The 44075-nt window shown below is 62.5% G+C and carries 42 protein-coding genes, 1 tRNA gene and 1 pseudogene; 23 read left to right on the forward strand and 21 right to left on the reverse strand.

The annotated features are described in order from the left end of the window. Positions 1-127: 127 nt before the first annotated feature. From rpmA to ISP19_RS11320, 3 genes are all read right to left on the reverse strand, one after another. A complete protein-coding gene (gene rpmA / locus ISP19_RS11310; protein ID WP_204682078.1) occupies positions 128-385 on the reverse strand; it encodes a 50S ribosomal protein L27 in 258 nt (85 codons plus the stop codon). Positions 386-405: 20 nt separating this feature from the next. Next, entirely contained in the window at positions 406-720 is a 315-nt protein-coding gene (gene rplU, locus ISP19_RS11315) for a 50S ribosomal protein L21 (RefSeq protein ID WP_204682080.1), read from the reverse strand. Positions 721-842: 122 nt separating this feature from the next. Beyond that, positions 843-1379 (reverse strand): DUF2059 domain-containing protein, encoded by a 537-nt coding sequence (locus tag ISP19_RS11320; protein ID WP_204682082.1) that lies wholly within the window; start codon positions 1377-1379, stop codon positions 843-845. Between the two features lie 242 nt (positions 1380-1621). On the opposite strand from ISP19_RS11320, the gene uvrA reads away from it, so the two are divergent. The 5 genes from uvrA to ISP19_RS11345 all read left to right on the forward strand — a co-directional run bounded on the left by uvrA (position 1622) and on the right by ISP19_RS11345 (position 7884). After that, entirely contained in the window at positions 1622-4519 is a 2898-nt protein-coding gene (uvrA, locus tag ISP19_RS11325) for an excinuclease ABC subunit UvrA (protein ID WP_204682090.1), read from the forward strand. Beyond that, on the forward strand, positions 4516-4950 hold the full coding sequence (locus ISP19_RS11330; RefSeq protein WP_204682092.1) for an acyl-CoA thioesterase: 435 nt from the start codon (positions 4516-4518) through the stop codon (positions 4948-4950). Before uvrA ends, ISP19_RS11330 begins: the two co-directional genes overlap by 4 nt. A 48-nt stretch (positions 4951-4998) precedes the next feature. Then, positions 4999-5421: a VOC family metalloprotein YjdN gene (gene yjdN, locus ISP19_RS11335; protein WP_204682094.1), complete on the forward strand. Its 423-nt coding sequence runs from the start codon at positions 4999-5001 to the stop codon at positions 5419-5421. A 102-nt stretch (positions 5422-5523) separates the two neighbouring features. Beyond that, positions 5524-6987 carry a DUF4139 domain-containing protein gene (locus ISP19_RS11340; RefSeq protein ID WP_204682096.1) on the forward strand — a complete coding sequence of 488 codons (1464 nt, stop codon included), beginning with the start codon at positions 5524-5526 and terminating at the stop codon, positions 6985-6987. A 141-nt stretch (positions 6988-7128) separates the two neighbouring features. After that, positions 7129-7884, forward strand: coding sequence for an enoyl-CoA hydratase/isomerase family protein (locus ISP19_RS11345; RefSeq protein WP_204682098.1), 756 nt, complete (start codon positions 7129-7131; stop codon positions 7882-7884). 44 nt (positions 7885-7928) lie between these two features. Here ISP19_RS11345 and ISP19_RS11350 read toward each other — a convergent pair whose 3' ends face one another. From ISP19_RS11350 to bamJ, 3 genes and pseudogenes are all read right to left on the reverse strand, one after another. Then, positions 7929-8783 (reverse strand): sulfurtransferase, encoded by an 855-nt coding sequence (locus ISP19_RS11350; protein WP_204682100.1) that lies wholly within the window; start codon positions 8781-8783, stop codon positions 7929-7931. Continuing rightward, positions 8780-9555, reverse strand: a pseudogene (locus tag ISP19_RS11355) (CoA pyrophosphatase). The gene ISP19_RS11350 and the pseudogene ISP19_RS11355 overlap by 4 nt, the downstream one beginning before the upstream one ends. Positions 9556-9667: 112 nt before the next feature. After that, complete coding sequence (bamJ, locus tag ISP19_RS11360) at positions 9668-10417, reverse strand: BamJ family beta-barrel-assembly machinery protein (protein WP_239556727.1); 750 nt, start codon at positions 10415-10417, stop codon at positions 9668-9670. A 385-nt stretch (positions 10418-10802) separates the two neighbouring features. Here bamJ and ISP19_RS11365 point away from each other — a divergent pair, with 385 nt between their 5' ends. Continuing rightward, a complete protein-coding gene (locus tag ISP19_RS11365; protein WP_204682102.1) occupies positions 10803-11585 on the forward strand; it encodes an enoyl-CoA hydratase/isomerase family protein in 783 nt (260 codons plus the stop codon). Positions 11586-11677: 92 nt separating this feature from the next. On the opposite strand, the gene ISP19_RS11370 is transcribed toward ISP19_RS11365, so the two are convergent. The 5 genes from ISP19_RS11370 to ISP19_RS11390 form a co-directional block, all read right to left on the reverse strand. Continuing rightward, positions 11678-12598 carry a DUF1684 domain-containing protein gene (locus ISP19_RS11370; RefSeq protein ID WP_204682103.1) on the reverse strand — a complete coding sequence of 307 codons (921 nt, stop codon included), beginning with the start codon at positions 12596-12598 and terminating at the stop codon, positions 11678-11680. A 186-nt stretch (positions 12599-12784) separates the two neighbouring features. After that, positions 12785-14611: a DNA mismatch repair endonuclease MutL gene (mutL, locus tag ISP19_RS11375; protein WP_204682105.1), complete on the reverse strand. Its 1827-nt coding sequence runs from the start codon at positions 14609-14611 to the stop codon at positions 12785-12787. Between the two features lie 28 nt (positions 14612-14639). Continuing rightward, positions 14640-16193 carry an N-acetylmuramoyl-L-alanine amidase gene (locus ISP19_RS11380; protein ID WP_204682107.1) on the reverse strand — a complete coding sequence of 518 codons (1554 nt, stop codon included), beginning with the start codon at positions 16191-16193 and terminating at the stop codon, positions 14640-14642. Between the two features lie 188 nt (positions 16194-16381). Beyond that, complete coding sequence (tsaE, locus tag ISP19_RS11385; protein WP_204682116.1) at positions 16382-16840, reverse strand: tRNA (adenosine(37)-N6)-threonylcarbamoyltransferase complex ATPase subunit type 1 TsaE; 459 nt, start codon at positions 16838-16840, stop codon at positions 16382-16384. Continuing rightward, positions 16833-18317, reverse strand: coding sequence for an NAD(P)H-hydrate dehydratase (locus ISP19_RS11390; RefSeq protein ID WP_204682118.1), 1485 nt, complete (start codon positions 18315-18317; stop codon positions 16833-16835). Before ISP19_RS11390 ends, tsaE begins: the two co-directional genes overlap by 8 nt. 33 nt (positions 18318-18350) lie before the next feature. Between ISP19_RS11390 and queG the strand changes: the two genes are divergently transcribed. Next, on the forward strand, positions 18351-19427 hold the full coding sequence (gene queG, locus ISP19_RS11395) for a tRNA epoxyqueuosine(34) reductase QueG (protein WP_204682120.1): 1077 nt from the start codon (positions 18351-18353) through the stop codon (positions 19425-19427). Between the two features lie 72 nt (positions 19428-19499). On the opposite strand, the gene panD is transcribed toward queG, so the two are convergent. From panD to pcnB, 5 genes are all read right to left on the reverse strand, one after another. Next, positions 19500-19886, reverse strand: coding sequence for an aspartate 1-decarboxylase (gene panD, locus ISP19_RS11400; RefSeq protein ID WP_204682128.1), 387 nt, complete (start codon positions 19884-19886; stop codon positions 19500-19502). Between the two features lie 99 nt (positions 19887-19985). Beyond that, the gene (panC, locus tag ISP19_RS11405) at positions 19986-20831 is read right to left on the reverse strand and encodes a pantoate--beta-alanine ligase (protein ID WP_204682130.1); all 846 of its coding nucleotides are present in this window, start codon (positions 20829-20831) and stop codon (positions 19986-19988) included. A 46-nt stretch (positions 20832-20877) separates the two neighbouring features. Further along, positions 20878-21708, reverse strand: a complete 831-nt coding sequence (gene panB / locus ISP19_RS11410; RefSeq protein WP_204682132.1) for a 3-methyl-2-oxobutanoate hydroxymethyltransferase — start codon at positions 21706-21708, stop codon at positions 20878-20880. Between the two features lie 55 nt (positions 21709-21763). Continuing rightward, the gene (folK, locus tag ISP19_RS11415) at positions 21764-22243 is read right to left on the reverse strand and encodes a 2-amino-4-hydroxy-6-hydroxymethyldihydropteridine diphosphokinase (RefSeq protein WP_379946467.1); all 480 of its coding nucleotides are present in this window, start codon (positions 22241-22243) and stop codon (positions 21764-21766) included. Beyond that, on the reverse strand, positions 22243-23625 hold the full coding sequence (gene pcnB, locus ISP19_RS11420; RefSeq protein ID WP_379946465.1) for a polynucleotide adenylyltransferase PcnB: 1383 nt from the start codon (positions 23623-23625) through the stop codon (positions 22243-22245). The genes folK and pcnB overlap by 1 nt, the downstream gene beginning before the upstream one ends. 159 nt (positions 23626-23784) lie before the next feature. On the opposite strand from pcnB, the gene ISP19_RS11425 reads away from it, so the two are divergent. Together ISP19_RS11425 and fdxA are read left to right on the forward strand one after the other, a co-directional pair. Further along, a tRNA-Glu gene (locus ISP19_RS11425) sits at positions 23785-23860 on the forward strand. A 48-nt stretch (positions 23861-23908) separates the two neighbouring features. Further along, positions 23909-24232, forward strand: coding sequence for a ferredoxin FdxA (fdxA, locus tag ISP19_RS11430; RefSeq protein WP_204682136.1), 324 nt, complete (start codon positions 23909-23911; stop codon positions 24230-24232). 210 nt (positions 24233-24442) lie between these two features. Here the strand turns inward: fdxA and ISP19_RS11435 are convergent, their stop codons facing one another. Both ISP19_RS11435 and dapA read right to left on the reverse strand, forming a co-directional pair. Continuing rightward, positions 24443-25036: a hypothetical protein gene (locus ISP19_RS11435; protein ID WP_204682138.1), complete on the reverse strand. Its 594-nt coding sequence runs from the start codon at positions 25034-25036 to the stop codon at positions 24443-24445. A gap of 49 nt (positions 25037-25085) precedes the next feature. Beyond that, a complete protein-coding gene (gene dapA / locus ISP19_RS11440; protein WP_204682140.1) occupies positions 25086-25979 on the reverse strand; it encodes a 4-hydroxy-tetrahydrodipicolinate synthase in 894 nt (297 codons plus the stop codon). Positions 25980-26226: 247 nt separating this feature from the next. Here dapA and ISP19_RS11445 point away from each other — a divergent pair, with 247 nt between their 5' ends. From ISP19_RS11445 to ISP19_RS11475, 7 genes are all read left to right on the forward strand, one after another. Then, the gene (locus ISP19_RS11445) at positions 26227-26790 is read left to right on the forward strand and encodes a glycine cleavage system transcriptional repressor (protein ID WP_204682142.1); all 564 of its coding nucleotides are present in this window, start codon (positions 26227-26229) and stop codon (positions 26788-26790) included. Positions 26791-26894: 104 nt separating this feature from the next. Beyond that, entirely contained in the window at positions 26895-27356 is a 462-nt protein-coding gene (locus ISP19_RS11450; protein ID WP_204682144.1) for a peroxiredoxin, read from the forward strand. A 76-nt stretch (positions 27357-27432) separates the two neighbouring features. Beyond that, complete coding sequence (locus ISP19_RS11455; protein WP_204682146.1) at positions 27433-28812, forward strand: PhoH family protein; 1380 nt, start codon at positions 27433-27435, stop codon at positions 28810-28812. A 9-nt stretch (positions 28813-28821) separates the two neighbouring features. Then, on the forward strand, positions 28822-29607 hold the full coding sequence (thiD, locus tag ISP19_RS11460) for a bifunctional hydroxymethylpyrimidine kinase/phosphomethylpyrimidine kinase (protein WP_204682148.1): 786 nt from the start codon (positions 28822-28824) through the stop codon (positions 29605-29607). Positions 29608-29718: 111 nt separating this feature from the next. After that, the gene (locus tag ISP19_RS11465) at positions 29719-30642 is read left to right on the forward strand and encodes an aspartyl/asparaginyl beta-hydroxylase domain-containing protein (protein WP_284385256.1); all 924 of its coding nucleotides are present in this window, start codon (positions 29719-29721) and stop codon (positions 30640-30642) included. A 113-nt stretch (positions 30643-30755) separates the two neighbouring features. Beyond that, entirely contained in the window at positions 30756-31655 is a 900-nt protein-coding gene (gene sigJ, locus ISP19_RS11470) for an RNA polymerase sigma factor SigJ (protein ID WP_204682152.1), read from the forward strand. Between the two features lie 38 nt (positions 31656-31693). Continuing rightward, positions 31694-32158 (forward strand): carboxymuconolactone decarboxylase family protein, encoded by a 465-nt coding sequence (locus ISP19_RS11475; protein ID WP_204682155.1) that lies wholly within the window; start codon positions 31694-31696, stop codon positions 32156-32158. 48 nt (positions 32159-32206) lie between these two features. On the opposite strand, the gene ISP19_RS11480 is transcribed toward ISP19_RS11475, so the two are convergent. The 3 genes from ISP19_RS11480 to grxC all read right to left on the reverse strand — a co-directional run bounded on the left by ISP19_RS11480 (position 32207) and on the right by grxC (position 34372). After that, positions 32207-33220 (reverse strand): isocitrate dehydrogenase, encoded by a 1014-nt coding sequence (locus tag ISP19_RS11480; RefSeq protein WP_204682157.1) that lies wholly within the window; start codon positions 33218-33220, stop codon positions 32207-32209. A 499-nt stretch (positions 33221-33719) separates the two neighbouring features. Continuing rightward, entirely contained in the window at positions 33720-34112 is a 393-nt protein-coding gene (locus tag ISP19_RS11485; RefSeq protein WP_204682159.1) for a carboxymuconolactone decarboxylase family protein, read from the reverse strand. Next, a complete protein-coding gene (grxC, locus tag ISP19_RS11490) occupies positions 34109-34372 on the reverse strand; it encodes a glutaredoxin 3 (protein WP_204682161.1) in 264 nt (87 codons plus the stop codon). The genes ISP19_RS11485 and grxC overlap by 4 nt, the downstream gene beginning before the upstream one ends. 122 nt (positions 34373-34494) lie before the next feature. Between grxC and ISP19_RS11495 the strand changes: the two genes are divergently transcribed. The 7 genes from ISP19_RS11495 (at position 34495) to lpxH (ending at position 43912) form a co-directional block, all read left to right on the forward strand. Next, positions 34495-36210, forward strand: a complete 1716-nt coding sequence (locus tag ISP19_RS11495; RefSeq protein ID WP_379946460.1) for a M48 family metalloprotease — start codon at positions 34495-34497, stop codon at positions 36208-36210. A gap of 108 nt (positions 36211-36318) precedes the next feature. Then, the gene (gene phoB / locus ISP19_RS11500; protein ID WP_115476890.1) at positions 36319-37008 is read left to right on the forward strand and encodes a phosphate regulon transcriptional regulator PhoB; all 690 of its coding nucleotides are present in this window, start codon (positions 36319-36321) and stop codon (positions 37006-37008) included. Positions 37009-37195: 187 nt separating this feature from the next. Further along, positions 37196-38320 (forward strand): phosphate regulon sensor histidine kinase PhoR, encoded by a 1125-nt coding sequence (gene phoR / locus ISP19_RS11505; protein WP_425489217.1) that lies wholly within the window; start codon positions 37196-37198, stop codon positions 38318-38320. Positions 38321-38432: 112 nt separating this feature from the next. Beyond that, positions 38433-40553, forward strand: a complete 2121-nt coding sequence (ppk1, locus tag ISP19_RS11510; RefSeq protein WP_204682206.1) for a polyphosphate kinase 1 — start codon at positions 38433-38435, stop codon at positions 40551-40553. A gap of 232 nt (positions 40554-40785) precedes the next feature. After that, positions 40786-42288, forward strand: a complete 1503-nt coding sequence (locus tag ISP19_RS11515; protein ID WP_204682208.1) for a Ppx/GppA phosphatase family protein — start codon at positions 40786-40788, stop codon at positions 42286-42288. A gap of 197 nt (positions 42289-42485) precedes the next feature. Next, positions 42486-43196 (forward strand): peptidylprolyl isomerase, encoded by a 711-nt coding sequence (locus tag ISP19_RS11520; protein WP_204682210.1) that lies wholly within the window; start codon positions 42486-42488, stop codon positions 43194-43196. Then, positions 43193-43912 carry a UDP-2,3-diacylglucosamine diphosphatase gene (gene lpxH / locus ISP19_RS11525; protein ID WP_204682168.1) on the forward strand — a complete coding sequence of 240 codons (720 nt, stop codon included), beginning with the start codon at positions 43193-43195 and terminating at the stop codon, positions 43910-43912. Before ISP19_RS11520 ends, lpxH begins: the two co-directional genes overlap by 4 nt. Positions 43913-44075: the final 163 nt, after the last annotated feature.

Here is a 44075-nt window from a genome sequence, read left to right on the forward strand (position 1 = left end):
TAGGGATGAGTAGCGAGCGCGCAAGCATGAAGCTTTCGTGAGCCCCTGCCTGTCGCCCTCGCCGCTTGCTCCAAATAAAACAAAAGCCCCGCCGGGGCGGGGCCTTCGTTGCAACGTGAGGACTGGATCAGCCCTTGACGACGTTGACGTACTTGCGATTGTTCTCGCCGCGGGTCTTGAACTCGACCGTACCATCGACCAGCGCGAACAGGGTGTGGTCACGGCCCAGACCCACGCCGGTACCGGCATGGAACTTGGTGCCGCGCTGACGCACGATGATGTTGCCGGCCTCGATGGCCTGACCACCGTACACCTTCACGCCGAGGTACTTCGGGTTCGAATCGCGACCGTTGCGGGATGAACCTACGCCTTTTTTGTGTGCCATGACTATCTACTCCGGCTGTATCAGGCGTTGATGCCCGTGATCTCGACTTCGGTGAAGTGCTGACGATGTCCCTGCTGCTTCTTGTGGTGCTTGCGGCGGCGGAACTTGATGATGCGGACCTTATCGGCGCGGCCGTGCTTGCGCACGGTGGCGCTCACGGTGGCGCCGGCCACGACCGGGGCACCGACGGTGATGGTCTCACCGGAACCGACCAGCAGCACCTGGTCGAACTTCACGCTGGCGCCTTCTTCGGCGTTCAGCAGCTCCACGCGCAGGACATCGCCCTGCTGGACGCGGTATTGCTTGCCGCCAGTTTTGATAACTGCATAACTCATGGGAATGGCCCTTCTGTCGTTATTCTCTTGGGTTCGCCGCGACCCATTCGGGCGCAGCGAACTGTGGATTATAGCGATCAGGCGCCCAGCTGGTCAATGACTGACCAGCTGGCTCAAGGCAGTCAGTGGCCCGTTCCGCCGGCCGGCGACTGGGGCGCTGGCATGGCATCGCCGCTGCTATCGTCCCCGGCGGTCCCCGGGCAGCGCCCCTGGGCGTCCAGCTTGCCCTGCTTCTGGAGCTGGGCAAACATGTCCGACGTGCGCTGGCGGCCCCATTGCTGACCGGCCTGGGCGGCCTCGGCCATGGTGGCGGGCATCTGGGTCACCAGTTTCTGGCCCAGGGAGGATTTGTAGAACTTGATCAGCCCCTCGACCTCGTCGGCAGTGAAGTGGTGCTGGTAGGCCGGGATCATGGCCTTGGTCAGCTGCTCCTGCCCGTCCTTGTCGATATAGGTCTGCCAGAAGCTGGCCTCCACGCAAGGCAACTGCTCGCTCATCATGGCGGCCATCTTGTTGTTCATCGCGATGAACTGGCCCGGCACATCCATCACCTGCATCAGCTCCCGCACCTGCGCCTCGCTGGGCTGGGCCGCCAAGGCGGGACCGGCCGCCAGCGCCAAGCACATACCTACGCCCAAAGCCCACTTGCCAACCGTCATGTTCACACCCTCCGCTGCACAGGAAACCGGGGAAATAGCGGTCGAGCATATTCGCCCGCTCCGCCGCTGCCTAGGCCTGAGCGCGCGCTGCGGATATCCGCCGGCAAGCTCGCCAAAGACCCGACACAAGCCTACGGGAACGCGCCTGCTGACATAACGTTGTCAGCAGGTCTTTACCGGCGCCGAACGGTCGGGATAGACCGACTTGCTATAGTGAATGATTCCCCAATATCCGACGCGTCATGGACACCATACGTATTCGCGGCGCACGCACGCACAATCTCAAGAACATCGACCTGGACCTGCCCCGCGACCGGCTGATCGTGATCACCGGCCTGTCGGGTTCAGGCAAGTCTTCGCTGGCTTTCGACACCATCTATGCCGAAGGGCAGCGTCGTTACGTGGAATCGCTGTCGGCCTATGCGCGGCAATTCCTTTCCATGATGGAAAAGCCGGACGTCGACCATATCGAAGGCCTGTCGCCGGCGATCTCGATCGAGCAGAAGTCCACCTCGCACAACCCGCGCTCGACCGTGGGCACGATCACCGAGGTCTACGATTACCTGCGTCTGCTGTATGCCCGCGTGGGCACGCCACGCTGCCCGGACCACGGCATTCCGCTGGAAGCGCAGACGGTCAGCCAGATGGTCGACACCACCCTGGCGCTGGATCCGGAAAAGCGCTTCATGCTGCTGGCGCCGGTGATCCGCGAGCGCAAGGGCGAACATGTACAGGTGTTCGAGCAGCTGCGCGCGCAAGGTTTCGTGCGCGCACGCGTCGACGGTACGGTGCATGACCTGGACGCCGTACCGCCACTCACGCTGCGCCAGAAGCACACCATCGAGGCGGTGATCGATCGCTTCCGTCCGCGCGACGACATCAAGCAGCGCCTGGCCGAATCGTTCGAGACCGCGCTGCGCCTGGGCGATGGCCTGGTGATCGTGGTGGACATGGATGACCCCAAAGCCAAGGAGCAGCTGTTTTCTTCGCGCTACTCCTGCCCGGTCTGCGACTACTCGCTGCCGGAACTGGAACCGCGCCTGTTCTCGTTCAATTCGCCGGTCGGAGCCTGCCCAACCTGCGACGGCCTGGGGGTCACCCAGGTTTTCTCGGCCGAGCGGGTGGTCGGTCATCCGGAACTCTCGCTCGCCGGCGGCGCGGTGCGCGGCTGGGATCGGCGCAATGCGCATTACTTCCAGTTGATCCTCTCGCTGGCCAATCACTACGGCTTCGATGTCGAAACGCCGTGGCAGAAGCTGCCCAGCAAGGTGCAGCAGGCGGTATTGAATGGCAGCGGCAACGAGAAGATTGCGTTCCGCTATCTCACGGAGCGCGGCGGCAAGGTCACGCGCGAGCACGCCTTCGAAGGCATCCTGCCGAACCTGGAGCGCCGCTACAAGGAAACCGAATCACCGGCGGTTCGTGAAGAACTCGCCAAATACATCAGCGATCACCCCTGCCCCGAGTGCGGCGGACAGCGTCTTAACCGCTCGGCGCGCAACGTGTTTGTGGCCGACCAGCCACTGCCGCTGCTGACGGCACGATCGATCGACGATGCGCTGGAGTTCTTCGAGACACTGAAGCTCTCCGGCTGGCGTGGCGAGATCGCGGTGAAGATCGTGAAGGAGATCCGCGAACGCTTGAGCTTCCTCAATGACGTAGGTCTGAATTACCTCACGCTGGATCGCCAGGCCGATACGCTGTCGGGTGGCGAAGCGCAACGCATTCGCCTAGCCTCGCAGATCGGCGCCGGTCTGGTTGGCGTGATGTATGTCCTGGACGAACCCTCGATCGGCCTGCACCAGCGCGACAACGAACGTCTGCTGGGCACGCTTACGCGATTGCGCGACCTGGGTAATACGGTGATCGTGGTCGAGCATGATGAAGACGCGATTCGCGCAGCAGACCACGTCCTGGATATCGGCCCGGGCGCCGGTGTACACGGTGGCGAAATCGTTGCCCAGGGTACGCTCAAGGACATTCTTGCTTCACCCCGCTCGCTCACCGGCCAATACCTTTCCGGCAAGCGCGAGATCAAGGTACCCACTGAGCGCCGCGAACAGCTCGACAAGGATTCGTGGCTGTATCTGAAGGGCGCGAGCGGCAACAACCTCAAGCATGTCGATCTGGCGATTCCGGCCGGCTTGTTCACCTGCGTCACGGGTGTATCGGGTTCGGGCAAATCGACCCTGATCAACGACACCTTGTTTGCGCTCGCTGGCGCCGAATTGAACGGATCAAGCACCCAGCCTGCCCCGTACAAATCGGTGGAAGGTCTGGATCTGTTCGACAAGGTGGTGGATATCGATCAATCCCCGATCGGGCGCACCCCGCGCTCGAACCCGGCGACCTACACCGGCCTGTTCACGCCGCTGCGCGAATTGTTCGCGCAGGTGCCGGAAGCGCGTTCGCGTGGCTATACCGCGGGCCGCTTCAGCTTCAACGTGCGCGGCGGCCGCTGCGAGGCCTGCGAAGGCGACGGTATGATCAAGGTGGAAATGCACTTCCTGCCGGACGTGTATGTGCCTTGCGATGTCTGCCACGGCAAGCGCTACAACCGCGAAACACTGGAAATCCTCTACAAGGGCCACACGATTGCCGATGTGCTTGGCATGACGGTGGAAGATGCCGCCAAGCTGTTCGAGAACGTGCCGGTGATCGCGCGCAAGCTCGATACCTTGCGCGCTGTGGGTCTGGATTACATCAAGCTCGGCCAGAGCGCGACTACGCTGTCAGGCGGTGAAGCTCAGCGCGTGAAGCTGTCCAAGGAATTGTCCAAGCGCGACACCGGACGCACGCTGTATATCCTCGACGAGCCCACCACCGGTTTGCATTTCCACGATATCGAGCAACTGCTCGATGTGCTCCATCAGCTGGTCGACCAGGGCAACACAGTGGTGGTGATCGAGCACAACCTTGACGTGATCAAGACCGCCGACTGGATCGTCGATCTGGGGCCGGAAGGCGGCGCCGGTGGTGGCCGCATCCTGACGACCGGCACGCCGGAAACGGTCGCAGCGATACCGGGCTCTCACACCGGCCGCTTCCTTGCCTCGCATCTGAAGCCGGCCAAGGCGGCACGTCCTAAAGCCGAAAGCAACAACGGCAAAGCCAAGCAAAAACGCAAAGTAGCCTCATGACCACTGTTTCCAATGACTCCAACGTAGCGGCCGTCCTGTTGCATATCGCTTCGATCAGCGTGCGCTGGCGCGACCTCGACGCCTTCAATCACGTCAACAACTCCAGCTATCTCACCTTTCTGGAAGAGTCGCGGCTGCAATGGCTGCAACAGCTGAAAGGACCGTGGATGAGCGAGCACGCCATGCCGGTGATGGCGGCCAGCCAGGTCAACTACCGCCTGCCGATCGAATGGCCGGCACAGTTGCAAGTGGAGCTGTATTGCACGCGCATGGGCAACAGCTCCATGACGATTGGACATCGTATCGTAGATGCCGACGACAAGAACAAACTCTATTGCGACGGACATGTCGTGATGGTGTGGATGGATCCCACCACCGGCAAATCGGTGTCGCTGCCACAGCCGGTCAAGGACTCGACCTCACCCACGTGAGGCCGAAGCTAACGCTCCAAGCATTTGCACACAGAAGGACTCGCTCATATGGAAATTCAGCCCTATCTCTACTTTGATGGCCGCTGCGAAGAAGCGATTGCGTTCTACGGGAAAGCACTCGGCGCCACTGAGTTGTTCAAGATGCGCTTCAAGGACGCGCCAAGCGATCCGGCATACGCGACGTCACCGCATATCGCCGACAAGATCATGCACGCCGCGCTGCTCATCGGCAGCACGCATGTACTGATGTCGGATGGCACCGGCGATGACGAGTCGACTTCTCATTCGGGTTTCAGCCTCTCGGTCACCGCGGACGATGTCGCTTCGGGCGAAAAGTATTTCAACGCTCTGGCACAAGAGGGCAAGATCAGCATGCCCTTCCAGAAGACTTTCTGGACCGAAGGCTTCGGCATGCTGGTGGACAAGTTCGGCGTGCCGTGGATGGTCAACGTACGCCAAGCCGCGCCATAAGGCAGGTCCTGAAGCGCGCAGGAACGAGCGGCTGGAGGGCCACGTACGCCGTCACATGCCGCTCGCTATGATCGGGCACGTTACCTGCCAAAGGAGTGCCCCATGACGATTCAGCACCGAACCGCCCTCGCCATCGCCTGCGCCGTGTTCTGCAGCGCATCACTGGCACAGGCTGCCGACAATGCGTCGATCACGCTCTATCGCAGTGACAGTTCCAGCCTTTATGCAAGCAGCGGAGACAACACCGTCGATGACGGTTACGCCGTGGTGCGCGAACAGCGCAATGTGCGCTTGCAGGCCGGCGTGCATGACATCGTGCTGGGAGATTTGCCCAACAACCTCGACGCCGAAGCGATGGCACTTGGCTTCCCGGGCGGCGAGGCCAAGGTCATCTCGCAACGCCTGTTGCTCGGCCAGGGCGCCAACGCAGCCCTCACCGGCTTGACCGGCAGCAACATCAGCGTACTCGGTGACAACGGGCAGCCCTTGGCCAACGGCACCCTGCTGCGCGCTGGCGATGAAGGCCTGATTGTCGGCAGTGCGAATGGTGGCACCACACTGGTTCGCCAGTACGCGGCCGTGAATACGTCAAGCAGCAACTTTCCCACCGGTTCCAGCTTGCGCTTGCGCCTCGATGCTTCACGCTCCGGCGATACAACGGCCGTACTGAGCTACCCTGCTACCGGCATGGGGTGGCGAGCGGCATATGTGGCTACGCTGCAACCCGGCAACAGTTGCAGCATGCAATTCGAATCACGCGCCAGCATTGCCAATCGCAGCGGCCGTGATTGGCACGACGCCAAACTCACACTGATCGCGGGCGAACCGAATTTCGCCAAACCCAGCGGACCGCGCCCGATGATGATGATGAAAGCCATGGCCGCGCCGGTGGGCGCCGAGGCACTCCCCGAGCAATCGTCGCTGGCCGACTATCGCAGCTACACCCTGCCGGCACCGGTCGACCTGCCCGATGGCAGCATCAGCCAGGTGCCGCTTTACGCGGCACGCACCCTGAGTTGTGTACGCACCGCACTTTATGAAAATGGCGGCAGCTGGTTGCCGCCGCAGCCCATGCTTAATAGCGAACTCAACTCTGACGGCAACACCAGCATCACCAGCACTTTGAGTCTGACTGCTTTCGACAGCCTGCCGGCGGGCTATTTGCGTGTGCTGACGGCAGACCGCAACGGCGTACCGCAATTCATCGGCGAGGGACGGATCAACGACACGCCCAAAGGCAGCGATGCGACGATTACGCTGGGCACTGCGTTCGACCTGCGCGGCAACCGCGAACGCACCAGCTTCCACGTCGACAAAGCCGGGCGCACGATGGATGAAGCTTTCCGCATTACCTTGACCAACGCCAGCGGCAGCCCGCGCACGGTGACGGTGCGGGAACATCCCAACCGCTGGCGCCAATGGAACCTGGCTTCATCAACGGTGAAGCCCAGCAAGCAGACGACCGATACGCTGGAATTCAAGCTTGATGTACCGGCCAACGGCAAGACCGTGCTGGACTACGCCGTTCGCTACACCTGGACGGCGGATGACAATCCGCAGCCTTGATGCAACCCGATCCGCACGCTGTCCCGCTTGGGAAGAGGCGTATGGCCGCACATCGCCAACAGGGATGACGTGCTGGAAACATGGCGAATACCCGAACCATCCGCTTTACACTGAACGCCATAACGCTTCTGGAGCCCGATAATGCTTAATCTCGTCAAGCACGATGCCGTCACTGAAATTCAGCTGGCGCGCCCGCCGGTCAACGCGCTCAATCTGGATCTGCTGCGTGCGATCCAAAAAGCCCTCGCTGACGCGGTGCGCGATGGCGCGCGCGGCATCGTGCTATCGGGCGCACAAGGGATGTTCTCCGCCGGTGTCGATGTGCCGGCCCTGCTGACCTGTGATCGCGCTGGCGTGCGTGAATTCTGGCGCGAATTCTTTGCGACGTGTGCCGCACTGGCCCAGTCACCCGCACCGGTGGTTGCGGCGATCACCGGTCACAGCCCGGCGGGTGGCGCCGTGCTTTCACTGTTCTGCGACTATCGTGTGATGGCGCAAGGCCCCTATCGCATCGGCCTCAACGAGGTCCAGGTCGGGCTGATCGCTCCCGATTGCATCCAGATGGCCCTGCGCCGCGTGGTAGGCGCGTATCGCGCCGAACGCCTGCTGGTCTCCGGCGCGCTGATCGACGCGGAACAGGCGCTGGCTTGCGGCTTCGTTGACGAACTCGCCAGCGTGGATCAGGTCACCACACGCGCCTTCGTCTGGTTGAACGAAACGCTGGCGCTGCCTTCGCATGCCATGCTGGCCACACGCCAGATCGCACGCGCGGATCTGATCAGCACCTACGCCGATATCGACAGCTTGCCGATCGATACCTTTGTCGACGCTTTTTTCCACCCGGAAACGCAGGCAACCCTGCAGCAACTGGTGGCGCGGCTCAAGAAAAAGGCGTAATTCGAGCATCGGGAATAGTGAACAGCGGGCCCGCCCCGCTTGTGCTATTCCCGGTTTGCGCCGACTGCGATGGGTCGCGAGGGATCGCTCACCCAACCGCTCCACGACGGCGCATAAAGACGCGACCCCGCCAACCCCGCGTGTTCCATCGCCAGCATGTTGTGGCAAGCCGTCACGCCTGAGCCGCACATATGCACGACCTGCTCGGGCTTGTGCTGGCCGATCACGGCGAGAAATTCCTGACGCAAGGCCTCGGCGGACTTGAAACGGCCGTCCGCCTGCAGGTTGTCCGAGAACGGACGGTTCGCCGCACCCGGCACGTGCCCCGCAGCCCGATCCAGCGGCTCGACTTCCCCTAGATAACGCGGGGCAGCGCGCGCATCGAGCAACAGATCCTGCTTGAGCTTTGCAACGGCCGCGTGATCGAGCAGCATCTGGCTGGCGTCGTAGTGCAGTGAAACTTGCGTCGGCTCACGCTGCGTTACCTGCGACGTGACCGGCCGACCTGCCGCTTTCCACGCCGTATAGCCGCCATCCAGCACCGCCACTTCTTGCACGCCGCACAAGCGTAGCAACCACCAAAGCCGCGCCGCGGCCAGCGCGCCATTGCCGGCGTCGTAGCAAACCACCTGCAGGCCAGGCCGCCAGCCCCAGCGTCCCAGCGTGGCAGAAAAGCTTTGTTCCAACGGCAACGGATGGCGCCCAAGTCCCAGCGGTGTGCGCGTGAGGTCCGACAGATCATGATCCAGGCTCGCGAAGACCGCGCCCGGGATATGTTCCGCCCGGTAGTCGCGCTCACCCTTGCCCGCATCGGCCAGGTCGTGGCGGCAATCGACGACAAGCACATCGGATGCCGGCAACGCCGCCAGTTCAGCCACGGAAATCAGTGTGCTTTTCATGCTCGCTCCATCCTCTGCAACAGGTTTTGCAGCATGGCGGCCGTGGCGCCCCAGATGCGATGGCCGTCGTGCTCGAATTCCACCATCTCGCGGCGATGACCGCGGAAATCCATGACATAACGCTTCAGGTTGGCGGGTTCAAGAAAGAACGCCAGCGGCACTTCGAACACTTCGGCCACTTCATCGGGCGCGGGATGAAAGCGCGCCTCTTCGGCGATACGCGCGACCACCGGCGTGATGCAAAACCCGCTGATGGTTTCGAAGCAATCGAGATACCCCAGTGGCGTGACCAGGGCGCGATCCAGGCCGATCTCTTCTTCGCTTTCGCGCAGCGCGGTAGTCAGTGCGCTGCCATCCGCAGGATCCACGCGGCCGCCGGGAAAGGCCACCTGCCCGGCATGCGAGCTGAGGTGGTCGGTGCGCACCGTGAACACCATCCGGGGTTGCGCATCGCCACGCAGACCGATCAGCACGGCAGCATCCCTGCGCGGCGTATCGCCGAGCAGCTCTTTCATCTGGAGATGGTTCCAGGCTGGTGCGGAAGGTGGCTGCGACAGCGGCCGCAAGGCACGCAGCAAGGCGTCCATCAAGCGGACTCGCGGGCGGGCAGTACCACGTCCATGTAATGGGTACGTTCGGTCTCGCTCATGCTGCGCCAGCGGGCAATTTCATCGCCGGTGCGATAGCAGCCTTCGCAATAGCCATGAGGGTCGAGGCGGCAGACGCCGGTGCAGGGGCTGAGGATGGCGGTTTGGGGCGCGCTTTCGGACATCCGGGTATTTTAGGAGAGAGGGGAGAGGAGTGAGAAGTAAGAGAAGAGCCGCAGCTGGCGTAAACCTGTGCTTTTCTCTCACTTCTCACTCCTCTCCCCTCACTCCTCGCCTTCAGGGTCCTGCGGCTTGCGGATTCGGCGGCTTGATATCGAGCAGTTCGATATCAAAGACCAACGCCTGGTTGGGGCCGATGCGCGGCAGCGCGCCATGTTCGCCATAGGCCAGCGCGGGCGGGATCACCACCTTCCAGCGGTCGCCCACGTGCATGCGTGGAATCACGTACTGCCAACCGCGAATCACCCGGTCCACGGTGAAGCTGACCGGCGCGCCATGCGCCCAGGTGCTGTCGAATTCGGTGCCGTCGATCAGCATGCCGCGGTAATTCACTGTCACCAGGCTATCGATACCCGGGTTGACCGTGCCGTCACCCTTCTTGATCACGGAATACTGAATGCCGGACGGCAGTTGCACCACACCCGGCAAGCTGGCGTTGTGCGACAGGAACTCGGCGCTCTTGTGCGCGTTCTCGGCAGCAATGCGGTTGTACTCGGCCATGGCCTGCTCATGCATGCGCTCGCCGAGGGCAACCAGTTGCTGGTACATGTCTTCCTTCGACACCGCAGGCGGGCGCTTGGCGTAGGCGTCCTCGATGGCCTTTTGCAGCACCGCCATGTCCACCGGGAAATCACCCTCGGAGAACTGTGTGCCGATCCGGTAGCCGATCGCGTAGGAAAGCTTGTGCTTGTCGAGCTTGGCTGGTGGCGGCTCTTGCTGATTGGACACAGCTGGCGCTTGCTGCGCCTGTACCGCGCATGCGGCAAGCAGCAAGAAACCCGAAACCAGCCAACGCGTGTGTGCCATTACTTTCTCCATGGTGCAGAGCCGGCTCAACGTCTCCATGTCGCCCGAATCATCGTTGAGCCGCCGCGTGGCGGCCGCTTGGACGCAACCCGAAGGATCGGGTCGGTTTGCCAACATGCCGGCGTCATCACTCGTTTATGTATCGACACATACACCTCACTCGTTCTTCCTTGCCCTGCGAGCAAACAGAAGTGGCGCGGCCAGATTAAAGACACTGAGCCGGCACTTAGCATACGGCCAAAACACTCATCCTAAGGCGTTCAGCCATTTAATGCAGCTATGCCGATTACCGGCACCGTCGCCAGAGTTTGTCTGAGAACGCCGGAGGGAGGCAAAGGTTCCCGCTGCTAACATGGGTGCTTCATGTTCAATTACGGAGTCCCCCGTGGCTTACCGCACCCTCGAAATCGGCAATCGCGACGCCGTACACATAATCACTGTCAACCGGCCGGACAAGCTCAACGCGTTGAATCGCGAGACTTTGAACGAGCTCACCCTGGCCTTTACCCAGGCCGCGCAGGACGACGCCGTGCGCGCGGTGGTGCTGACCGGGGCGGGAGAAAAGGCCTTCGTCGCCGGCGCCGATATCAGCGAAATGAACGGTTACGCCCCGGTGCAGGCGCAGAGCTTTTCCCGTACCGGGCAGCGGTTGATGAGCACCATCGAACGGCTTGGCAAGCCGGTGGTGGCGCGCATCCAGGGATTCGCACTTGGCGGTGGCATGGAGCTGGCCATGGCTTGCCATCTGCGCATCGCCAGCGACAAAGCAAAATTCGGCCAGCCGGAAATCAATCTCGGCCTGATCCCGGGCTTCGGCGGCACCCAGCGGCTATTGCGCCTGGCAGGCCGCGGCGCCGCGCTCGAGCTATGCCTGACCGGCGGCACTATCACCGCACAACGCGCTTACGAACTGGGCGTCGTGAATCGTGTCGTAGCGCCAGAGTTGCTGGATGAAACGGTCAATGCCCTGGCCGATCAGCTCGCGGCAGCCGCACCGTTGGCCGCCGCAGGCATTCTCGACACCGTGTTGCAAGGCGGTGAAACCTCGATCGACCAAGGACTGGAGTTCGAAACCCAAGCTTTCGCGCTGGCGTTTGCGACGGAAGATATGCGGGAAGGTACGACCGCGTTCCTGGAGAAGCGCAAACCGGTATTCAAGGGGAAATAAAAACGGCGCGGGACGAACAGTGCGCGCAAGGCCACGAGCACCCCACGGACCTCCAGACTTACGCCCCCGCTATTCGTCCCCCACCGCCAGCCTCAATGCCCGCCGCGATATTTCTTTTCACCGGCAGTAATGCGCAGATCCAGCCTGTTTTCCGGCGGCGCCAACGGACAGGTCGCGAAGGAGGTGAAAGCGCAAGGCGGGTTGTAGGCTTGGTTGAAGTCCAGCACGACCTTGCCGTTGACCGGCAAAGCAGCGTAAAGGAAGCGCGACGCGCCGTAGGTTTCATGGCCCGAGGTGCGGTCGGCGAGCACGAAGAACAGCTCCCCACCCGGCTCTTCCTGATACGGCAGCAATTCATAGGTATGCCCGTCGCGCGTAAACACGGCCTTGCCGGGCACCTTTACCGTATCGATGGTGCCGATCACCGATCCCATCTGCAGATCGTGCGGCGGATTGAACGGCACCCAGTCGGCAACGATGCGCCAGGATGGATCGATCGGGAAATAATCGATGCCGAGAAAATGCTGCCGCGTGGTGGCAGTTGAGTCCTTCACACGCAACGCCCTGCGGCCCTCGCGATCGATCACGTAGAAACTCGCCGTACCGAAGGCCACCGTGGTCGGCGACGCACTGCCGCTGACGTGCATGTCGTCAATCAGGGTTGCTTCATGCACCGGCTTGCCGTCCACCGTCGCTCCGCTGCCATCGGCCAGTGCGATATGTACCTGCCCCGCCTTGTCCAGGGTGACCACACCCAGGTGTGCGGGACCGGCCTGCAACACGATGTCATTGTCCGGCGCGCTGCCGACTTTGTTGATGCCATCCTGCAGCCATTCGAGCCCGATCAGGCTGAGCCAGCCATCCGGAGCAGTCAATCGCGCAACGCGCTGAGAACGCCATTGTTCGATGCTTTGCTGGTAGGCATCGGGCGTTGCCACGGGGTTGGGGGTTTCGGCATGCACGAGAGCTACTCCAGTACTTAGGATGAGTCCGGCCAGGACAGGTCGCCACATGGGGTTTGCTCCGCTCGGTACAAGACCACAAAGGCCAGTATGGCCGTCTATTTGCGGAGGGTACAGGCGTTGGCTAACAACCACGCAGAACAAGCTTATCCGCTTCGATCATGTCCCGCATGCTTGACGAAAAGGCAAAGCCGAATCCCGGCAAAGATGTGGCAGTTCACCATCGCCCACCACAACTTACCGGCCGCGCAGGAAAAGTTTGTCGAGTTCGGTCATGCCCATCTGCACCCAGGTGGGACGGCCGTGATTGCACTGTCCGGAGCGCTCTGTCGCCTCCATCTCGCGCAGCAAGGCGTTCATTTCCGGCACGCTCAAACGGCGCCCGGCGCGCACTGAGCCATGGCATGCCATGGTGGAGAGCAGTTCGTTTTCCAGTTCCTGCAACTGGCGTGAACTGCCATGTTGCGCCAGCTCGCCCAATACGCTGCGGGTGAGCTCGGCCACATCGGCCCCTTCCAGCAAGGCTGGAATGCGACGCACCACGATCGCCGAAGGGCCGCTGCGCGAAAGCTCCAGCCCCCACTCGGCCAGGGCATCACCGTGCTCCTCGGCGGCCGCGGCTTCCTTTGCACTCACGGCAACCGACAGCGGCACCAGCAGGATCTGCGAACGAAGGTTGCTGCAGGCCCGGCCGGACTTGAGCTTTTCGTAAGTGATGCGCTCGTGTGCGGCATGCATGTCGACCAACACCAGGCCATGCGCATTCTCAGCCAGGATGTAAATCGTCTTGAGTTGCGCGATGGCATAACCCAACGGTGGCGCTTCGCCATCGTTGGCCGGCGGCATCGGTTGTTGCATGGACTGCACTTGCGCTGCGGGAACCTCGCCCAACAACGCCGCGTAGTCAGCGAGTGGCTCCTCTCTCACACCCAGCTGCAGGCGGCTTTGCGTGAAAGTATTGCCTTGCCAACCCGCGCCCGGACGGCTGGAGAACTGCGCCACGGGTGCTGCCGCCACCGGCGTTGACGCCCACGAATCCGTGTCGGCCGGCAGGTTTTGTCCGGCACGGGTTTCTGCCAGGGCTTCATGCAGCGTGCGGAACAGAAAATCATGCACCAGCCGCTGCTCGCGAAAGCGCACTTCGCTCTTGGCCGGATGTACGTTGACGTCCACACCTACCGGATCCAGCTCGAGATACAACACGAAAGCGGGATGGCGACCGTGGAACAGCACATCGGCATAGGCCTGGCGCACAGCGTGAGCTACCACGCGATCGCGCACCAGGCGACCGTTGACGTAAAAATACTGGGCATCTGCCTGCGCACGTGAAGCCGTAGGCAAACCCACCCAGCCCGACAGCCGCATCCCCGCCGACGCGTAATCAATGCGCAGACTTTGCTGCGGAAACGTGTCGCCCAGCACTTCGGCCACGCGCAGCAACATGGCCTGATCATCGCGTGCCGCCTTCCACACACGCACGGATTTACCGTTATGGCTCAGGCGAAATTCAACGCCGCTGCGCGCCAACGCCAGTGACTTGAGCAGATCGTCGATATGCGCGAACTCGGTGCGTTCCGCACGGAGAAATTTGCGTCGCGCCGGCACGTTGTAGAACAGGTCGCGCACTTCCACGCTGGTGCCCTGCGGATGTTGGGCGGGGCGCGCGTCCTGCATGCGGCCGCTGTCCACTTCGATGCGAAAGGCCTGGTCCTCGCCACGCAGGCGTGAGGTGATCGCAAATCGCGCTACCGACGACATCGACGCCAGCGCTTCACCACGAAAACCCATGCTGGCCACGTGTTCCAGGTCGTCGAAACTGCCGATCTTGCTGGTGGCATGCGAGGCCACCGCCAAGGACAGATCGTCCGCGGCGATACCGTCGCCATCATCGCGTACGCGGATCAGCCGCGCACCGCCAAGCTCGATATCGACTTCGATGCGCGCAGCGCCAGCGTCGAGACTGTTCTCAACCAGTTCCTTGACGACCGACGAAGGTCGTTCGATCACCTCGCCAGCGGCGATCTGGTTGATAAGGTCAGGGGGAAGCGGTTTGATCCGGGACATGGCGCAAGCTTAGCAGCGCCATGCCTTATCAACTATCCGGAATTTCCAGCACGGTGCCAACGCGCACGCTGTTGCTGTTGATGCCGTTGACACTCTTGAGCGAATTCACGCTCACGCCGTACTGCTTGGCGATACTGCGCAGGGTTTCACCATCGGCGACGCGGTGTGTGTCGTGCGCATCCGCTGGCTTGCTGGTACTCGCCAGTTCGCTGTCATTGCCGGATACCAAGCCTTTGCGGCGCGCGGCCTCCATCGCAAACCAGGTTCCCGGAGGCGGATTGCTCGTGAAATAGCTTTTCAAGCCGTCCATCATGGCCGTAGCCAGCTCTTGCTGGTGCGCGGGATCACGCAACTTGCGCTCTTCATCCGGGTTACTGATGAACGCCGTTTCGACCAGGATCGACGGCACATCCGGCGAACGCAACACCACGAAGTTGGCATGCTCGACGTAACCGCGGTGGGTAGGCCCCAGGGCCGCCAAGGCGCTCAACACGTCCTGCGCCACCGTTTCACTGGCCTGCACCGCCCAGCCCTGCTGCATGTCCAGCAACACGGAGGCGAGGCTGTCGTTCTCGGCCGCCAGCGACACGCCGCCGATCAGGTCGGAACTGTTTTCACGATCGGCCAGCATCTGCGCCGCCACCGAGCTCTTGCCGCGCGGTGACAACACCCACACGGACGAACCGCGGGCGTCGCTGCTGGTGTAGGAATCGGCGTGGATGGCTACGAACAGGTCGGCCTGGTTCTGGCGGGCGATCTCGTAGCGTTCCTTCAGCGGAATAAAGTAGTCGCCATTACGCGTCAGGATCGCCTTCATGCCGGGCTGACGGTTGATCTGGGCAGCCAGGTCGCGCGCCACGGCCAAGGTCACGTTCTTCTCCAGGGTGCCGTCCGGACCATGTGCCCCCTGATCCTTGCCGCCATGGCCGGCGTCAACCGCCACGACCACTTGGCGCATGCTGTTCAGCAGCACGGCAGCCTGGCGCGTGGTGACGCCCTTGCGGCTGGTCAGCTTGCTGTCGGCGTTGACGACTACCGGAGCTGGGTTGGCATCCGCATCGTCATCGGCGTCTGCGCTGGAGGACGCGGGAGCCGGCCGGCTGATGGCTGATGACGCTTTGGTAGCAGATGGCGCATCGGATGCAGTAACGGCTGCTACGGCCCTGGCCGGGGTGAGAGAGGAGGCGCCATCGCCCGGATACAAATCCAGCACCAGGCGGTAGCCGGACTGACCGGATGGGCCAAGCAGAAAACTTTTGGCCTGGCTGTTGGGTGCCATGGTGGCAGTCAGGCGCAGGGAGCCGCCCTGGCTGCTGCTATCCACGCCCTTGAACAAGCCCTGGGCCGATGAAGCAAGGCTACCGGCGGCACGGCTGTCACTCAGCTCCAGCACGACCTGGTCGCCCTGCTGGCTGAGCTTGTATTTAACCGGCCCGGACAGATCGAAAACGACGCGGGTGTAGTCCGGGCCGGCCCAGACGCGGGTGTCTTTCACATCGGCAGCATGCAGGTCAGCCGCAGACGCCGCAGTCAGGATGGCGGTGACGGTCAGGCAAATCGCGCGAGTCAGAAGTCCCCTCATAGCGCGGCATTGAAGCGCACCGCTTTCCTGAATGCAATAGGTTTTCCTTTAAATATCCATAACCTGCAACCTATTTGTCAGATGAGCTCAAGCTATTGGCCCTAAGCGACGCATTTCTCAGGCAAGCGTGGATAGCCTGCCCTGTTCAGTTTTCTCAGGCGGGGCGGATACTTAGCGCAGATGCCCGTTTATTGCAGTCGCCGCAACAGGTGCTCCCCGCGCACGCTCAGTGGCCGCAACCACGCCTGGCGCCCCAAGCCGCTATAGCTCAGATCAAGCTCCAGATCGGGAGCGGGCAAAGCGCCCCGCCCGCGTTCTGGCCATTCCACCAGTACCACGGCCGCCGGATCGGACAGCGCATCAAGGCCGAGCCATTCGAGCTCGCCCGGATCGGCAATGCGATAAAGATCCAGATGCCAGGCGGGCCGCCCCTTGGCCTGATAGCCCTCGACGAGGCTGTAGGTAGGGCTCTTGATGCGCTCACCCACGCCCAGCGCCGTCAGCAATGCGCGCGCAAAACTGGTTTTGCCGGCCCCCAGTTCACCGTGGAGATACACCACCAGCCCGCTGTCCAATACTTCGGCAAACCGGATGCCCAGTGCGCGGGTCGCTGCTTCGTCGGCAAGCTCCCAATGCTGCTCAGTCATGCTCAAGTCCATTGCCAAGCGTGCGCAGCGGATCCAGCAGATCACTGGCCAGCAAGCCCCGTTCACCGTGTCGTGCCGCCATATCGCCAGCACGCGCATGCAGGCCGACACCCATGCGCGCGGCATCCCAGGCGGAGCAGCCCTGCGCCAGCAAGGCCGCCACCACGCCGGTGAGCAGATCGCCCATGCCACCGCTGGCCATGCCCGGATTGCCCCAGATACAGACGTCCAGACGTCCATCCGGATGCGCAATCAAGCTACCCGCCCCTTTCAGCACCACCACGGCGTTGTAACGTTGCGCCAAGGCGCGCGCCGACGCGAATCGGTCCACCTGCACCTCGGCGACGGTTTTGCCGAGCAAGCGCCCGGCCTCACCCGGATGCGGCGTCAGCACCGCAGGCGCGCTGAATCGACGGGGCTCGCGCGCGAGCAGGTTGAGTCCATCCGCATCCAGCACCAGCGGCTTGCCGCTATCGAGAGCTGTCAGCCACAAGGCATGCCCCCACGCGCCCTGCCCCAAGCCAGGTCCTACCGCCAGCACGTCGGCGCGATCCAGCAGCAACTGCAATTCCTGTGGGCCATGTACGCCGTGCGCCATCAACTCCGGGCGTGCACTGTTCAACGCGAAAATGTTTTCGGTGCGCGTGGCAATGCTGACCAGCCCGGCGCCGCTGCGCAGGGTCGCTTCACCGCACAAGCGAATGGCGCCTGCCGTGCCATGGTCACCACCGATGGCCAGCACATGTCCGCAATCGCCTTTGTGCGCGTCACGTGCGCGCGGCGGAAGATGCGTGGCGTCCAGCATGCGTGCGTCTGCGGGCATGCCTTGCCACAGGATATCGGGCAGGCCAAGCGTATCCAGTTGCAACATGCCGACCCGGGTAGCCGCCTGCCCGGTATACAGGCCGCGCTTGGCTGCGATGAAGCTGACGGTTAAGTCAGCACGAATCGCAACACCCGGACAATCGCCGGTATCCGCATTCAGCCCCGAAGGAACATCCAGCGCCAGCAAGGGCACCGCCGACGCATTGATGCGCTCGATCAGGTCCGCCGCCGATGGCTCCGGCACACGATTCAAGCCGGTACCGTAAAGCGCGTCCACATACACGTCGGCGAGCGGCAACGAAGTGTGTTGCTGCCAGTGATGGGTAATGCCGGCATTGCGCAGCCAGGTATCGCGCGCGCCGGCGGCATCGCCACGGGATGCGTCGCTCAGCTCGATCACTTCAACCGCCATGCCCGCACCATGCGCGAGACTGGCCAGCAGATAGCCGTCACCGCCGTTGTTGCCAGGGCCACAGAACACGACGATACGGCGCGCCTCCGGCCAATGCCGGCACAGACCGGCGAACGCAGCGGTGGCGGCGCGGTTCATCAACTCGAAACCGGTGATGCCAAGATCGTCGATGGCACGCCGATCGAGTGCGCGTACCTGTTCGACGGTATAAAGATCGCGGTGATGCTGGGCGGCTGGCATCGGCGGATTATAGGCAGCGATTAGAATGGGCGCATGTCCACTTACGCCACGCCCGATTACGCCGCGCTCGCCAGCGATATCAAACGCTGGGCGCATGAGCTCGGCTTCGCCGAGGCGGGCATCAGCGGTGTATCCCTCGGGCAGGACGAGCAGCACCTGGAACGCTGGCTGGAAGACGGTTACCACGGCGAGATGGACTATATGGCGCGTCATGGCACCCGGCGCAGCCGACCGGATGAGCTGGAGCCTGGCACGCAACGCGTGATCTCGGTACGCATGGATTACCTGCCGCCCGGCACCCAACACGCCTGGGATGTCATCAACGATGCCGAAGCCGGCTATGTGGCCCGCTATGCGCTAGGCCGCGATTACCACAAGCTGATGCGCAACCGCCTGCAGAAACTGGCCGAACGCATCCGCGGCGTGATCGGCGAGTTCGGCTATCGCGCCTATGTCGATTCGGCGCCGGTGCTGGAAAAAGCACTGGCACGTAATGCCGGGCTCGGCTGGATCGGCAAGCACACGGTGTTGATCAATCGCCAGGCCGGCTCGTATTTCTTTCTGGGCGAGCTCTATACCAACTTGCCGTTGCCGATCGACCGCCCCGCCAGCGCGCATTGCGGCACCTGCCGCAAATGCATCGACATCTGCCCAACCCAGGCCATCGTGGCGCCCTATCGCCTGGATGCGCGCCGCTGCATTTCTTACCTCACCATCGAACTGAAAGGTTCGATCCCGGAAGAACTTCGCGCGCCGATGGGCAACCGGATTTTCGGTTGCGATGATTGCCAGCTGATCTGCCCGTGGAACAAATTCGCGCAGGACGCGACCGAACCGGATTTCGCCCCCAGGCATCGCCTCGACGGCGCCAAGCTGGTGGAGCTGTTTGCCTGGAGCGAAGAAGAATTCCTGCGGCGCACCGAAGGCATGGCTATTCGCCGCACCGGCTACGAAGGCTGGTTGCGCAATATTGCGGTAGCGCTGGGCAATGCGCCGCCGTCAGCGGAAATTCGCGCGGCCCTGCTGGCGCAGGCCGAACATCCGTCAGCGATAGTGCGCGAGCACGTCGCCTGGGCGCTCGTGAAGCAAAGAGAGAGGGGAGAGGAGTAAGAAGTGAGAGAAGAGCTGCGTTTGCGTAGCGCCTTTCTCTCACTTCTTACTCCTCTCCACTCTCTCCCGCTCTTAAGCCGCGGCCATCTGCTTCGGAATCGAGCGATTGGTGTGGCTGATGCGGTTACCTTCGCCCACGTAGACGAGCGTCGGCTGGAACTTCTCCAGCTCGGCTTCGTTGAGGTGGACAAACGCGGCAATGATGACCAGATCGCCGGGCTGAGCACGGTGTGCGGCGCTGCCGTTCACCGAAATGATGCCCGAGCCTTCTTCGGCACGCAGCGCGTAAGTGACGAAGCGCTTGCCGTTATTGATGTTCCACGCGTGGATCTGTTCGTACTCGCGGATACCCGACGCATCGAGCAGCAAGCCGTCGATGGCGATGGAACCCTCATAGTGCAGTTCCGCGTGAGTCACGGTGGCACGGTGGATTTTCGCCTTCAGCATGTTGAGTTGCATGACTTCAATTCCAGCAGGAACTGCCTGCATAGCCCGGTATTATCAAACTGCCGCCGTTGCGTCGCAACATTGGCACCCGGGCGGGTACATGGGGATGCCTCAGTCGAACAACAAGTTGTCGATCAGGCGGGTGGTGCCCAGGCGGGCGGCAATCAGGGCGACGAGGCCTTCGCGTTCGCTATCGGCAGGCTCGGAAAGGTCTTCGGCACGGCGGATCGCGGCGTAATCGGGTGCAAAACCGGACCGTTCGAGTTTGGAAGCGGCGGCTTGCTCGACCACCTTGCGGGCATGGCCCTTGGCGATCAGGTCGCGCATCTGCTGCAGGGTCTGATAGATCTGTACCGCTTCCGCCCGCTCATCCGGCGACAGGTACTGGTTACGGGAGCTGAGCGCCAGGCCATCTTCAGCACGCTGCGTAGGTGCCCCCATCACCTTCACCGGCAGGGCAAGGTCGCGCACCATGCGCTCGATCACCTTCAACTGCTGGAAATCTTTCTGTCCGAATATCGCGATATCCGGCTGCACCAGATTGAACAGCTTGCAGACCACCGTGGCCACGCCATCGAAGTGACCCGGGCGATGGGCGCCCTCCAGGGTGTCGGTGATTTCCGGCACGTGCAGGCTGACGCTGTTGGCCGCACCGAATGGATAGATCGTGGTGACATCCGGCGCAAACAAAAGATCGCAACCGAATTCGGCCAGGCCAGCCTGATCCTGAGCCAGCGTGCGCGGGTAACGCTCGAAATCCTCGCTGGGACCGAACTGGGTAGGGTTGACGAACACGCTCGCCACCACGCGATCCGTACGTGCCCGCGCCAGCTTGACCAGCGAATGATGACCCGCATGCAGGTTGCCCATGGTCGGCACGAAGCCAACCGTGTGCCCCTGCGAGCGCCAGCCACGAATTGTGGCGCGCAGTCCTGCTGCGTCTTGCACCGTTTGCATGATTTGGCTCTGCCTGAATCGCGTTTGTTGTAACTATAGTTTCGCGTTAGTTGTAACTATGTTCGGCCGCCGGAAATGCCCCGCTGCGTACGTCGGCGACATAGGCTGCGATCGCCTCGCCGACCGAGGACCGGCCGGCGAGGAAGTCTTTGCTGAACTTGGGGCGCTTGCCGGGCGTGAGGCCCAGCATGTCGTAAACCACCAGCACCTGCCCATCGCAATGCGGCCCGGCGCCGATGCCGATGACCGGGATATCTAGCGCCTTGGTGACACGCTCGCCCAGCGACGTAGGCACGCCTTCCAGCACCAGCAGGCTGGCGCCCGCCTGCTGCACGGCCAACGCTTCGGCGAGTACCCGGTCTGCCGCGTCCTGCACCCGTCCCTGCACCTTGTAGCCACCGAACTTGTGCACGGACTGCGGGGTAAGGCCAAGGTGAGCGCAAACCGGTATCACGCGCTCGGTCAGCGCATGGATCGCTTCGAGAATGTGCGGCCCCGCGCCTTCAATCTTGATCATCGCCGCGCCGGCTTCGCCGACCAGGCGGGCGCCGGCTTCCAGCGCATGGGAAACATCGCGATCAGCCATGAACGGCATGTCAGCGGCCAGCAGGGTGGCAGACAGACCACGCGCGACCATGGTGGTGTGGTAGACCATCTGCTCCAAGGTTACCGGCAAGGTACTGGACTGCCCCTGCACGACCATGCCCAGCGAATCACCCACCAGGGCAATGTCGACGCCGGCGTGCTCGGCTTGCGCGGCAAAACTGGCATCGTACGCCGTGAGCATCACGATCTTCCGCCCTTCAGCCTTCATCGCGTGCAAGCCCGGCACGGTAACCGGCTTACGGGCTGGAGCGTTGCTGTTTTCCACGTACACGGCCGTTTCCTTCAATACCACGGAACACAATTATCCGGCCTCGGATGGCAAAGGCTCAAGCAAGCAACTCGCAACCTTGTGTGTCAACGGCTCGTAGCAAATCGGCCACGCGCCCTTGTCCCGGAATCTCCAGCTCGGGCGCCAATTCATTCAACGGCAGCAACACGAACGCACGCTCGGAAAGATGCGGGTGGGGCAAGGTCAGGCGTTCGTCGTTGACCGTCTCGCCAGCCACGTGCAGCAGATCGAGATCCAGTATCCGGGGCCCCCAACGCTCTCCGTTGCGTTCGCGGCCGGCCGTGCGCTCGATCTCCAGCAGGGCGTCGAGCAAGTCATGCGGCGCCAGCGGCGTTTCCAGGGCGACAACAGCATTGAGGAAATCAGGCTGATCATGCACACCCCACGGCGGCGTGCGATAGATGTGGGAGTGCGCCAGCATGCGGGTGTGCGGCAGCGATGCCAAGGCCGCGATGGCTCGAAACAGTTGCTGCCGCGAATCGCCGAGATTGCTGCCCAGCGCAACGTATGCGCGCATCAACTTGCTCCGGACTTGCCTGCCGTAGGCTTGCGGCGGCGCTTGCGCTTACGCGGCGCGCGTTCGCGCTCGCGCTCCCGGGTTGTATCCAGATCACCGCCCGGATGATGCAGTGGCAATGCCGCCGCCAGGGTGTCGTGCGGCAATTGCTGGGCATGTCGCCACCATTGCCAAAGCTCGCTGATGGCCGGCGATTCCGCAGATCGAAGCAAAAGGAAATCGAAAGCGGCACGAAAGCGCGGGTGCGCCAGCAAGCGGAAGACCTTCTTGCGCTGGATCTGCTCGAACCGTGGCTGCAACGACCAGATTTCTTCCATCGTGATGGTGAAGCGGCGCGGGATCGCGACACGCTGGCACTGCTCAGCCACCACATGCGCCGCGGCGCGTGACCACGCATCGGTAGCATCCTTGCCGAGGGTGGACCAGGTGTGCGCAAGATCTCGCACTTCACCCCACAACAGCACAGCAAACAGAAACGCCGGAGTGACCGATTTGCCTTCGGAAATGCGGGCGTCGGTATTTTCCAGACCTTGCTCAATCAACGAACGCAGCGCCCTGTCGCCACGTTTGAGTGCACGCGCCGTCGCCGGAAACAGGAACTTGAGCAGGCCACATTCCTCAAGCATGTGGAAACTCTTCAGACCATGCCCGGTGAGGAACATCTTGAGCGATTCATCGAACAATCGCGCCGCAGCGACACTGCTCAACAGCGGTCCGAGTTCGGCAAACGGTGCGGACGCCTCGGGATCGATATGGAAATCGAGTTTCGCAGCAAGACGCGCAGCGCGCAGCATGCGTACCGGGTCTTCGCGATAGCGGGTAGCCGGATCACCGATCAGGCGCAGCACGCGATCCTGCAGATCCTCCATGCCGCCGACATAATCGCGTACCGAGAAATCGCTGACGTCGTAGTACATCGCGTTGACGCGGAAGTCGCGGCGCAACGCATCCTCCTCGATCGTGCCCCACACGTTGTCGCGCACGATGCGGCCGTCCACGATGTGGCGGTCGCCCTCGCGCTGTTCGTCGCTGGTGCCGCGAAAAGTGGCCACCTCGATGATCTCGTTGCCGTAGACCACGTGGGCAAGCCGGAAACGGCGGCCGATCAGGCGACAGTTGCGGAACAGTTTTTTGACTTCATCCGGCGTCGCGTTGGTGGCGACATCGAAATCCTTGGGATGGCCGCCCAGCAGCAGGTCGCGCACGGCGCCGCCGACCAAGTAGGCGTTGTAGCCGGCCTCATTCAGGCGATAGAGCACACGCAAGGCCGCCTTGCTGATGTTCTTGCGGGAAATCGTGTGCTGCTCGCGCGGGATGATATGCAGCGCTGGCTGGTTCCTGGCTTTGGGATTCAAGCGATCGAAGTCCTTGCGGGTATCCAACTTCCGGTGGCTCGGTCGAACACGCGAGGCATGCCCAGGCTCTCGTCAAAACCGGCCGTAAGCATTGTCCTGTGGGCGTTTCAGTCCACGCGGGAGCACCGTATGCGGACATTGCCGGACGAGACAATTCAGATATACTACCGCGCCTCGCAACAATACGCTCCCATCGTCTAGTGGCCCAGGACACCGCCCTCTCAAGGCGGGAACACGAGTTCGAACCTCGTTGGGAGCGCCACCCTCCTATTATGATCGGCTTTCCGATCCCCAGCAGGCGCACGGCAGCATGACCTTCGTCGTCACCGACAACTGCATCAAATGCAAATATACCGACTGCGTCGAAGTTTGCCCTGTCGACGCATTCCACGAAGGCCCCAACTTCCTGGCAATCAATCCGGACGAGTGCATCGACTGCACCCTGTGCGAACCCGAGTGCCCCGCCAATGCCATTTTCCCGGAAGACGACGTACCAGCCGGCCAGGAGCATTTCACGCCCCTGAACAAGGAACTAGCCAAGGCGTGGCCGGTGATCGTCACCCGCAAGGAAGCCCTGCCCGACGCCAAGGAATGGGACGGCAAGCCGGACAAGTTCAAGCTGCTCGAGCGCTGACGCGCGCGGAATCGAGAAGGGAAGCGGGATCAGGAAAACAGCTTTCCGTCCTGGCGCAGCTGACCTGCTTTCGCTCCAAAAGAAACGCCGCCCATGGGCGGCGTTTTTTATTTTGAATGGCCCAGAGGCCTGGATGGAGGCGGGAATCGAGGCTTGACGCCGGGACGCGCCCACGATTCCCGGCGCGCCAATTCCAACCTCCCGCCTGAATCAGCCCTTGCCACCCAGGCGCGACTTCAGGCTGTCGACAACCTTGGCGACCGCAGCAGCCTCACCCTGTGCACGCACTTCGCTGGAGCCCTGGCCGCTGCTGTTGATGGAGACCACCACCGGACGCGGCGCCACGCTCGGGCCGCTGGAGCTGCTGCTGCCCTTGCCGAACATGCGACCGAAGAAGCCCGGCTTTTCCACCGGCTCGTCGGAAGCCATCACGCTGAGGTTATAGGTGTGCGCGGCGTCGTCGTGCCCCTGCAAGGTGCCGAGATCGCCATTGGCCAGCGCCTCGCCCACGCGGCGATAGGTTTCATCCACGCCATTGGCCAGGATGAAGCCATCGGTAATCGTGCCCGGGTTGCTGCCCACGCGCGCCGTAGCGCCGTTAGGCGATGGCAGGTTGCTGCCCGCCTGCGGGATGACCAGGGCCGCGGTAGCTGAAGGCGTATCCAGACCCGGAGGGATTTCCAGCGGCGACTCCTGCTTGGCGTTCTGCCACGCCTTTTCGGTACGGAACATACCGCAGCCCGAAAGCAGCAGGCCAGTGAGAGCCAGGGCCGGCAGGGCAACGGCGAGGGACGTTTTCTTCATGTAGTGAGATTCCGTAGGTGTTCCGTAGTTGAGTCGGGCAACCGCCCGGTCAGGCGGCATCCGCCAAGGATGCCAGAGTCGCCAAGGCCTTGCGCAACTGCTCGCGCGCCGGCCCCTGTTCCAGTGCCACCAGCGGCAGCCGCGGCGTGGCCGTTCCCAGCCCCAGATCGGGCAAACCCGCCTTCACGGCGATCGGGTTGGGCGCGCAGTTGAGCGCCTGCACCAGCGGATCGAGCGCGGCGTTGCAATGTGCCGCGGCCGCGCGGTCGCCCGCGGTGGCCGCATCACACAATGCGCGAAAAGCCCTGGGTACGAGATTGGCCACCACCGAAACAGTGCCCGCTGCGCCGGACAGCATGGCTTCCGCCGCGCTGCCATCGTCGCCGGACAAATAGACGAAATCCGGCCGCACAAGTTCCGCAGTCTGCTTGATGCGTTCCGCGTCGCCGCGCGCTTCCTTGATGCCGACGATCGCCGGATGCTCGCGCAGGATCGACGTGGTCTGGGGTAACAGGTCGCAGCCCGTGCGGGAAGGCACGTTGTAGAGCAGCACCGGCAAGCCACCCCGGTCGGCCACTTCGAGGTAATGACGGCGCAGACCTTCCTGCGTGGGTCGCACGTAGTACGGCGCGACGACCAGGGCGGCATCCGCCCCCAAGGCGTGAGCGCGCTTGGTCAGCGCAACCGTCTTGGCGGTGCCTGCTTCGCCAGTTCCTGCGATGACGGGAATACGCCCTGCCACGTGCTCGACCGCGAAGGCCAGCAGACGATCGTATTCGTCATGTTCAAGCATGTGAGCTTCGCCGGTGGAACCGGCGACGACCACCGCCTGGGTGCCGCCCGCGATCTGGAAGTCGAGCAGGCGAGCGAATGCCGCCATATCGAGCGCCCCATCCGATCCGAACGGGGTAACCAGCGCGCAGACGCTTCCGTGAATATTCATGGCGCCATCCGCACAAAACCAAGACCAAAAGGATGCACTAAGCCATTCTGCACAGTCGGTGCATTGACTCGACAGGCGCCCGCCTGCCTTCGCCAGTACCCCCGTGATAGGCGCGCAGACAGTGCGGCGACGCCTGCGCAGAACGGTTCAGAACATCTCCCCATGTTACTTGCGGCCCTGCTGGACGGGCAAGTAAGCTGGCGTTTCGTTCGTCGTCATCCCGCACGACGCGGGGTCGCCATCGTCCATGTCCACCAACCCTTTTTCCGCGCGATCCAGCAACGACCACCAACTGCTGATCCAGACGCTGACCCCGGCAGCGCGCACGCCGCTGCTGGCGCTCGCCCGGCGCATCGCCGATGCCGGCTGCAACCTGTCTGATGCGCGGGTTTCCACCATCGGCGCGGACACCTCGCTCACCCTGCTCGCCACCGGCGCCTGGGACGCAGTAGCCAAACTCGAAACAGCGCTGACCAAGCTGGCCCGTGAAGAAGAGCTTCGCCTGACCCATTACCGTACCAGCCCACGCGAGCCGAGCGGGCATCTATTGCCGTATCTGGTGGAGGTGGTGTCGTCGGACCGCCCCGGCATCCTGGTAAAGATCGTCGACTTCTTCAATCGCCACGACATCAGCGTGGAGCAGTTGAGCTCGTTGCGTTATCAGGCGATGCAGACCGGCGCCGCGATGTTCCAGGCGCAGTTCACCATCGGGGTCCCGGACAAGCTGCATATTGCCGCGTTGCGCGACGACTTCCTCGAGTTCTGCGATGGCCTGAATCTGGATGCCATCATGGATCCGGTGAAGTTCTAGGATGCTCCACGCGGAGTGGTCTGACAAGGCTGTTTCCGTCACATCACACGCGCTAGTCTCCCCTCCAGCAAGTGCAAAACGTAAGTCTGGCTTCTGGAGAGCACATGCCCGATCTAGGCAAGAAAGTCCCCAAGCTGCAAGGCGTCACCGGTGACGGCAGTACGCTGAAACTCGATTCACTGAAAGGCCAATGGGTAGTCGTGTACTTCTATCCCAAGGACAGCACGCCCGGCTGTACCAACGAGGCCAAAGACTTCCGCGATCTCTATCCGAAGTTCAAGAAGCGCCATGCCGAAATCATCGGCGTCTCGCGCGACTCCGTGAAATCCCACGCCAATTTCGCCAGCAAGCAGGAACTGCCGTTCCCGCTGGTTTCCGATCCTGACGAAACCTGGTGCAGCGCCTTCGATGTGATCCATGAAAAGGTGCTGTACGGGAAACGTCACATGGGCGTGGTACGCAGTACTTTTTTGATCGACCCCGACGGCAAGCTCGCCGCGGAGTGGCGGGGCGTGAAAGTGCCCGGCCATGCCCAGGCGGTGCTCGACGCCATACCTGCCCGGTGACTACGACGTTCCACGCTCTCGCCATCGTTTACGTGAAGCGACCCATCCACCTCTCAACTTGTGAGGTTTCTTCCGCATGACCGGAAGCAAGCGCATCTACGCTCTCGACACCAATGTGCTGTTGCACGACCCCACCTCGCTGTTCCGCTTCGAAGAACACGACGTCTTCATTCCCATGACGGTGCTGGAGGAACTGGACGAAAAGAAGAAAGGCGCCTCGGAAGTTTCGCGCAACGGTCGCCAGGTCAGCCGTTTCCTCAATGAGCTGATCGAACGCGGCAACGGGCATGGCATCAGCAACGGCCTGGAACTGACCAGCCCGGAAGGCGTGACGCTCAGACGCGGCGGGGCGGTTGGTCGGCTGTATTTCCAGCAACGCACCACCAACGGGCACGGCAAGGCTGACAACCAGATCCTGTCCTCGGTGATCGAGCTGCGCGACCAGAATCCGGACCGCTCAGTCATCCTGGTCACCAAAGACATCAACCTGCGCATCAAGTCCAAGATCTATGGCATCGATGCGGAGGACTACGAAAATGATCGCGCCCTCGACGACTTCGCCCTGCTCTACACCGGCTCCACCGAGTTGCCGGAAAGCTTCTGGGACAAGCATCCCGAAGTGCAGTCGTGGAACGAGCGTGGCCGCACCTACTACAAACTCGATCGCCACGAGGATGAAGACTGGTATCCCAACCAGTGCCTGTTCCTGCCCGGCGACGACAATGTGGAATTGCGCGTACTGCATATCGACGAGCAGCGCGCAACGCTGGTCCTGCTCGATGACCACAGTCACAGCAACCACAGCGTATGGGGTATTGCCGCCCGCAATCGCGAGCAGAACTTCGCCCTCAATGTGCTGATGGACCCGGATGTCGATTTCATCACCCTGCTCGGCACCGCCGGTACCGGCAAGACCTTGCTGGCGCTGGCGGCCGGCCTTGCACAGGTCATGGATCAGCAGCGCTATCGCGAAATCATCATGACCCGCGCCACGGTCTCGGTCGGCGAGGACATCGGCTTCCTGCCCGGCACTGAAGAGGAAAAGATGACGCCGTGGATGGGCGCACTCACCGACAACCTCGAAGTGCTCGCCAATCCGGAAGAAGGCGGCAGCTGGGGACGCCAGGCCACCAACGACCTGCTCGCCTCGCGCATCAAGATCCGCTCGCTCAACTTCATGCGCGGCCGTACCTTCCTCTCGCGTTACCTGATCATCGACGAGGCCCAGAACCTCACGCCGAAGCAGATGAAAACCCTGATCACGCGCGCCGGTCCCGGCACCAAGATCGTGTGCCTGGGCAACGTGGAGCAGATCGATACGCCATACCTGACCGAGACCACCTCGGGCCTGACCTATGCCGTCGACCGCTTCAAGCATTGGGCGCACTCGGCGCATATCACACTGCGGCGTGGCGAGCGTTCGCGGCTGGCGGATTTTGCGTCGGAGGCGATGTAAGTTCGCGTGGTGCAGTCGACCACTCCACCCGTCGCCCTCACCATCGCCGGTTCCGATTCCGGCGGTGGTGCGGGCATTCAGGCCGATCTGAAAACATTCCATGCACATCACGTGCATGGCTTGTCCGTCATCGCCGCCATCACCTCGCAAAATACGCGCGGCGTGACGGCGGTGCATCCGGTGCCGCTCGGCCATATCCGCAGCCAGATTGACGCTGTATTCGATGATTTTCCCATCGTGGCCGTAAAAACCGGCATGCTCGGCAATGCCAAAACCGTGCGCCTGGTTGCCAGGGAATTACGAAAGCGCAAACCCGCCTGGCTGGTGGTCGACCCGGTGATGATTTCCACCAGCGGCTCGCGCCTGCTCGATGAAGACGCCGTCGAGGCCATGGTGAACGAACTGATTCCATTGGCCGATGTGCTGACGCCAAACATCCCGGAAGCGGAAGCCTTGCTCGGCTATTCACTGCGCACCGCCAGACAGCTGACCGATGCCGCCGAAGCCTTGCTGGCTCTGGGCGCAGGCAGCGTGCTGCTGAAAGGCGGGCACGCTCGCGGGGGTGAGGTGGTGGATCGATATGTCGACGAGCGCGGCGCCATGGAAATCCGCCATGCCCGTCTGCCGCGCGAGGGCCACGGCACCGGCTGCACACTGGCCTCGGCCATCGCCGCCGAACTTGCCCTTGGCCATACGCCGCGCGCGGCGGTACGCCGGGCGGCCGCCTACGTCCATCGCACGCTGAAGAACGGTTATCGCCCGGGTGGCGGCGCCGTCCACGTGCTGCGTCACTGAGTCGGATTTGCCGTAAAATCCTTGACTTGCGGCCGTCCGGCCACATACTCCGCCCTTGCCCCAGGCGCTATCCGAGCCGCTTTCACGATGGATTTGTTCAGCCCCCGCTTTATCGTTCTCTACGTGCTGCTGGCCTTCGTGCTGTGCGTGCTGCTGGTGCACCTGCGCGGCCGCGCACGCTTGCGCTTCGACCGTCAACTGGTTGATCACTCCGCGGTGTTCGCGCCCTACAACCTGCTGATGTACGCCTTTTCCGCGGTTCCGGCGAGGCCGATTCTCGATCGCCGCGGTTTTCCGCAACTCGATCTGCTGCAATCCAACTGGCAGATCATCCGCGAAGAAGCTTTGCAGCTGTTCGACGAAGGCCATATCCGCGCGGCACAGAACAACAACGACGCCAGCTTCAACAGCTTCTTCAAGCAGGGTTGGAAGCGCTTCTACCTGAAATGGTATGGCGAACCGCTGGCGTCTGCCGAAGCGCTATGTCCGCAAACCGTCGCGCTGCTCAAATCCATCCCCAGCGTGAAGGCGGCGATGTTCGCCACGCTGGCGCCGCATAGCAGACTCAATCCGCATCGCGATCCGTTCGCCGGTTCGCTGCGTTATCACCTCGGCTTGATCACCCCCAACTCGCGCGACTGCCGCATCTTCGTCGATGGTGAAGAGCATGCGTGGGGCGATGGCAAGGATGTGGTGTTCGACGAAACCTATGTGCACTGGGTCGAGAACAAAACCGACCAGACCCGGGTGATCCTGTTTGCCGACGTCGAGCGCCCGCTGCGGACCCGCCTGATGAACGCGATCAACCATCGCGTCGGCGCATTCATGGGCAAGATCACCGCCTCGCCGAATACCGAGTCGCCGGAAGAGAAGACCGGCTTCGTCAACCGCGTATTTGCGTTCAATCAGCGCAACCGCGAGCGCAACCGGGCTTTCAAGAAGAAATATCCCAGGCTGTTCCGCACGGTGAAGTACATCGGCATGCTGCTGTTTATCTGGCTGGTGTTTCTGGCTCCGTGGCCATTCGTGCGTTAGGGATACCAACGCACGGCGCCGATCACGCCCGGATAGGTGTGCCCGCACATCCCACACGGTCACGAAAGCCCTGACTTGCGCGTCCTGGTAGTAGCACCCTTCGGGAAACCGCCGTGGATCCGCATACCGAACTATTCCAGCAGCACCGCCCTCGCCTGCTCGGGCTGGCCTATCGCATGCTGGGTACCCCCGCCGACGCGGAAGACGTTCTGCACGACGCCTGGCTGCGCTGGCATGCGCAGGACAAGGCGAGCCTGGATGATCCCGAAGCCTGGCTGGTGACCGTCACCACCCGCCTTGCCCTGGACCGGCTACGCCGCGCCAAGGTGGAGCGCGAGCACTACACGGGCCCCTGGCTGCCCGAGCCGCTGATCGAGCCGGAAGAAGACCCCGAGGCCAAGGCCGAACACGCCGAAACGCTGACGATGTCGTTCCTGATCATGCTGGAACGGCTCAGCGCGGAAGAACGCGCGGCATTCCTGCTGCACGATGTGTTCGATTACAGCCATGCCGAAGCGGCGGCGATTCTCGACGTTACCGAGGATGCGGCCCGCCAGCGTGCACACCGCGCAAAGCAACGATTGCGCGATGAGCGCGCGCGCTTTACGGCCAACGCGCAAACCCAGCGCCGCCTGCTGGAGCGTTTCGCCCAAGCGCTGGAACGCCCCACCGAAGCCAACCTGCGGGTACTTTTTGCCGAAGACGCCATGCACGTCTCCGATGGCGGCGGCGTGGCGAGGGCCGCGTTACGTCCATTGCAGGGCAGCGAACGGATCGCCCACCTTTACCTGCAGGTAGCCAAGCACGAAAAAGAGCACGATGTGCGCCGGCGCCTGCATATGCTCAATGGCGCGCCGGTGCTGCTGACCTGGGCCGACGGGCAACTGGTCACGGCGACCTGGGTCGAATGCGATGACGACCGCATCGTCGCCCTGCATGCGCTGCGCAATCCGGAAAAGCTGGCCCGGCTGGCCGCTGTCACGAAATCACCGGGTGGCTCGTCCTTGCATTGAAACGGCCAATAACGGCCACTCAACTGAAGGACAAACTCATGCCTCGCTTTTCCTACCAAGACCATCCCGACGCCCTGAAGCCGCTGTTTGCGATGAAGGCGCACATCGACCATTCCGGACTCGATAAGAACCTCATTGATCTGGTGACACTGCGCGCCTCGCAACTCAACGGCTGCGCCTACTGCATCGACATGCACACCAAGGAAGCGCGCGCAGACGGTGAAACCGAGCAGCGCCTCTATCTGCTGCAGGCCTGGCGCGAAGCGCCGTTCTACAGCGCGCGCGAACGTGCAGCCCTCGCATGGTGCGAAGCCGTGACGCGGCTCGATCCGGTCCACGGCGTACCGGATGAGGTGTACGAACAGGCACGCGCGCAATTCAGCGAACGCGAGCTGATGGATCTGAACCTGCTGGTGATCATGATCAACGGCTGGAACCGCATCGCGGTGCCGTCGAAGATGGAGCCGGGCAGCTATCAGCCCGTGCAACGCAAGGTAGCGTGAACCCTGCGAGATAATCCCTCTCCCCGACGGGGAGAGGGAGTGCAAACCTTAAGCCTTCACGCGCTTGACGATGGCTTCGCCAAAGCTCTGCGTGCTGCCCTTGCCACCCAGGTCCGGGGTGACGTGATCGCGGTCATGCTCCATCGTGTCGCGAATCGCCTGACGCAGCTTGTTGCCCTTGTCGACCATGCCGAGGTGATCGAGCATATCGGCCGCCGCCAGCAGCAGTGCGCACGGATTGGCGAGGCCCTTGCCGGCGATATCCGGTGCCGAACCATGCACAGCTTCGAAGATCGCCGCACCCTCACCGATGTTGTCGCCCGGCGCCAGGCCGAGGCCACCGACCAGACCGGCGCACAGATCGGAAAGGATGTCGCCGAACAGGTTGGTAGTGACGATCACGTCGAATTGCTCGGGACGCATCACCAGCTGCATGCAGGTGTTGTCCACGATCATTTCGTTGAATTCGATCTGCGGGTATTCCTTGGCGATCTCACGCGCCACGTTGAGGAACAGGCCCGAAGCGGTCTTGATGATGTTGGCCTTGTGCACGGCCGTCACTTTCTTGCGGCCCTTCTTCACCGCCATCTCGAACGCATAGCGCACAATGCGGGCACTGCCCTTGCGCGTGTTGCGGATCATCGAGGTAGCCACTTCACCGTCTTCCGACATCGTCTGGCCTTCAGCCAGATAAGCACCCTCGGTGTTCTCACGCACGGTGATGATGTCGATATTGTTGTAACGCGCCTTGGTGCCCGGGAAGCTGATCGCCGGACGCACATTCGCGTACAGATCGAAGTGACGACGCAGCGTGACGTTGATCGACGTAAAACCACCGCCCACCGGCGTGGTCAGCGGCCCTTTCAGCGCAATCTGGTGCTTGGCGATAGCGTCGAGCGTAGCCTTGGGCAGCAGATCGCCATGCTTTTCCAGCGCAATCATGCCGGCTTCGACGGTGTCGTAGCTGAGGCCGCAATCCAGCGCATCGAGCACGCTCAGCGTGGCGGCCATGATCTCCGGGCCAATGCCATCGCCCGGGATCACCGCAATGGTCTTGCTCATGGGGGAACTCCTTAGGAATGAAGCGGGGAAACCGGCGCACGGGGGCAGGCGCCTGGTTGAAATCCGCTCAATTATCTCTGATACGCCTGTCGGCGAATAGCCCGAAAGCTCCCGGATGCGTTGCAAATGCTCGCATGGAGCATTGCTCTAATTCGAACGATGTGCTTTTCGCGTTCGCCTCCTCTCCCCCGCGGGGGAGAGGATTGAGGTGAGGGGGACAAGGCTTGCCTCGAATCACCATCGAAGCACCGCCTCCGACTCATCTTCACCGCCAGATTGTCCCCTCACCCCAACCCTCTCCCCGAAGGGGAGAGGGAGAAAAGCATCACACGCGGGAAGAGCACATGGATGTGCTCGGCTTTGAGGAGCGAGGAGAGGATTGAGGTGAGGGGGACAAGGCTTGCCTCGAACACCATCAAAGCAACGCTTCTGACTCACCTTGGTCGCAACATTGGCCCCGCACCCCAGCCCTTGCCCCGCAGGGGAGAGGGAGAAAACATCAAGCGTGATCGCTGCAGCTTTCCGCCTGCCCAGCCGCATCCCCTGCTTCCAACCGATCAAGAAAATCCACCGCACGACGCAAATGCGGAATAACGATCGAGCCACCCACTACCAGCCCAACGCTGAATACCTCGAAGAACTCCTCACGGCTGACACCCGCTTCCTTGCACTGCGCGATGTGATAGCTGATGCAGTCATCGCACCGCAGCACCATGGAAGCGACCAGGCCAAGCATTTCCTTGGTCTTCACATCCAGCGCACCGCCCTTATACGTCTGCGTATCAAGTGCGAAGAAGCGGCGTACGACCTGATTGTCCTCGGCCAGGATGCGCTCGTTCATGCGCTGGCGGAACGCGGTGAATTCGGCGACGCGATCCTTTTCGGTGCTCATGCGACTTCACCCAGCAGTTGCGCCAGCTTGCCGCTGCGGTCAGCGGCGACCAGGTCTTCATAACCACCCACGTGTTGATCGTTCACGAAGATCTGCGGCACGGTACGACGGCCGCCGCTGCGTGTCAGCATGGTCTCGCGCTGTGCCGGATCGGTATCCACGCGCACCTCCTCCCAATTCAGGCCTTTCGCCTTGAGCAGGTTTTTGGCGGCCACGCAGTAGGGGCATACCGCGGTGGAATAGACTTCGATCTTGGGCATCACGAGACTCCGAAATTACTTGCGCCGTAAATGGCGGTGGCGGCCTTTAAAAACAAGCCGTTTAGTGCTGAACTGCAACCTTATGGAAAGGTCCTAGATGATATCTTGACTGGTCTATGACCATGGCACCACGACACCTCCGTAAACGCCTGCTGACCGCTCTGGCGCTGGCCAGCCTCAGCTTTGCCGCCGGCGCCCAGGTTACCCAGGGCACCCAGGACAAACCCGACGACATCCAGCTGCCCGACCTGGGCAGCTCGGCCGACGCCCTGGTCTCGCCGCAGGAAATGCAGGACTACGGCGCCGAGATGCTGCAGCAGATGCGTGCGCTGGACATGGTTGTGGACGATCCGCTGCTCGACGATTACATCAACAACCTCGGTTTCCGGTTGGTCTCCAATTCGGCCAAGCCCAAGGACCACTTCGCGTTCTTCATCGCCAAGGATCCGGAGATCAATGCATTCTCCGCGCCAGGCGGCTACGTTGGCATCAATTCAGGCCTGATCACCATCACCCGTAGCGAGGACGAACTTGCCGCCGTGATGGCGCATGAAATCGGCCATACCACGCAGGACCACCTGCTGCGCGCCTACGAATCGGCCAAGAAAGACACCCCCCTGATGGCGCTGGTCGCACTCGGGGCGATTGCCGCGGGTGGCGCCGGCGGTGGCGAAGCCGCCGCTGCTGCCCTGCTGGGTGGCCAAGGCGCGATCATGCAGAAGGAAATCAACTTCACCCGCAGGGATGAGGCCGAGGCCGATCGCACCGGCATCATGACGCTCTCCAAGGCCGGCTTCGATCCGAACGCCATGGCGGAATTCTTCCAGCGCATGGAAGACGTCATGAGCGCCGATTCCGGTGGCATCGAGGTTCCTTCCCTGCTGCAGGACCACCCGGTCACCGCGCAACGCATCGCCGACGCCAAGGCCCGTGCCGCCGCGCTGATTGTCGAGGAGAAGTCCAAGCCGAGCGGCACGCTGCTGGACAAGGCAAATTGGGACAAGCAAACCGCCCCGATCGCCTATGTGAAGGACCCAACCACGCTGACCAACGTCGACACCAGCGTGCCGAGCCCGAGCAACTATCTGCTGATGCGCGAGCGCGTACGCGTGCTGTCCAACGACCCCTTCCGCATGGACACGTACTACAACGAGCTGCTGTCGCGCAAAGACGGCAGATACAACACCACGGAAAACCATTACGGCTACGCCCTGGCGCTGACCCGCAGCGGCCAGGGAGCGAAGGCCATCCCCCAGCTCCAGCCCCTGCTCGACAAGTACCCGAGCAACCTGGTCCTGCGGCTGGCCATGGCTGACGCCAAGTTCCAGGCGGGTGAGCGCGCCGCCGCCCTGGATCTTTACGCCACCCTGAACACCCAATCCCCGCGCAACAAGGCCATCGGCGTGGCCTATGCCCACGCCCTGACCGTGGGAGGCACCACGGCACAAGCCGCCCAGGCCGCCCAGATGCTGCGACCCATGCTCGAAAATACCGATGAGCCGGATCTTTTCACCGAATACGCCCACGCCAGCGAGAAAGCCGGGGACAGCGTCCGGGCCGGCGAAGCCTATGCACAAGCGAGCTACCTGTCAGGCCGGCCCTTCGACGCCATGGAGCAGCTCAAGACCCTGCTCAAGCGCAAGGATCTGGACTATTACGCGCGCGCCCGCATCCAGGCGCATATCGCTGAAATCACCCCGCTGGTGATGGAACTGCACAAGCGCCGGGTGTCCACGGATGACAATCCGGACGGCAACAACCAGCCTCAGCAACAGCTGGGTACCAATGGCGCATGCAGCGGCCGCCTTTGTTTTAGCCTGGGTAACGGCATACCTTAATGCAGGCGAATTCTGATGATTGCGACAGCGTTTTCACATGGTGTCATTGCCACGTAACATTTCGCCGCTGCAATATTTGCGTCATAGGCCACCCTGATCGGACCCAGCGTGCATAAACGCATCCTTATTGTTGAAGACGAAGCCTCCATTCGCGACATGGTCGCCTTCGCCCTGCGCAAGGCCGGTATGGATACCGCGCAAGCCGCCGATGCACGCACGGCCCAGATGTCCATCGCCGAACAGGTCCCCGACCTGATCCTGCTCGACTGGATGCTCCCGGGCACCAGCGGCCTGGATCTGGCCCGCCGCCTGCGCAAGGAAGAGCTGAGCCGCGAAGTCCCGATCATCATGCTCACCGCGCGCGGCGAGGAAATGGACCGCGTGAACGGCCTGGAAGCCGGCGTGGATGACTACGTGGTCAAGCCGTTTTCCACCCGCGAACTGATCGCCCGCATCAAAGCTGTGCTGCGCCGCAGCCAGGGCGACGATGGTTCGGGCATGGTCGAGCTGGGCCGGCTGCGCATCGATGGCCCTGCACATCGCGTGTTTGCAGGCGATGAGCCGGTGCCGATCGGTCCCACCGAATACCGTCTGCTCTACTTCTTCATGACTCATCCGGAACGCGTCTACTCGCGCGCCCAGCTGCTCGACCACGTGTGGGGCGGCAGCGTGTACGTGGAAGAACGCACGGTGGATGTGCACATTCGACGCCTGCGCAAGACACTTGAGCCGTGGAAGCTCGAGGACATGGTGCAAACTGTCCGGGGTGCGGGCTATCGATTCTCTGCCAGCCCCTGACGCCATCGCCGCCATGCATCGCCCGGTCGACAGCGCCTGGAAACTTCCCCTCGCGCTGATCGGTGGACTGATCATCGGCGGTCTGGCCGGCTGGCTCGCCGGTGGTTACGCAGCGACTGGCGTAGCACTTGTCGCCGTCGCAGAGATTGTCTTGCTACTGACGCACTTGCGTCATATTGCTAAGCCCATGATGAGTTCGTCCCCCCTCATCCCCAACGTAGACCCTGATCAACCCCGGCATGACCGATTCATGATGCGCTCCCGACGCCTAGCCGCCAATCTGCATGATCTGCGCCGCGCCGCTGGCAGCCTGCCGGACGCGATCGTATTGCTCGACCAAGACCAGCACGTGCGCTGGTTCAACCACGCCGCCGAAAGCCTGCTTGGCCTGCGCCGTCCGCAGGATCGCGGCGTCGTGCTGAAAGACAAGCTGCATAACTCCGAACTGGCCGGCTGGTTGCAGGAACCCTCGCCGGAGCCGTTGAACGATGTCAGCGCACCGGGCCAGCCCAGCCGCCACATCAACGTGACCCTGCTCCCGTTCGGCCAGCGCCAGCGACTGCTGTTGGCGCGCGATATCAGCCACATGTCGCGCCTGGAGCAGATCCGCCGCGACTTCGTGGCGAATGTGTCGCATGAACTGCGCACGCCGCTTACGGTGATCCACGGCTATCTCGAATTGCTCGATCCGGAAGATGTGCCCCACCTGGCCCCGGTGCTCAGTGAAATGCGCGCGCAATCCAAGCGCATGGGCCAGATCGTGGAAGACCTGCTGACCTTGTCGCGCCTGGAAACCCAGGATCACGTCGCCGAAGAACGCGTGCCGATGGCGCCGTTGCTGGCCACGCTGCGCAAGGAAGCCGAAGCGCTGAGCCAGGGCCGTCACAGCATCACGGTCGAATCCACCGCCGACCTTGATCTGCTGGGTTCGCAGAAAGACCTGCACAGCGCGCTGTCCAATCTGGTCAGCAACGCCGTGCGCTACACGCCCACCGGCGGTCGCATCACCATCCGCTGGGAACGCACCGCGGAAGGCGCGAATTATTCAGTGATCGACACCGGCTACGGCATTCCCGCCGATCACCTGTCCCGACTCACCGAACGTTTCTACCGCGTATCCTCCAGCCGCTCGCGTGACAGCGGCGGCACCGGCCTTGGCCTTTCCATCGTCAAGCATGTGCTGGGCCTGCACCAGGCGCGCCTGGATATCCGCAGCACGCCCGGCCAGGGCTCCACCTTCACCTGCTGCTTCGGCCGCGAGCGCCTGATGACGCCGGAAGTGCACGAAAGCAAGCCGCTGGAAGGCAATTAAAGAACCCGCGCTTACGCGCAGGTTGCCTTCCGAGCTGGCCAAATTACAGAACGTTGAACAACTTCTTACAAATCCATAGGCGCGGCGGCAGCACATGAGTAAGAATGGGCGGATGCCGCGCCGCCAAGCCATCCAACCTGTCATCCACGAAACGCCCCAGCCCGAGCTGTTCCTCAACCGCGAACTGGGTGCGCTTGAGTTCAATTTCCGCGTTCTTGCGCAAGCCCGCGATCCCGGCATGCCGCTGCTGGAACGCCTGCGTTATCTGAGCATTGTCGCCAGCAATCTCGATGAGTTTTTCGAGGTACGCGTAGCCATGCTCAAGCAGCGTCACCTGATCGGTTCGGCCGCACCGGGACCGGATGGCATAAGCTCCGGCGAGCTGCTGACGCACATTCGCGAGCGCGTGCTCGACCTGGTGGATGCGCAGTACACCGCCTGGCAGAACGAACTGGGGCCGGCGCTGGTGGCGGAGGACATTCATTTCCTCACCCGCAAGCAATGGACCGCGCGGCAACGGCGCTGGCTGCAGGGTTATTTCGAGAACGAAGTACTGCCCGTACTGTCACCGCTCGGTCTTGATCCGGCGCATCCTTTCCCGCGCATTCTCAACAAGACGCTCAATATCGCCGTCGTACTGCAAGGCCGCGATGCCTTCGGCCATGAAGGCCATATGGCCTTGGTACGCGCACCGCGCTCCCTGCCGCGCATCATCCGCATTCCGAACGAAGTAAGCGGCAGCGGCGATCACTTCGTGTTTCTGGCCGAGCTGTTGCAGGCCTTTGTCGACACGATGTTCCCCGGTCTCAAGGTGGCCGGTGCCTACCAATTCCGCGTGACTCGCAACAGCGAGCTGATCGTGGAAGAAGAAGTCGACAATCTTGCGCGCGCACTGACCGAAGAACTGATCGCCCGCGGCTACGCCCGCCCGGTACGGCTGGAAATCGATACGGATTGCCCGCAGTCGATCGTGTCGATGCTGATCGACAACTTCGAACTGGAAGAAACCGACGTCTACCGTTGCGACGGCCCGGTGAACATCATTCGCCTGGGGCTGGTGTATGACGAAATCGATCGCCCCAACCTGAAATTCCCGCGCTTTACTCCGGCCATACCGGCACCGTTCGGCATGACCAAGAAAAAGATGTTCGACACGCTCAGCCAGCGCGACATCCTGCTGCATCATCCCTACGAATCGTTCAGCGCGGTGGTGGATCTGCTGCGCGAAGCCGTGCTGGACCCGGACGTCCTGGCGATCAAGCAGACGCTCTACCGCGCCGGCAAGGACACCCCGCTGGTCGACTTGCTGGTGGAAGCTGCACGCAACGGCAAGGACGTCACGGTGGTAATCGAACTGCGTGCGCGCTTCGATGAGGAAGCCAACATCCGTCTTGCCGAGCGCTTGCAGGAAGCAGGTGTGCAAGTGGTCTATGGCGTGGTGGGTTTCAAGACCCACGCCAAGATGATGCTCATCGTGCGCCGCGAAAACGGGCACCTGCGCCGCTACGTGCATTTGTCCACGGGCAACTATCACCAGACCAACAGCCGCCTGTATACCGACATCGGCCTGATGACCTCCCACCCGGAAATCGGCGAGGACTTGCACAAGGTCTTCCAGCAACTGTCCGGCCTGGGCCCCTTGATCAGCCTGAAACGGCTGCTGCACTCACCGTTCACGCTGTACAAGAGCGTGGTCGAAAAGATCGAGCGCGAAGCGGCGCATGCGCGCAATGGCCGGCCTGCGCGCATCGTGGCCAAACTCAATGCGCTGAACGAAGCACACGTGATCGAGGCGCTGTACGCTGCCGCCCAGGCGGGCGCGGAAGTCGATCTGATCGTGCGCGGCGCCTGCACGTTGCGGCCTGGTATACCCGGGGTTTCCGAACGCATCCGCGTACGCTCCATTGTCGGACGCTTCCTGGAACACAGTCGCGTGTACTGGTTCGGCAACGACGGCGAGCCGGAGGTCTATTGCGCCAGCGCTGACTGGATGGAACGCAACCTGATGCGTCGCATCGAGGTGGCCTTTCCCATTCTCGATCCGGCCTTGGCCCGGCGCGTGTACGACGAAACGCTGGCCAATTATCTCGCCGACAATACGCAGGCGTGGTTACTCGACAGCGACGGGCATTACACCCGCGCCACGCCGGGCGAACATCCACCGCATTCGGCGCAGGAGACGTTGCTGGCATGCGTGTGCGGCGCCGGTCTGGCCAAGACATCCGGCAACTAGCGTATTGATGGCTGGTGTTCGCGTGCGAAAATTAACGCCATCACCTGAGTTATTCTCCACCCTCAAGCCGTCTTCCCGGTACGAGCCTGGATCCCGTCATGAGTAAGGCGTGCAAAGCACTCAACCGCAGTCTTGTGTGCTTTGCACTCCGTATTTCACAGGATCTCCGCCTGCCCCGGTATGACGGTTGTTCCATACCGACCAGGAGCCTTGCGTGAGCCTCGGCGACCCGATGCAAATCAAGGATGGCGAGCTGATGGCCGCCGTCGATATCGGCTCAAACAGTTTTCATATGGTCGTTGCACGCATGGAGCACGGCGAGCCGCGCGTGATCGACCGCCTGCGCGAGACCGTACGCATGGCCGCCGGCCTGCGCGCCGACGGCACGCTGGACGCCGAACACCGCGCCCGCGCCCTCAATTGCCTGGCCAAGTTCGGTCAGCGCATCGCCGGCATTCCCACGGTGCGCGTGCGCGCCGTGGCGACCAATACCGTGCGCCGCCTGGCTTCGCCGCAAGCGTTCCTCACTGCAGCGGAAACGGCGCTCGGACATCCGGTGGAAGTGGTCTCGGGCCGCGAGGAAGGCCGCCTGATCTTTCTGGGCGTGTCGCATGATCTGTCCTCCTCGCGCGACCCGCGCCTGGTTATCGACATTGGCGGCGGCAGTACCGAATTCATCATCGGCCGCGGTCTTGCGCCGATGCACACGGAAAGCGTGCAGGTGGGCTGCATTGCCTCGACCCAGCGCTTCTTTCCCGGCGGCAAGCTCACCCGCAAGCGCTGGCAGCGGGCCCGCGACGAAATCGGCGTGTTGCTGCAGCAGTTCTCCGAGGAATATCTGGAAGCCGGCTGGACCGATGCCTACGGCTCCTCCGGCAGCGCCAAGGCCATCGGTGCGGTGGTGCAGGCCATGAAGCTGTCCGACCACGGCGTAACGCCCACGGCGATCGCCACGCTACGCGACGCCATGCTTGAGCAGGGCCAGATCAGCACGTTGAAACTTCCCGGACTGGCCGAAGAACGCGCCCCGGTGTTCGCCGGTGCGGTGGTGATCTTCGAGGCCGCCTTCGCCGCGCTCGGCATCCAGCGCCTGCAAGTGTGTGAAAGCTCGATGCGCGAAGGCTTGCTGTGGGATTTGATCGGCCGCGCCGGCGGCAGCGATCCACGCACCGCCAGCATCGATGCCCTGGCCAACCGCTACGGAGTCGACCGCGCCCAGGCGAGGCGCGTGGAGTCGACTGCACTGATGCTGTTCGACCAGATTGCCGGCAACTGGACACTCGATGCGGAAGCTCGCGAATGGCTGTCCTGGGCTTCGCGGGTACACGAGATCGGCCTGGCCATCGCGCACAGCCAGTATCACCATCACGGCGCCTACATCCTGCGCAATGCCGACCTGGCTGGCTTTTCGCGGGAAGAACAGCACCTGCTGGCCGCGATTGTGCAGGCGCACCGCCGCAAACCGGACAAGGCCATCTTCGCCGCCCTGCCCCAGCGCTATCGCCAGCTTGCCAAGCAGATCACTGCTTTGCTCCGTCTGGGGGTGTTGTTCCGCCGCGCGCGGCGTGCGGAATCACTGCCGCCGATGCGCCTGTCCGCCACCCGCCAGCGACTCAATCTGCTGCTTCCAGCCGGATGGCTGGATCAGCATCCGCTCAGCCAGGCCGATCTGGAACAGGAAGTTACACCCATGTCGGAGCTGGGGCTGACACTTGCATTATCGGCGGCGGACTGAGCCCCCCGGTATCGATGTCCGCATGCTTGCATGTATGCCCCTCCCCGCAAAGTCGGCAGGTCGCACCGCAAGCTCGTCTGTTCCCTTCCCCCGCTGCAGTCCCCGATTACGGCACGGCCATGTTCAGCACCTGTGAGCCATAGCACCCGCCGGCCGCGTATCATGGGCGGATGTCTATGTCGCGCCGCCCGATCGTCATGCCCAAGCACTTGCTGACCGCACTCCTTCTGCTCGCCACGCCCATCGCCTTCGCGCAGACCGCCAAACCGGCCGCCTTCGTGCAGACCGCCAAACCGGCCGCGACGACAGCCACACCCTCGGCCGACAGCCCAAGCGTCGTGGTGCATACCTCGCAAGGCGACATCACGATCCAGCTGTTTGCGGACAAGTCGCCCAAGAGCGTCGCCAATTTTCTTCGCTATGTGCATGAAGGTTTCTACGCGGGAACCATCTTCCACCGCGTGATCCCCGGTTATCTGATCCAGGGCGGCCTGTATACCAAGGATCTGCAACCGCGACGCACGCATACGCCAGTGCAAAGCGAAGCCGACAACGGCCTGTCCAACTTGCGCGGTACGGTTGCCGTCGCACGCGGCGCCGACCCGAACTCCGGCACATCGCAATTCTTTATCAATCTGGTCGACGATCGCCGCCTCGACTATGCCGGCAACCAAAGCGGCCTGACCTGGGGCTACACCGTTTTCGGCAAAGTGGTGAAGGGCATGGACGTGGTGGACAAGATCGCCAGCCTGCCGACACACGGCCAAGGCCCGTTCGCGGCTGACGTACCCAATCCGCCAGTGATCATCGAAGGCGTCAACGTGGCCGGCGAAGCCGCGCCTGCCTCCTCCAGTTCAACAGCCGCAGCATCGGCATCGGAAAGCCATTCCGCCAAGTCGTCTCCATGAGCACGCTGTTCATTGCCGACCTGCATCTGGACGATAGCCGCCCGCAGATCACCTCGCTGTTCGAACACTATCTCGCGAGCGACGAAGTTCGCCGCGCCGATGCGCTGTACATCCTTGGCGATCTGGTCGAAGCGTGGATCGGTGATGATGACGACGCCGAGCTCCCGCAACGCATCGCCCGCGCGACACGTGCCGTGCGCGATGCAGGTGTGCCGCTCTACTTCATGGTCGGCAACCGCGACTTTCTGCTTGGCCAGGCCTTCGCCGAACGCGCCGGCTTCACCCTGCTCGACGACGGCACGGTGCACGATCTCTACGGCGCGCCGACCTTGCTGATGCACGGCGACGCGTTATGCACGGATGATGTGGCGTATCAAACAGTGCGCCGCAATGTACGCACGCCCGAGTGGAAAGCCCAGGTGCTGGCCATGCCGCTGGACGCGCGCCGCGCGTTCGCCGCCAAGGCGCGCGAAGACAGCCGCGCGCATACCGGCAGCACGCAGGAAACGATCATGGACGTGAACGCCGGTGCGGTGGCGGAGGCCATGCGCAAAGCCGGGGTCAGCCATCTCATCCACGGGCACACTCACCGCCCTGCCGTTCATCAATTCGAGCTGGACGGTCATGCGGCTGAACGCATCGTCCTGGGCGACTGGTATGAGCAGGGCTCGGTTCTGCGCGTCGGGCCTGAAGGGCGTGAATTAAGGGTGCTCTGATCCATTTCGCATTGCTGTGGATTTCGCTGATTGAGACATTGCCTGCGGCGCTTTCGGTCCCTAAAAGGGTCCGAGTCACTTTATCTTTGCTGGCTCAAAGAAAAGTAACTCAAAGAATCCGTAGTGCGCCTGTTCGGTTGATCGCAGAGTAATTTGGCGTATT

Origin of the sequence: Dyella flava, from assembly GCF_016904955.1 — a bacterium.
Taxonomy (GTDB): domain Bacteria; phylum Pseudomonadota; class Gammaproteobacteria; order Xanthomonadales; family Rhodanobacteraceae; genus Dyella_B; species Dyella_B flava.

Excerpts from the sequence above, each read along its gene's own strand:
- rplU (WP_204682080.1), bottom strand. The coding sequence starts at position 720 with ATGAGTTATGCAGTTATCAAAACTGGCGGCAAGCAATACCGCGTCCAG.
- panD (WP_204682128.1), bottom strand. The coding sequence starts at position 19,886 with ATGCAACTCAACATGCTGAAGGCGAAAATCCACCGTGCCACCGTGACT.
- ISP19_RS11380 (WP_204682107.1), bottom strand. The coding sequence starts at position 16,193 with ATGAGGGGACTTCTGACTCGCGCGATTTGCCTGACCGTCACCGCCATC.
- lpxH (WP_204682168.1), top strand. The coding sequence starts at position 43,193 with ATGAGCACGCTGTTCATTGCCGACCTGCATCTGGACGATAGCCGCCCG.
- yjdN (WP_204682094.1), top strand. The coding sequence starts at position 4,999 with ATGGAAATTCAGCCCTATCTCTACTTTGATGGCCGCTGCGAAGAAGCG.
- panC (WP_204682130.1), bottom strand. The coding sequence starts at position 20,831 with ATGCAAACGGTGCAAGACGCAGCAGGACTGCGCGCCACAATTCGTGGC.
- ISP19_RS11475 (WP_204682155.1), top strand. The coding sequence starts at position 31,694 with ATGCCTCGCTTTTCCTACCAAGACCATCCCGACGCCCTGAAGCCGCTG.
- ISP19_RS11390 (WP_204682118.1), bottom strand. The coding sequence starts at position 18,317 with ATGCCAGCCGCCCAGCATCACCGCGATCTTTATACCGTCGAACAGGTA.
- ISP19_RS11340 (WP_204682096.1), top strand. The coding sequence starts at position 5,524 with ATGACGATTCAGCACCGAACCGCCCTCGCCATCGCCTGCGCCGTGTTC.
- ISP19_RS11495 (WP_379946460.1), top strand. The coding sequence starts at position 34,495 with ATGGCACCACGACACCTCCGTAAACGCCTGCTGACCGCTCTGGCGCTG.
- ISP19_RS11450 (WP_204682144.1), top strand. The coding sequence starts at position 26,895 with ATGCCCGATCTAGGCAAGAAAGTCCCCAAGCTGCAAGGCGTCACCGGT.
- tsaE (WP_204682116.1), bottom strand. The coding sequence starts at position 16,840 with ATGACTGAGCAGCATTGGGAGCTTGCCGACGAAGCAGCGACCCGCGCA.
- uvrA (WP_204682090.1), top strand. The coding sequence starts at position 1,622 with ATGGACACCATACGTATTCGCGGCGCACGCACGCACAATCTCAAGAAC.
- ISP19_RS11330 (WP_204682092.1), top strand. The coding sequence starts at position 4,516 with ATGACCACTGTTTCCAATGACTCCAACGTAGCGGCCGTCCTGTTGCAT.
- dapA (WP_204682140.1), bottom strand. The coding sequence starts at position 25,979 with ATGAATATTCACGGAAGCGTCTGCGCGCTGGTTACCCCGTTCGGATCG.
- ISP19_RS11370 (WP_204682103.1), bottom strand. The coding sequence starts at position 12,598 with ATGTGGCGACCTGTCCTGGCCGGACTCATCCTAAGTACTGGAGTAGCT.
- fdxA (WP_204682136.1), top strand. The coding sequence starts at position 23,909 with ATGACCTTCGTCGTCACCGACAACTGCATCAAATGCAAATATACCGAC.
- ISP19_RS11350 (WP_204682100.1), bottom strand. The coding sequence starts at position 8,783 with ATGAAAAGCACACTGATTTCCGTGGCTGAACTGGCGGCGTTGCCGGCA.
- ISP19_RS11445 (WP_204682142.1), top strand. The coding sequence starts at position 26,227 with ATGTCCACCAACCCTTTTTCCGCGCGATCCAGCAACGACCACCAACTG.
- ISP19_RS11455 (WP_204682146.1), top strand. The coding sequence starts at position 27,433 with ATGACCGGAAGCAAGCGCATCTACGCTCTCGACACCAATGTGCTGTTG.
- ISP19_RS11485 (WP_204682159.1), bottom strand. The coding sequence starts at position 34,112 with ATGAGCACCGAAAAGGATCGCGTCGCCGAATTCACCGCGTTCCGCCAG.
- ISP19_RS11435 (WP_204682138.1), bottom strand. The coding sequence starts at position 25,036 with ATGAAGAAAACGTCCCTCGCCGTTGCCCTGCCGGCCCTGGCTCTCACT.
- ISP19_RS11515 (WP_204682208.1), top strand. The coding sequence starts at position 40,786 with ATGCAAATCAAGGATGGCGAGCTGATGGCCGCCGTCGATATCGGCTCA.
- ISP19_RS11320 (WP_204682082.1), bottom strand. The coding sequence starts at position 1,379 with ATGACGGTTGGCAAGTGGGCTTTGGGCGTAGGTATGTGCTTGGCGCTG.
- ISP19_RS11520 (WP_204682210.1), top strand. The coding sequence starts at position 42,486 with ATGCCCAAGCACTTGCTGACCGCACTCCTTCTGCTCGCCACGCCCATC.
- ppk1 (WP_204682206.1), top strand. The coding sequence starts at position 38,433 with ATGCCGCGCCGCCAAGCCATCCAACCTGTCATCCACGAAACGCCCCAG.
- ISP19_RS11345 (WP_204682098.1), top strand. The coding sequence starts at position 7,129 with ATGCTTAATCTCGTCAAGCACGATGCCGTCACTGAAATTCAGCTGGCG.
- mutL (WP_204682105.1), bottom strand. The coding sequence starts at position 14,611 with ATGTCCCGGATCAAACCGCTTCCCCCTGACCTTATCAACCAGATCGCC.
- queG (WP_204682120.1), top strand. The coding sequence starts at position 18,351 with ATGTCCACTTACGCCACGCCCGATTACGCCGCGCTCGCCAGCGATATC.
- folK (WP_379946467.1), bottom strand. The coding sequence starts at position 22,243 with ATGCGCGCATACGTTGCGCTGGGCAGCAATCTCGGCGATTCGCGGCAG.
- rpmA (WP_204682078.1), bottom strand. The coding sequence starts at position 385 with ATGGCACACAAAAAAGGCGTAGGTTCATCCCGCAACGGTCGCGATTCG.
- ISP19_RS11480 (WP_204682157.1), bottom strand. The coding sequence starts at position 33,220 with ATGAGCAAGACCATTGCGGTGATCCCGGGCGATGGCATTGGCCCGGAG.
- bamJ (WP_239556727.1), bottom strand. The coding sequence starts at position 10,417 with ATGGCACACACGCGTTGGCTGGTTTCGGGTTTCTTGCTGCTTGCCGCA.
- grxC (WP_204682161.1), bottom strand. The coding sequence starts at position 34,372 with ATGCCCAAGATCGAAGTCTATTCCACCGCGGTATGCCCCTACTGCGTG.
- phoR (WP_425489217.1), top strand. The coding sequence starts at position 37,196 with ATGATGAGTTCGTCCCCCCTCATCCCCAACGTAGACCCTGATCAACCC.